47 protein-coding genes and 1 riboswitch (1 of these 48 only partly in view) are annotated in these 47,333 nt (G+C 64.2%); of the genes, 25 read left to right on the forward strand and 22 right to left on the reverse strand.

All coding sequences use genetic code 11. The features are described from left to right. Together BC443_RS18455 and BC443_RS18105 are read right to left on the reverse strand one after the other, a co-directional pair. A protein-coding gene (locus BC443_RS18455; RefSeq protein ID WP_139284239.1) for a hypothetical protein crosses the window boundary here: on the reverse strand, window positions 1-124 show its beginning. 455 nt of this gene lie to the left of the window's left edge; only the first 124 of its 579 coding nucleotides appear in the window; its start codon is at window positions 122-124; the stop codon falls past the left edge of the window. Continuing rightward, window positions 121-1,020: a DUF4747 family protein gene (locus BC443_RS18105; RefSeq protein WP_083387208.1), complete on the reverse strand. Its 900-nt coding sequence runs from the start codon at window positions 1,018-1,020 to the stop codon at window positions 121-123. Before BC443_RS18105 ends, BC443_RS18455 begins: the two co-directional genes overlap by 4 nt. A gap of 200 nt (window positions 1,021-1,220) precedes the next feature. On the opposite strand from BC443_RS18105, the gene BC443_RS04050 reads away from it, so the two are divergent. Together BC443_RS04050 and BC443_RS04055 are read left to right on the forward strand one after the other, a co-directional pair. Beyond that, a complete protein-coding gene (locus BC443_RS04050) occupies window positions 1,221-1,853 on the forward strand; it encodes a LysE family transporter (protein WP_071230565.1) in 633 nt (210 codons plus the stop codon). Between the two features lie 101 nt (window positions 1,854-1,954). Then, window positions 1,955-2,947 (forward strand): adenosine deaminase, encoded by a 993-nt coding sequence (locus tag BC443_RS04055; RefSeq protein ID WP_071230566.1) that lies wholly within the window; start codon window positions 1,955-1,957, stop codon window positions 2,945-2,947. 73 nt (window positions 2,948-3,020) lie between these two features. Here the strand turns inward: BC443_RS04055 and BC443_RS04060 are convergent, their stop codons facing one another. Next, the gene (locus tag BC443_RS04060) at window positions 3,021-4,256 is read right to left on the reverse strand and encodes a pyridoxal phosphate-dependent aminotransferase (protein WP_071230567.1); all 1,236 of its coding nucleotides are present in this window, start codon (window positions 4,254-4,256) and stop codon (window positions 3,021-3,023) included. Window positions 4,257-4,427: 171 nt separating this feature from the next. Between BC443_RS04060 and BC443_RS04065 the strand changes: the two genes are divergently transcribed. The 3 genes from BC443_RS04065 (at window position 4,428) to BC443_RS04075 (ending at window position 5,641) form a co-directional block, all read left to right on the forward strand. Next, window positions 4,428-4,739, forward strand: coding sequence for a glutathione S-transferase N-terminal domain-containing protein (locus tag BC443_RS04065; protein WP_083387209.1), 312 nt, complete (start codon window positions 4,428-4,430; stop codon window positions 4,737-4,739). A gap of 163 nt (window positions 4,740-4,902) precedes the next feature. Then, window positions 4,903-5,181 (forward strand): peptidylprolyl isomerase, encoded by a 279-nt coding sequence (locus BC443_RS04070; RefSeq protein WP_071230569.1) that lies wholly within the window; start codon window positions 4,903-4,905, stop codon window positions 5,179-5,181. 271 nt (window positions 5,182-5,452) lie between these two features. Further along, window positions 5,453-5,641 carry a CsbD family protein gene (locus BC443_RS04075; protein WP_071230570.1) on the forward strand — a complete coding sequence of 63 codons (189 nt, stop codon included), beginning with the start codon at window positions 5,453-5,455 and terminating at the stop codon, window positions 5,639-5,641. Between the two features lie 125 nt (window positions 5,642-5,766). Here BC443_RS04075 and BC443_RS04080 read toward each other — a convergent pair whose 3' ends face one another. Together BC443_RS04080 and BC443_RS04085 are read right to left on the reverse strand one after the other, a co-directional pair. After that, window positions 5,767-7,032 (reverse strand): dicarboxylate/amino acid:cation symporter, encoded by a 1,266-nt coding sequence (locus tag BC443_RS04080; protein WP_071230571.1) that lies wholly within the window; start codon window positions 7,030-7,032, stop codon window positions 5,767-5,769. A 141-nt stretch (window positions 7,033-7,173) separates the two neighbouring features. Continuing rightward, a complete protein-coding gene (locus BC443_RS04085) occupies window positions 7,174-8,025 on the reverse strand; it encodes a MurR/RpiR family transcriptional regulator (protein ID WP_071230572.1) in 852 nt (283 codons plus the stop codon). 142 nt (window positions 8,026-8,167) lie between these two features. On the opposite strand from BC443_RS04085, the gene BC443_RS04090 reads away from it, so the two are divergent. From BC443_RS04090 to BC443_RS04110, 5 genes are all read left to right on the forward strand, one after another. Next, window positions 8,168-8,905: a 5-formyltetrahydrofolate cyclo-ligase gene (locus tag BC443_RS04090; protein WP_071230573.1), complete on the forward strand. Its 738-nt coding sequence runs from the start codon at window positions 8,168-8,170 to the stop codon at window positions 8,903-8,905. A gap of 154 nt (window positions 8,906-9,059) precedes the next feature. Further along, a complete protein-coding gene (locus BC443_RS04095; protein ID WP_210766243.1) occupies window positions 9,060-9,857 on the forward strand; it encodes an ABC transporter substrate-binding protein in 798 nt (265 codons plus the stop codon). A 188-nt stretch (window positions 9,858-10,045) separates the two neighbouring features. Then, window positions 10,046-10,828 carry an ABC transporter ATP-binding protein gene (locus BC443_RS04100; RefSeq protein ID WP_071230574.1) on the forward strand — a complete coding sequence of 261 codons (783 nt, stop codon included), beginning with the start codon at window positions 10,046-10,048 and terminating at the stop codon, window positions 10,826-10,828. Beyond that, the gene (locus BC443_RS04105; RefSeq protein ID WP_071230575.1) at window positions 10,821-12,392 is read left to right on the forward strand and encodes an ABC transporter permease subunit; all 1,572 of its coding nucleotides are present in this window, start codon (window positions 10,821-10,823) and stop codon (window positions 12,390-12,392) included. The genes BC443_RS04100 and BC443_RS04105 overlap by 8 nt, the downstream gene beginning before the upstream one ends. A gap of 32 nt (window positions 12,393-12,424) precedes the next feature. Further along, window positions 12,425-13,168, forward strand: coding sequence for a 5-formyltetrahydrofolate cyclo-ligase (locus BC443_RS04110; protein ID WP_071230576.1), 744 nt, complete (start codon window positions 12,425-12,427; stop codon window positions 13,166-13,168). A 66-nt stretch (window positions 13,169-13,234) separates the two neighbouring features. Here BC443_RS04110 and thiC read toward each other — a convergent pair whose 3' ends face one another. Together thiC and BC443_RS04120 are read right to left on the reverse strand one after the other, a co-directional pair. Next, window positions 13,235-15,130, reverse strand: coding sequence for a phosphomethylpyrimidine synthase ThiC (gene thiC / locus BC443_RS04115; RefSeq protein WP_071230577.1), 1,896 nt, complete (start codon window positions 15,128-15,130; stop codon window positions 13,235-13,237). A 113-nt stretch (window positions 15,131-15,243) separates the two neighbouring features. Beyond that, a riboswitch (TPP riboswitch) is annotated at window positions 15,244-15,374 on the reverse strand. Window positions 15,375-15,477: 103 nt separating this feature from the next. Further along, on the reverse strand, window positions 15,478-16,368 hold the full coding sequence (locus BC443_RS04120) for a LysR substrate-binding domain-containing protein (protein WP_071230578.1): 891 nt from the start codon (window positions 16,366-16,368) through the stop codon (window positions 15,478-15,480). 145 nt (window positions 16,369-16,513) lie between these two features. On the opposite strand from BC443_RS04120, the gene BC443_RS04125 reads away from it, so the two are divergent. Continuing rightward, on the forward strand, window positions 16,514-17,785 hold the full coding sequence (locus tag BC443_RS04125) for an MFS transporter (RefSeq protein ID WP_071230579.1): 1,272 nt from the start codon (window positions 16,514-16,516) through the stop codon (window positions 17,783-17,785). Between the two features lie 136 nt (window positions 17,786-17,921). Here BC443_RS04125 and BC443_RS04130 read toward each other — a convergent pair whose 3' ends face one another. Then, entirely contained in the window at window positions 17,922-18,347 is a 426-nt protein-coding gene (locus BC443_RS04130) for a VOC family protein (protein WP_071230580.1), read from the reverse strand. A gap of 140 nt (window positions 18,348-18,487) precedes the next feature. Between BC443_RS04130 and BC443_RS04135 the strand changes: the two genes are divergently transcribed. Further along, window positions 18,488-19,381, forward strand: coding sequence for a LysR family transcriptional regulator (locus BC443_RS04135; RefSeq protein WP_071230581.1), 894 nt, complete (start codon window positions 18,488-18,490; stop codon window positions 19,379-19,381). A 74-nt stretch (window positions 19,382-19,455) separates the two neighbouring features. Next, window positions 19,456-20,328 (forward strand): pirin family protein, encoded by an 873-nt coding sequence (locus BC443_RS04140; protein WP_071230582.1) that lies wholly within the window; start codon window positions 19,456-19,458, stop codon window positions 20,326-20,328. 53 nt (window positions 20,329-20,381) lie between these two features. Here BC443_RS04140 and BC443_RS04145 read toward each other — a convergent pair whose 3' ends face one another. From BC443_RS04145 to BC443_RS04160, 4 genes are all read right to left on the reverse strand, one after another. Continuing rightward, window positions 20,382-21,305, reverse strand: coding sequence for a lipid A biosynthesis acyltransferase (locus BC443_RS04145; protein ID WP_247643217.1), 924 nt, complete (start codon window positions 21,303-21,305; stop codon window positions 20,382-20,384). Between the two features lie 67 nt (window positions 21,306-21,372). Then, window positions 21,373-21,750 (reverse strand): DUF4870 domain-containing protein, encoded by a 378-nt coding sequence (locus tag BC443_RS04150; RefSeq protein ID WP_071230584.1) that lies wholly within the window; start codon window positions 21,748-21,750, stop codon window positions 21,373-21,375. A 105-nt stretch (window positions 21,751-21,855) separates the two neighbouring features. Then, the gene (locus BC443_RS04155; RefSeq protein ID WP_071230585.1) at window positions 21,856-22,791 is read right to left on the reverse strand and encodes a TatD family hydrolase; all 936 of its coding nucleotides are present in this window, start codon (window positions 22,789-22,791) and stop codon (window positions 21,856-21,858) included. Between the two features lies 1 nt (window position 22,792). After that, window positions 22,793-23,659 carry an EboA domain-containing protein gene (locus BC443_RS04160; RefSeq protein ID WP_071230586.1) on the reverse strand — a complete coding sequence of 289 codons (867 nt, stop codon included), beginning with the start codon at window positions 23,657-23,659 and terminating at the stop codon, window positions 22,793-22,795. Between the two features lie 324 nt (window positions 23,660-23,983). Here BC443_RS04160 and BC443_RS04165 point away from each other — a divergent pair, with 324 nt between their 5' ends. Continuing rightward, window positions 23,984-25,420, forward strand: coding sequence for a nucleotide pyrophosphatase/phosphodiesterase family protein (locus BC443_RS04165; RefSeq protein WP_071230587.1), 1,437 nt, complete (start codon window positions 23,984-23,986; stop codon window positions 25,418-25,420). 125 nt (window positions 25,421-25,545) lie between these two features. On the opposite strand, the gene BC443_RS04170 is transcribed toward BC443_RS04165, so the two are convergent. The 6 genes from BC443_RS04170 to BC443_RS04195 form a co-directional block, all read right to left on the reverse strand. Further along, window positions 25,546-26,550, reverse strand: a complete 1,005-nt coding sequence (locus BC443_RS04170; protein ID WP_210766244.1) for a UbiA family prenyltransferase — start codon at window positions 26,548-26,550, stop codon at window positions 25,546-25,548. Then, window positions 26,460-27,644 (reverse strand): metabolite traffic protein EboE, encoded by a 1,185-nt coding sequence (gene eboE / locus BC443_RS04175; protein ID WP_071230588.1) that lies wholly within the window; start codon window positions 27,642-27,644, stop codon window positions 26,460-26,462. The genes BC443_RS04170 and eboE overlap by 91 nt, the downstream gene beginning before the upstream one ends. Next, on the reverse strand, window positions 27,631-28,923 hold the full coding sequence (locus BC443_RS04180) for a 3-dehydroquinate synthase (protein ID WP_244179802.1): 1,293 nt from the start codon (window positions 28,921-28,923) through the stop codon (window positions 27,631-27,633). Before BC443_RS04180 ends, eboE begins: the two co-directional genes overlap by 14 nt. 325 nt (window positions 28,924-29,248) lie before the next feature. After that, window positions 29,249-30,724: a M20 family metallopeptidase gene (locus BC443_RS04185; protein WP_071230589.1), complete on the reverse strand. Its 1,476-nt coding sequence runs from the start codon at window positions 30,722-30,724 to the stop codon at window positions 29,249-29,251. Window positions 30,725-30,738: 14 nt separating this feature from the next. Continuing rightward, window positions 30,739-32,085, reverse strand: coding sequence for an amidohydrolase (locus BC443_RS04190; RefSeq protein ID WP_071230590.1), 1,347 nt, complete (start codon window positions 32,083-32,085; stop codon window positions 30,739-30,741). Window positions 32,086-32,142: 57 nt separating this feature from the next. Continuing rightward, window positions 32,143-33,678: an AbgT family transporter gene (locus BC443_RS04195; protein WP_071230591.1), complete on the reverse strand. Its 1,536-nt coding sequence runs from the start codon at window positions 33,676-33,678 to the stop codon at window positions 32,143-32,145. A gap of 229 nt (window positions 33,679-33,907) precedes the next feature. Between BC443_RS04195 and BC443_RS04200 the strand changes: the two genes are divergently transcribed. Continuing rightward, the gene (locus BC443_RS04200; RefSeq protein WP_071230592.1) at window positions 33,908-34,810 is read left to right on the forward strand and encodes a LysR family transcriptional regulator; all 903 of its coding nucleotides are present in this window, start codon (window positions 33,908-33,910) and stop codon (window positions 34,808-34,810) included. Window positions 34,811-34,822: 12 nt separating this feature from the next. Here the strand turns inward: BC443_RS04200 and BC443_RS04205 are convergent, their stop codons facing one another. Next, window positions 34,823-36,106 (reverse strand): MFS transporter, encoded by a 1,284-nt coding sequence (locus BC443_RS04205; RefSeq protein ID WP_071230593.1) that lies wholly within the window; start codon window positions 36,104-36,106, stop codon window positions 34,823-34,825. Between the two features lie 487 nt (window positions 36,107-36,593). Here BC443_RS04205 and BC443_RS04210 point away from each other — a divergent pair, with 487 nt between their 5' ends. Further along, window positions 36,594-37,979, forward strand: coding sequence for an MFS transporter (locus BC443_RS04210; RefSeq protein WP_071230594.1), 1,386 nt, complete (start codon window positions 36,594-36,596; stop codon window positions 37,977-37,979). A gap of 15 nt (window positions 37,980-37,994) precedes the next feature. Here BC443_RS04210 and BC443_RS04215 read toward each other — a convergent pair whose 3' ends face one another. Together BC443_RS04215 and BC443_RS04220 are read right to left on the reverse strand one after the other, a co-directional pair. Beyond that, window positions 37,995-38,660, reverse strand: a complete 666-nt coding sequence (locus BC443_RS04215) for a 2OG-Fe(II) oxygenase (protein WP_071230595.1) — start codon at window positions 38,658-38,660, stop codon at window positions 37,995-37,997. Between the two features lie 7 nt (window positions 38,661-38,667). Next, window positions 38,668-39,324 carry a CoA pyrophosphatase gene (locus BC443_RS04220; RefSeq protein ID WP_071230596.1) on the reverse strand — a complete coding sequence of 219 codons (657 nt, stop codon included), beginning with the start codon at window positions 39,322-39,324 and terminating at the stop codon, window positions 38,668-38,670. 114 nt (window positions 39,325-39,438) lie between these two features. Here BC443_RS04220 and BC443_RS04225 point away from each other — a divergent pair, with 114 nt between their 5' ends. Next, the gene (locus tag BC443_RS04225) at window positions 39,439-39,996 is read left to right on the forward strand and encodes an NUDIX hydrolase (protein WP_071230597.1); all 558 of its coding nucleotides are present in this window, start codon (window positions 39,439-39,441) and stop codon (window positions 39,994-39,996) included. A 28-nt stretch (window positions 39,997-40,024) separates the two neighbouring features. Here BC443_RS04225 and BC443_RS04230 read toward each other — a convergent pair whose 3' ends face one another. Then, the gene (locus BC443_RS04230) at window positions 40,025-40,354 is read right to left on the reverse strand and encodes a YqfO family protein (RefSeq protein WP_071230617.1); all 330 of its coding nucleotides are present in this window, start codon (window positions 40,352-40,354) and stop codon (window positions 40,025-40,027) included. A gap of 163 nt (window positions 40,355-40,517) precedes the next feature. On the opposite strand from BC443_RS04230, the gene ftsB reads away from it, so the two are divergent. From ftsB to BC443_RS04270, 8 genes are read left to right on the forward strand one after another with little or no spacing between them, the layout of a single operon-like run. After that, a complete protein-coding gene (ftsB, locus tag BC443_RS04235; protein WP_071230598.1) occupies window positions 40,518-40,841 on the forward strand; it encodes a cell division protein FtsB in 324 nt (107 codons plus the stop codon). Further along, complete coding sequence (gene ispD / locus BC443_RS04240) at window positions 40,838-41,668, forward strand: 2-C-methyl-D-erythritol 4-phosphate cytidylyltransferase (protein WP_071230599.1); 831 nt, start codon at window positions 40,838-40,840, stop codon at window positions 41,666-41,668. The genes ftsB and ispD overlap by 4 nt, the downstream gene beginning before the upstream one ends. After that, window positions 41,665-42,150, forward strand: a complete 486-nt coding sequence (gene ispF / locus BC443_RS04245; RefSeq protein WP_071230600.1) for a 2-C-methyl-D-erythritol 2,4-cyclodiphosphate synthase — start codon at window positions 41,665-41,667, stop codon at window positions 42,148-42,150. Before ispD ends, ispF begins: the two co-directional genes overlap by 4 nt. Continuing rightward, window positions 42,147-43,208 carry a tRNA pseudouridine(13) synthase TruD gene (locus BC443_RS04250; protein WP_247643219.1) on the forward strand — a complete coding sequence of 354 codons (1,062 nt, stop codon included), beginning with the start codon at window positions 42,147-42,149 and terminating at the stop codon, window positions 43,206-43,208. The genes ispF and BC443_RS04250 overlap by 4 nt, the downstream gene beginning before the upstream one ends. A gap of 37 nt (window positions 43,209-43,245) precedes the next feature. Beyond that, window positions 43,246-43,998, forward strand: a complete 753-nt coding sequence (gene surE, locus BC443_RS04255) for a 5'/3'-nucleotidase SurE (RefSeq protein ID WP_071230602.1) — start codon at window positions 43,246-43,248, stop codon at window positions 43,996-43,998. A gap of 19 nt (window positions 43,999-44,017) precedes the next feature. After that, the gene (locus BC443_RS04260) at window positions 44,018-44,653 is read left to right on the forward strand and encodes a protein-L-isoaspartate(D-aspartate) O-methyltransferase (protein WP_247643220.1); all 636 of its coding nucleotides are present in this window, start codon (window positions 44,018-44,020) and stop codon (window positions 44,651-44,653) included. Further along, window positions 44,650-45,570, forward strand: coding sequence for a DUF368 domain-containing protein (locus tag BC443_RS04265; RefSeq protein ID WP_247643221.1), 921 nt, complete (start codon window positions 44,650-44,652; stop codon window positions 45,568-45,570). The genes BC443_RS04260 and BC443_RS04265 overlap by 4 nt, the downstream gene beginning before the upstream one ends. 56 nt (window positions 45,571-45,626) lie before the next feature. Further along, a complete protein-coding gene (locus BC443_RS04270) occupies window positions 45,627-46,787 on the forward strand; it encodes a peptidoglycan DD-metalloendopeptidase family protein (protein WP_071230605.1) in 1,161 nt (386 codons plus the stop codon). Window positions 46,788-47,333: the final 546 nt, after the last annotated feature.

Here is a 47,333-nt window from a genome sequence, read left to right on the forward strand (position 1 = left end):
TTCCCCAGTTTTTTGCGCCTGCAAACTCTTCACCAGATCGTGCGTCACCGCAGAAGGCATATGAGTTTAGGATTATTAGTATGTTCCCTAAAACAGGGATCTTAACGAGTCTAGAGAATGTCATTTTTTCTGTTCTCGTTCTTTTTGTGGCTCTGCTGATGCACGTAGAGCTGCTTTTGCTCTATCCAAGAATGATTTTTCGGATTCTTTTTGACTTTTTCTGAGTTTTAGCTTTACCGGGTTTTCTTCTGATGAATAATTTTGTTGCTTGGTTGAGCCTTTTTTATAATAAGTAAATTTTGATTTTCCATATTCAATAGACGCACGAATCATTTCTAATAAGAAGTCAGGTATTTCAGCCATTAATGCATTTTTTGACGAAGAAGCTTCTGACTTGACAGTGTGTATATTGTTATCACGCATATGTTTTAGTCTTTGGCTCAATTCATGTCCATTCGGGAACGTAATTTTTGCTTCTGCTTTTCGAAATCCTTTTGCCTCCTTTAGTGCTTCTTCAAGAGCTTTGGCTTCTGAAATTACGTTTACTGTCAAGGTGTGTTTAGGAAAGTTATCCTGAGCAATGGGTTCAAGGAAATATTCAACAACATCATTGAATATTTTTGCGGTTGGAAGTTTTCCGCTTTGCTCTTCAATACCTAAGCGATGGGTTTTATAGTCAAAAATGAAGCGGAAAAAGTAGTTGTTGGATACAGGGGTGACGCCCAATGGTGCATTGTACAGCGTTTTTTCAGTATAAAGATCCGAGACTGAATCGGTTTTATGATATTTTACCCAAAGCCCAGTTGCTGAGTCATCCTCTATCTTGATAGAAAGTGGAGATATAAATGTGTCATTTTGAAGTTTATATGCCGAATTTGCTAAAGTCTTTTCATTGTATGCTTTTGTTGTTTTAGCTTGCAGGTGTTCGAACAGTTTAAGATATCCAATTTCGCCAACTTCACTTGTGTTGGATGTGTCAAGAGGGAGTAGTTGAATGTTATAGAGCCTGAAAGATGCCATGTTGCGCCTATGTCATTTAGTGTAACTTTGCGTAACATATTCTATGAGTGTGTCGGTGTCAGTCAAGCTTTGTTCTACGATCCTTGAGCTTAAATTTGGATTGGAAATGGGATATTACTTTGGTCTAATCAGCAAATCAGCAGCTTTCGTCTTCAAATCGTTACATCCCATTTAGCATTTGATTGCATTCAGGAATCGTCATGGAAATGCTACACGGCCTGATCGTCATCACTTTCGTGCATCTGCTGGCGGCCGCCTCGCCGGGGCCGGACTTCGTGCTGGTCACCCAGCAGACGCTGAATCACGGCAAGCGCATCGGCCTCCTGTGCAGCCTGGGTATCGCGCTGGGGCTGTCGATTCACATCGTCTATTCCGCGTTCGGGCTGGCAGCGGTGATCGCCAACTCCGCCGAGGCGCTATGGGCGATCAAGCTGATCGGCGGCGCGTATCTGCTCTATCTGGGGATTTCGGGATTGCGCTCGCGCCCGGCAGCGACCGACACGGCGACGGTGACGCCGAAGGTGGCACCGCCTCGCTCGGCGCTGCGCACCGTCGGCATGGGATTTCTCTGCAACGCGCTCAATCCCAAGGCGCCGATCTACTTCGTCTCGCTGTTCACCATCGTGTTGTCGCCGTCGATGCCGCTCTACCAGATCGCCATCTACGGCGCCTGGATCATGCTGATCCAGCTGGGGTGGTTCTCGGCGGTGGCGCTGCTGCTCTCCACGCCCCCGATCCACCGCGCGTTCAAGCGCTTCAGCCACTGGATCGACCGGGTGCTGGGCCTGGCGATGGTGGCGCTGGGGATCAAGGTGTTGACGACGCGGGTATGAGCCGGGAACGCCGACAGACGACGGCGCTCGCCCGACGCTTTCCACCACGCGTGCTTTTCGGCATCCTGAAACGCATCCACTCAAACTGGCGAGGAGCGCTCGTGAAGACTTGGCTGCGTGAATTACCCAAGGTCGAACTGCATCTACATATCGAGGGTTCGCTGGAGCCGGAGCTGATGTTTGCGCTGGCGGCGCGCAACAACGTGTCGCTGCCCTACGCGACGGTGGACGAGGTGCGTGCCGCCTACGATTTCAGCGATCTGCAGTCGTTTCTGGATCTCTACTACCAGGGAATGCGGGTGCTGCGCACCGAGCAGGATTTCCATGACCTGGCGATGGCGTACTTCGAGCGCGCGCAGGCAGAGGGCGTGGTGCATGTCGAGCTGTCGTTCGATCCGCAAGCGCACCTGAGCCGTGGCGTCGAGCTGGCGACACCGTTCGAGGGGCTGCGCCGCGCCATGCGAGACGCGGAGCGCCGCTGGGGCATGACCACGGCGCTGATCATGAGCTTCCTGCGGGATCGTGACGCGAGCGATGCAATGGACGTGCTGGAGAAGGCGGCACCCTACTACGAGCTGATCGACGCCGTGGGTCTCGACAGCGCGGAGATGGGCAACCCGCCGGCCAAGTTCGCGGCGGTGTTCGAACGCGCCAGGGCGCTGGGCATTCCGCGCGTCGCGCACGCGGGCGAGGAGGGGCCGGCGGCCTACATCAGCGAGGCGCTGGACGTGCTCGATATCTGCCGGGTCGATCATGGCGTCGCCTGCCTGCAGGATGCCGCCCTCGTCGAACGGCTGCGGGCGTCGCAGATTCCGCTGACGGTCTGTCCGCTTTCCAACGTACGGCTGAAAGTGGTGGAGCAGATGACCGACCATCCGTTGCCGCATATCACCGAGCAGGGTCTCAAAGTGACGCTCAACTCCGACGACCCGGCCTACTTCGGCGGCGGCGTGCTGGACAATTACCTCGCCTGTCTCGAGGCGTTCGACTGGGATCAGGCGATGTTCAAGCAACTGGCGGGCAATGCGATCGACGTCGCGTTCATGCCGGAATCTCGCCGCAGCGAGTTGCAAAAGCGCCTGGCGGCCTGTTGATCGGCTGCCAATCCACAGCCCGCCTCATGACTGCCCGGCCGATCAGGCCGGGCAGTGTCGTTCAGCGTACCGACTAGACGGTAGCGCCTTGCGGTGCGTCAGCCAGCGCCGAAAGGAAGGGCACCAGCCGATCGAGCGCTTCCCTGGCGAGCTCCGGGTCGATGGCGAAGCAGATTCGCAGATAATCCTCACCCTCGGGGCCGAAGGCGCTGCCCGGCGCCACGCCGACCTTGGCCTCCCGCAGGATACGTTTGGCCGTGTCCAGGCTCGAGCCGTCCAGACCATGCACCTTGAAGAAGAGGTAGAAGGTGCCTTGCGGCGAGAACACGGTCACGCTGTCCAGCGCGGTCAGCCCCTCGACCAGAATGTCCCGCGAGGCCTGGCAGCGTTTGACCTGATGAGCGATGAAGTCGTCGCCCTGCTCGAGCGCCGCGATGCAGGCCCGCTGAACGAACGGCGCCACGCCGGTGGTGTTGTATTGGCAAAGACGGGCGAACAGCTGATCCATGCCCTGCGGGAACGTGACCCAGCCCGCGCGCCAGCCGGTCATGCACCAGTTCTTGGAGAAGGTGTTGGTCACCAGCAGCCGGTCTTGTGGTTCGCAGATCTGCAGGAAGGAGGCGGCCGGCCCCTTGCTGTCGTCGACCCCTTTATCGTAAACAAAATGGTTGTAGACCTCGTCGGCCACGATCCACAGCCCCTTGTCCCGGCAGAAGTCCCGCAGCCGCGTCATATCCTCGAGCGGCATGCGCCAGCCGGTCGGGTTGGAGGGCGAGTTGATGAAGATGGCGCGGGTGCGATCGGTCACCGCCGCGAACAGCTTTTCCAGGTCGAGCTCGATGCTGCCGTCCGGGTGGAAATCGAAGGCGACCGGTACGTTGACCCCGCCGACGATCTCGATCATCTGCCTGGCGTTGGGCCAGGCCGGCGTCGGCATGATCACCTCGCTGCCTTCGTCGAGGATCGCCTGCATCGCCATGGTGACGGCGTTCATGCCGCCGATGGAGACGCAGAACCGGTCGGCGGCGACGTCGACCTGCCAGTGCCGGCGGTGGTAGTCGGAGAGCGCCTGGCGAAGCTCGGGCAAGCCCTGGGAGTAGCTGTAGCGGGTATCGTCTCCTTCCAGTGCATCCATCGCCGCCTGCTTGATGTAGGCAGGCGTCGGCAGATCGCCTTCGCCAATCCAGAGCCGCACGACCGAGGCGTCGTGACGGGCGAGATCCGCTACCGCGACGATCTGGTTGTCGGGCATTTCCTGAACGCGAGAAGAGCAGTAGCGGCGCAGGCTGGAAGGGATGACGTCGGACATGATGAGCTCGCTGGTTGGGAAAGAAGGTTTCCTGATCATATAACGCTCGCTCGTTGGCGGGCCAATCGTTCCTCTGACACACTGAAGACCATGACCGGCGCTGCGGGAATCGTGGCGCGCTTTCCTCTGTAGCGAGTCCACATGACCCCGATTATCAGGAGACTCAAACGCATGTTTTCAGCGACTCCCATCGTTCGCTCCGCGGAGCATCAGGCCGAAGTCGACCGCGCCTGCCAGCGTCTCGCGCTCTACCACTTCATGAGCTGCCCGTTCTGCCAGCGCGTGCGCAGCCAAATCGAGCGGCTGGCGTTGCCCATCGAGCTGCGAGACATCCAGCGCGATCCCCAGCATCGCCAGGATCTGATGGCGGGCGGTGGCCGCACCATGGTGCCGTGCCTGCGTATCGAGACAGAGGACGGCGCCGTGGAGTGGATGTACGAGTCCGCCGATATCAACCGCTACCTGGAGCGGCGATTCGGCTGATTCTGGCGGATGCCGGCCATGCTCAAGCCATGCCCGCCAGCGCTGCCGTTCGAATCGTCTTGCTGGCTGAAAACGGCTGATGGTGTCGATTGTCGGTGACGGCGAGCGGCGGGGTTTCGTAGAATGCCCGCTTTCCCAACGAGCAAGATTCAGGAGTGATCTCATGGCACAGGCCAGCGCCCGCCACATTCTCGTCGACAGCGAACAGAAGTGTCTCGAACTCAAGCAGCAGATCGAAGCCGGCAGCGACTTCGCCGACGTGGCCCGTCAGCACTCCACCTGCCCCTCCGGGCGTCAGGGCGGCGAGCTGGGCACGTTCGGCCGCGGCCAGATGGTCAAGGAATTCGACGAAGTCGTCTTCAATGGCGCATTGAACGAAGTTCACGGGCCGGTGAAGACCCAGTTCGGCTATCATCTGCTGGAAGTGACCTCGCGCACTTGATCTTCCGCACTTGATCTCCCCTCGGGCCGCCCACCTCCGGGCGGCTCTCGTCGATCCGCCGTTCTCTCTTTTATCCGTTCCCCTCGACTCCCTGACGATCATCCCGGCAGGCAGCTGTCCCTCCGTTTTTCACGAACAATTCGTTACCAATCTTCCGTTTCGGCTTTTCCGCGGCGAACTATTCTGAAGACACGCCCGCCGTTGCCGAAGCGTTCGGTAACCGAATGACGGCGAGCGGATAAGGATATCCACGCAAAGCGAGGTAGCAGCGATGACGACGCATTCAAAGTCGGACAAGACGGAAGGCAAGGTCGACAAGGCAGCCGGCAAGGTCAAGGAGGCCGCCGGCAAGATGACCAAGGATCGCGAACTCGAAGGTAAAGGCAAGACTCAACAGGCCAAGGGGGATGCCAAGTCCGCCAAAGGCAACTTGAAGGACGCCACCAAACCACGCCACTAGTTATCACTGAATCCCGGAAACATCGAGTCTTCGACACCAGCAGCCCACTCGAGACTCTTCACGCAGCGGCCCCGCACTATGCGGGGCCGCTATCGTTTGGGCGAGAGCCGCAAGGATATGATCCGTCAGGCTTTACCGGGCCGGTTGTAGACGTCCAGATCCAGTTCCTTCTCGCTCTTGGCGACCAGTGTCGTCACCATCAGGTCGCCGGCGACGTTGACGCTGGTGCGCGCCATATCAAGGATCCTGTCCACGCCGGCAACGACGCCGATCGCCTCCAGCGGCAGGCCGATCTGCGCCAGCACGATCGACAGCATGATCAGCCCGGCGCCGGGCACGCCCGCCGTGCCGATCGAGGCCAGCGTGCCGGTCAGCACGATCATCCCGTAGTCCATCATCGAAAGGTCGGCGCCGACCAGCTGGGCGACGAACAGCGCCGCCACGCCCTGATAGATGGCGGTACCGTCCATGTTGATGGTGGCGCCCACCGGCAGCACGAAGCTCGACACGCCTTCCGATACGCCCAAGTTCTTCTGCGCGCAGCGAATCGAAACGGGTAGCGTGCCGGAAGAGGAGGCCGACGAGAACGAGACCACCAGCGCGTCGAGGATGCCCTGCAGGTAGCGCATCGGGTTGAGGCGACCGATCAGGCTCAAGAGCCCGGTGTAGACGACCAGCACGTGCACGATACAGGCGAGATAGACCACGCCGATGACCTTGGCCAGCGGCAGCAGCACGTCCAGCCCATACTGCCCGGAGACGTTGGCCATCAGGCCGAACACCCCGAACGGCGCGAACGCCATGACGATAGCGGTCAGCTTGTACATCGCTTCGGCGAAGCTTTCGAACACGCGCACGACGGGTTCGCCCTTTTCGCCGATCAGCATCAGCGAGATGCCCAGGCCGATGGCGAAGACGATGATCTGCAGGATATTGCCTTCGATCATCGCCTGCAGCGGGTTCGAAGGCACCAGGCCGACCACGATATCCACCAGCGACGGCGCCTCGCCCGCCTGCTGCGCCGCGCTCATCGACGCATCCGCACCGACGCCGGGCTGGAAGATCGTCGCCGCGACCAGACCGATGACGATGGCAAAAGCGGTCGTCACCAGATAGAGCCCGATCGTTCGCGCGCCGACCCGCCCCATCTTCTGCGGATCGCGCATGCCGGTAATGCCGACGACCAGGGTCGAGAACACCAGCGGCACGATCAGCATCTTGATGCCGTTGATGAAGATATCGCCGAGCGGCTTGAACATGCTGGCCTGCTCGCCCATTAGTGCGCCTGCCAGGATCCCTAATGCCAAGCCCGCGATGATTTTTTGCCACAGGGGAATGCGTCGCCACAGATTTGGCCGGGCGGAGGATTGCGGTGAAGATCTTTCTGACATGAGACGGCTCCGGCTGCGTTGTTAATGGCCAATAAGTGAAAGACCGCGCATTCTACCGAGTCGGTGGGCAATCTCTAGATGATTCATTCGATGGTCTAAAATCGCCTGACTAAGCCGCTAACCCCGGAGCGGGTAGCCGAATCAGCCTGGATCCAGCGCCTCGGAGATATCGTCGATGAGGTGGGTGCGCTGCAGGGCACGGTCGCCCAGTCTGTCTGCCGTGGTATGGGCGAGCAGGTGCAGCATGCTGATGAGACTCATCGCCGAATAGCCGTATGGCCCGCCGGTGCTGTAGCAGGGCAGCACGTTGTCGGAAAAGCGCCGTGCCCAGGCGGCATTGCGCACGTCGACGACGGCCATCACTGTGACGCGCGACAGCGTGAGCTGCTCCATCGCGCGTTCCAGCATCGCCGGGCGGTGTTGCGAGAGGACCAGCAGCACGACGTCACGCGGCGAGGGCATCGCCAGCTCCTCCGCCCAGGTTCCGCTTTGCGCCCCGAGAGAGAAGACATCCGTGCGGATACGGCTCAGCAGCGGACGCATGTAGTAGACCAGACCCTGATCCACGCCCAGACCCAGAAGCCAGACACGTGGCGCGGTGGCAAGCCCATCTGCTGCCTTGACCAGTTCGTCGTTGCGCGTGACCTCGAAGGTTCGCGCCAGACTGTCCGTTTCCATTTGCAGATGCGTCGCGACCGTCAGGCCACGAGCCGATGTCCTCGTCTCGCCGGACGAAGGAATGTTGCGAAACGGCTGGGTCCGATTGCGCTCTTCCCGTGCCTGCGCCCGGACCTCGCTGAAGTCCCGATAGCCGAGGCTGCGGAACAGGCGGGCGGCGGTGGCCTTGGAAACTCCCGCCATATCGGCCATCTCCTTGGCCGAGTAGGCGAGCATGTCGTCGATCCGATCCAGTATCAGCGTCGCCAGCTTGCGTTCGCTGGGAGAGAGCTGTTCGTAATGTTCCTGGATGGCGAGAACCAATCTCGTAGACATAGGCGCGTCCGTCTTTCTGGCGGGGCTTCATGACGAGGCGGAGCCTGCCGATTTTTCCGCTAGCGATCTTTTAGAAACTACGGTTTCAGTGTAGCATTATTTTGAAACCAAAGGTTCCAAACGCTTCCAAGAGGGCGCTCGAGTGCTGGCCAGGCGTGCGATCCGCGAACGAATCTGGAGTCGGCTGCGAGATGTCGCGATACCCGATTCCCGCTTCCACATGCGTTTCTCCGAATTCATTCCCGACTTCGTCGGCTCCGATGCGGCCCTGCGCCGTATTCTCGACGATGCGCGGTTTGGTGACGTGCGCCATGTCTTCGTCACGCCGGACAACAGCCTGGCCGGCCTGCGTCAGCAGCTGATCGAATCCGGCACGAGCCTGGTGGTATCGACCCACGGCATGGCACGCGGCTTTTTCTGGATCGAGCCCGGCTCGGTGCCCCGGGGCGAAGCCAGGTTTGCCGCCTGGCTCGACGGCCTCGAACACTTCGGCAAGCCGCTCTCGCTGGAATCGCTGGTCGCGCTGGGCGGGTTCGATGCCATCGTCACCGGCGCCTCGGCCGTCGCCACCAGCGGCGTGCGCTTCGGGCGCGGTCACGGCTTTCTCGATCTCGAGTGGCTGCTCTTTCGCGAACTGGGCCTGGTCGACGACACCACGCCGATCTGGACGCTGGTCCACGACGTTCAGGTGGTCGAGGAAGAGCTCTTTCCCGGCGAGCGCGATGTCGTTCTCGACGTGATCGCCACGCCAACGCGCACGCTCGAGATAAACCGCCAGACGCCACGACCTGCGCGTATCGACTGGCAGCGCCTGATGCAGACGGAGATCGACGCCATGCCACCGCTGCGCGAGCTGCAGCGAGCACTGGGGCTGGCGTAGGCAGGCGGGCCGGCATGGAGAGAAACTGGCACTGGGCAGCGTCGTACTGCCGTCACACCCCATCTTTCCTGTTCGACTTTGCGGCGAAGCGACGAACGAGTCGAGACAACGAGCAATCAGTCGAGATAACGAACAACGACACGAGGATACAGCGATGACGCTCAGCAGACGGCGTTTCCTTCAGATGACCGGTTCCGGTGCCCTGGCGGGCGCTCTGGGATGGCCGGCGTTCTCGATGGCTCAGAGCGGCCAGGGTACGTCGATCGGCATGCAGGCTTCCTGGGTCAACGATGCCGAATTTCTCGGCTATATCGTCGCGCGGCACAAGGGCTTCTATGCCGACCAGGGGCTCTCGCTCGACTATCGCTCGGGCGGCCCGGACGTCATTCCCGAAGGGGCGCTGCTTTCCAACCGCGCCGAGATAGCGCTGACGACGGTGGAGAGTACGCTCAAGGCGGTGACGCAGCAGGGCGCGCCGCTGGTCATCATCGGGACGCAGTATCAGAAGAACCCGGCGGGCATCGTCAGCCTGGCCAGCAACCCGGTCGAGAAGCCCGAGGATCTCGTCGGCAAGGTCCTCGCCGTGCCGCCGGTCAACCGTCTGGCGGTCGAAGCGATGCTCGAAGCCAACGGAATTTCGCCGAACGACGTGCGCATCGTGCCCTACGCCTACGACCCGACACCGCTGCTCAAGGGCGAGATTGACGCCTCGCTCGACTTCGTCACCAACGTGCCCTACACGATTGGCCTGCAGGGCGAGAAAGCCGTCAGCTTCCTGCTCTACGATCATGGCTTTCCGGTCTTCAACGACACCGTGGTGGTGACGCGCGATACCCTCGAGACACGCCGCGACGACCTGGTGGCCTGGCTGCGGGCCAGCCGCCAGGGTTGGCAGGAGAACTTCAAGGATCCTGCCTATTACCCGCCGCTTTTCGCGGACAGCTTCTTCTAGGGCAACGGCCGCTCTATCGAGAACGAAATCTTCTTCAATCAGGCGCAGAAATCGCTGATCGAGTCCCCGAACGGCATCTTTTCGATGGCCGAAGCCGATATCGAGCGCTGCCTGACGGCACTCGAACGTATCGGTATCCAGGCCTCGCGGGACAATTTCGATACCTCGTTGCTAGAGGAAATCGCGGCGTGACGGTAGGGGATCTGCGCATCGAGGACGTCAGCCGTCGCTTCGATGTCGATGGCCGAGCGCTGCTGGCGCTGGACAGCGTCTCTCTCGAGGCGCCGGCCGGCAGCTTTATTGCCCTGATCGGCCCGTCGGGCTGTGGGAAGTCGACGCTGCTGCGCATGCTGGCGGGGCTGGATCAGCCCAGCGAGGGCACGATCCGGACCGGCGGCCTGTCGCCGCGGACGCTGCAGCAACGCGGCGCGCTGGGTATCGCTTTTCAGGATGCGTCGCTGCTGCCCTGGCGCAGCGTGGAAGCCAACGTGCGCTTTCCGTTCGACGTGATCGGCCGGATGAGCGAGGCGGACCGAAGCCGCGTGCAGGAGATGATCGAACTCGTCGGCCTGGGAGGCTTCGAGCAGGCGCTGCCCGGCCAGCTTTCCGGCGGGATGCGCCAGCGCGTCGCCATTGCCCGAGCGCTGGTCAGCGAGCCGCAACTGCTGCTGCTCGACGAGCCTTTCGGCGCGCTGGACCAGATCCTGCGCCGCAGCATGAACCGCGAGCTGCAGAAGCTCTGGCTCAAGCGCCCGGTCACCACCGTGATGGTGACCCACAGTGTCGACGAGGCGATCTTCCTCGCCGACAAGGTGGTGGTCATGACCGGAAGACCAGGGCGGATCGGCCGGGTCATCGACGTGCCGTTCGAGCGCGAGCGGCCGTTGTCGCTGCTCAACAGCGCCGAGTGTCGCCAGCTCGAGGCCGAGATCCTGCAGCTGATGTTCGACCACGAGAACGACGATGCGTGATCGACGACAGCGCACGACCATCGCGATCGGCTGGCTGGCGCTGCTGCTGCTGTGGGAAGTGGCGGGGCGGCTGCATTGGGTGGCGGATGGCGCCTTGCCCAGCCTGAGCGGCGTGCTGCGGCAACTGGTCGAGGATTGGGGCGATTACCCGCCGCACATCTGGGCCACCGTGCGCACGTCGCTGATCGGCTTCCTCGTCGGCAACGCCGTCGCCGTGCTCTGCGGCTTTCTGATGGCCAGTTGGCGCCCCGTCGGCCGGCTGCTGAGCGGCATCAACGTTACCCTTTTCGCGATGCCGCCGATCGCGCTGACGCCGATCCTGGTGATCGCGTTCGATGGCGACGCGCCGAGGATCGTGCTGGCCGCGCTCGCGACCTACTACCCGACCATGGTCGCCACCGTGCTCGGCCTGACCCGGATCGATCCGCGCCTGCTCGACGTCGTTCGCCTCTATGGCGGCGGGCGCTGGGCGGCTCTGCGCTGGGTACGGCTGCGCCACGCGCTGCCGACCTTGCTGGCCGGACTGCGGGTCGCGGCACCCAACGCGGTGCTCGGTTCGCTGCTGGCGGAGTTCGGAAGCGGGTCCGGTGCGGGGCTCGGCCACTATCTGATCGGTTCGCTGGGGCGCGGCGATCCGGAGCGGCTGTGGGGCATCGGCCTGGTCGCGACCGCGATCAGCGCGCTGTTCTACGTCGCGATCCTGCTCGTCGCGCGCTGCTGGGTAGGCGCTCAGGCACCGACGCAGGAGAGTCTGGGCAGTCAGGGAGACGCCGCGCGTGGTGCCGGCACGCAGTGGCTGATCACGCTGGTCGCGGTGGTGCTGCCGCTGCTGGCGTGGTGGGCGGCGGTCTGGGGGCTCGAGCAGGCCGGCGTGTCCGGCTTCGTGCTGCGCACGCCGGTCGACCTGGCCGCCGAGCTGTTCTCCTCGACGCGGCCGGAAAGCCTCGCGAGCATCATCGGGGGAGCGCTTCTCGAGACGCTGCCCTGGTGTCTCGCCGGGATGGCGCTGGGGCTCGGTTTTGCGCTGCTGCTGGCCATTCTGGGTACGCTCAGTCCGGTGCTGGAGCGCGTGCTGATGCCGCTGTCGCTGCTCAGCCAGTCGATGCCGCTGGTCGCGCTCACGCCGCTGATCGTGCTGATCTTCGGTCGTGACGGCGCGACGATTCTTGCCATCACGATCTCGGTCACGTTCTTCCCGGCCTACGTCACCCTGGCCCAGGGAATGGCGCTGGTGCCGGAAGCGACGCAGGACTGCGTTCGCGCGCTGGGCGGCTCCCGGCTCAAGCAGATCCGCCTGGTGTCGCTGCCCTGGAGCCTGCCGTATCTGTGCGCCGCCGCACGGCTGGTGGCGCCGCGGGCCTTTCTGGGCGTGATGATCGCCGAGTGGCTCGCCACCGGAACGGGCATCGGCAATCTGCTCAACGTCGCTCGCGGATCGCTGGACTACGGCCTGGTCTGGGCCGTGGTGGTCGCCGCCGTCCTGGTGTCGGTGCTGCTCTATCTGATGGTGACCGTCATCGAGCAGCGCGTGCTGAAGCGCTTTGCGATGACGCCCGTACAGTAACGCCAATATCTCATTCAGAGCCTGAGGTCGATATGAATCATAAATCCGACGTACGTCGGCGGGTGTTCGCCAATCTGCGCAAGGTCGCCTTTCCCGACAGTCGCTTTCACTTCGATTTCGGCGAGTTCATCGCCGACTTCCAGAACCGGGAGGACGCGACCCGTCGCCTGGTCGCCCATCCGTTCTATCAACAGGCATCGACCATTTTCATCACGCCGGACAATTGCCTGGAAGAGCTGCGTCACCGGGCGCTGCTCGACGGCAAGACGGTGCTGATGACGACCTATTCGATCAAGCGCGGTTTCTGGCTGCTCGATCCCGCCGAGATTCCGGAGGAAATGTACCTCTATGCCGCGACGCTGGACGGCATGGAGCGCATGGGACGGCCGATCTCGCTGACGGAGATCCGCGAGCGGCCCAAGACCGATTTCATGGTGACGGGCACCGGCGCGATCAACGAAGCCGGCATTCGTTTCGGCAAGGGCCACGGTTACTTCGATGCCGAGTGGGGCATGCTCTATCGCATCGGCAACATCGACGTGAATACCCCCTCGGCGGCCCTGGTCCATGACTGCCAGGTACTTGAGGAGGAGCTGCATCCGGAGGTCTTCGATACCGTTTCGGACGTGATCTTCACGCCGACCCGCACGATCGAAGTCGATGCGCCCCACAAGCCCACCGTGGGCATCGTGTGGCAACTGCTGGATCAGCAGATGTATGACACGATTCCGCCGCTGCAGGAGCTGTGCCGAATGGAAGCGGAGGGCACGATCTGAGGGCCAAGCCAAGCCAAGCCAAGCCAAGCCGCAGACGTCGGGCACGATGCCCGACGCCGCGAGCGTCTACACCTCCCGGTAGAGTTCGCCGCCTTCGCGCTTGAAGCGTTCTGCCTGTTCCGCCATGCCGGCGTCGCGTTCATGGCGCGCTTCGGCATCGTCGCCGAAGCGTTCGCGCACTTCCTGGGTGATCTTCATCGAGCAGAACTTCGGCCCGCACATCGAGCAGAAGTGTGCCACCTTGGCCGAGTCCTTGGGCAGCGTCTCGTCGTGATAGGCGCGGGCGGTGTCCGGGTCGAGACCGAGATTGAACTGATCCTCCCAGCGAAATTCGAAGCGGGCTTTCGACAGCGCGTTGTCGCGACGTTGCGCGCCGGGATGCCCCTTGGCGAGGTCGGCGGCGTGGGCGGCGATCTTGTAGGTGATGATGCCGGTCTTGACGTCGTCCTTGTTGGGCAGGCCCAGGTGCTCCTTGGGCGTGACGTAGCAGAGCATCGCGCAGCCGTACCAGCCGATCTGCGCCGCGCCGATGCCGGAGGTGATGTGATCGTAGCCCGGGGCGATATCGGTGGTCAGCGGACCGAGCGTGTAGAAGGGCGCTTCGTCGCAGCATTCGAGCTGCTTGTCCATGTTCTCCTTGATCAGTTGCATCGGCACGTGGCCTGGGCCTTCGATCATCACCTGGACATCGTGTTTCCAGGCGATCCGGGTCAGCTCGCCCAGGGTTTCCAGTTCGGCGAACTGGGCCTCGTCGTTGGCGTCCGCAATCGAACCCGGGCGCAGGCCGTCGCCCAGCGAGAACGAGACGTCGTAGGCCTTCATGATCTCGCAGATCTCCTCGAAGTGGGTGTAGAGGAAGTTCTCCCGGTGGTGGTACAGGCACCACTTGGCCATGATCGAGCCGCCGCGCGAGACGATGCCGGTGACGCGCCGGGCCGTCATCGGCACGTGATGCAGGCGCACGCCGGCATGGATGGTGAAGTAGTCCACGCCCTGTTCGGCCTGTTCGATCAGGGTGTCGCGGAAGATCTCCCAGGTCAGGTTCTCGGCCACGCCGTCGACCTTCTCCAGCGCCTGGTAGATCGGCACCGTGCCGATGGGCACCGGCGAGTTGCGAATGATCCACTCCCGCGTCTCGTGGATGTTCTGGCCGGTGGAGAGATCCATGATCGTGTCCGCGCCCCAGCGGATGCCCCAGGTCATCTTGTCGACCTCTTCCTCGATCGAGGAGGTCACCGCCGAGTTGCCCAGGTTGCCGTTGATCTTCACCAGGAAGTTGCGGCCGATGATCATCGGCTCGGACTCCGGATGATTGATATTGGCGGGAATGATCGCCCGGCCGCGGGCGACTTCGTCACGCACGAACTCCGGCGTGATCTCGTCGGGCAGCTCGGCACCGAAGGACTCTCCCCGGTGCTGGTGATCCAGCATGGGATCGGTATCGAGGGCACGGGCCTGCCGCCGGCGCTGGTTCTCGCGGATGGCGATGAATTCCATCTCCGGCGTGATGATGCCCTGGCGGGCGTAATGCAGCTGGGTGACGTTGGCGCCCCGTCCCTCTTTTGTCATGCGGGCACGACGCGGCGTGCGCTGGAGCTGAAATCGCAGCGTCGACAGACGCAGATCCTCGGCACGAATGCGGCCGTAGGTCGAGCTGGGGCCGTCGAGCCATTCGGTGTCGCCGCGCTCGTCGATCCATTGGCGGCGCAGTTCCGGCAGGCCACGGCGGATATCGATGTCGGCAGCCGGGTCGGTGTAGGGGCCGGAGGTGTCGTAGACGGTGAGCGGCGCGTTGGGTTCGAGTCCGCTTCGGGTCTGCGTGGGCGAGAGCGAGATTTCGCGCATCGGCACGCGGATATCCGGACGCGAACCTTCGACATAAATCTTGGTCGAGGCCGGCAACGGCGCGATGGCGGCGCTGTCGACGCGGGCGGTTTCGGAGAGAAACTGTGGGGATTTCATGTTCGGTTGTGCTCCGTGGCATGACTAGCCCGGCGTACTTGCCAAGGCTATCGGGGTCAGGCCGGCGCACAGCGCAGGAGGGGAAAACCGGCACGGGCGGGTCTTCTCCCACACCACGGTCTCCGCTTGATCCCTACGCCGGTACTAGCCGGATCAGGTTCGTCGGGATCCGCCGTGGCGCCGTCGAATGAATTCCGGCGCAGGACGATCTCAGCCGGTTCCACCGGCACCCCGTCAAGCTGGCGATATCGTGCATCGCCACGGGCAGTCTGTGACGAGGGGCGAGCGAGGTCAAGCCGGTTGTATAGGGGCGGCGATCACGGCCGGGCCCGCGAGGAGGGAAGGCGTCATGGGTCGACGGGGCGCTGGACCAGATCGATGAACGATCTGGCCTGGGGCGTCAGGTGGTGGCGGGCGTGAGTCAGCCAGACTTCGGACACGGCGTCGGCATCGCTCAGCGGGCGATAGCGGACATTGTCGATCCGGATGTGCTGGAACGAGGCAGGAAGAACCGACACGCCCATGCCGCCCGCGACGAGGCTGATGATGGTGTTCGGCCCGCCGACCTCCTGTACCAGCCGGGGCGTCAGGCCGCGCTTGGCGAACAGGGCATTGAACTGATCGAGCAGGCCGGTGCCGGCGGCGGGCGAGAAATAGACGAAGGGGTGAGCCGCCAAGGCTTCGAGCGTCAGCGGTAGCGCGCTGCCACCGAGCGGCCCCTGCTCGTTGACCACGGCCATCAGCGGTTCGCGAATCAGGGTGAAGGCGTCGAGGCCATCCGGCAGGGTGGCGGGGCGCATGATGCCGATATCCAGGTCGCCCTCGAGCAGCGGGGCGACCTGGCGCTGGCTGTTGAGCTCGTGCATGCGCAGCTCGACATCGGGATAGCGCTGGCGGTAACGCATCAGCGTACGCGGCAGCGTCGGGCTCAAGGGCACCGAGGTGGTGAAGCCGATGCGCAGCTGGCCGGCCTCGCCACGCCCGAGCCGGGACACCAGCCGGGTGGCGCGCTCGGTTCGTGCCAGGATGTCGCGCGCCTCGTCGAGGAAGACCCGGCCGGCTTCGGTCAGCTCGACGCGACGGTTGGTCCGTGTCAGCAGGCGTGTGCCCAGCTCGCGCTCCAGCGCCTGGATCTGCTGGCTCAGCGGCGGCTGCGAGATTCCCAGTCGCTCGGCCGCGCGGCTGAAATGCAGCTCTTCGGCCACGGCGACGAAGTAGCGCAGATAGCGCAGTTCCATTGAGTCGCGAAACCTCTCAAAAGCGTCGAATAATATATTAGAAAGCTTAATGGCGGCGGCGTAACCTACCAAGGTCTAAATCAACTCGGCGCAACGGGCCGACCATGGCATTCCGGCGCCAGCCATCGTCTTCGGGAGAATCGGGTTGTCCCGCCATACCTCATCCGACATCCACAATGCCACCCAGGCCGCCAATCATCAGCTGGCGCGCGAGGCGGAAGCCGTCGAGAGCGGTTTCATCGAACGTGGTCAGCGCGGCTATCGGCCGACCATGCTGGCACTGTTCCTCGGTGCCTTCTCGACCTTCGTGCTGCTCTACTGCGTCCAACCGCTGCTACCGATCCTGTCGGACGCCTTCGGCATCGACGCCGCCACCAGCAGCCTGTCGTTGTCGGTCGCCACCGGCATGCTGGCGATCGGCCTGCTGATCACCGGGCCGATCTCGGACACGGTGGGGCGCAAGTCGGTGATGTCGGTGGCGCTATTGGCGGCGGCGGTCTGTACCCTGATTGCCGCGGCGATGCCGAGCTGGACGGGAGTATTGGTCATGCGGGGGCTGGCGGGGCTGTCGCTCTCCGGGTTGTGCGCGGTGGCGATGACCTATCTCAACGAGGAGATCCACCCCCGTTATATCGGCTTGTCGATGGGACTCTACATCAGTGGCAGTTCCATCGGCGGCATGAGCGGGCGCCTGATCAGCGGCGTCATGGTGGACTGGATGCCATGGCGCATCGTGATCGCGACGATCGGTGTGGTGGCTTTGGTCGCGGCGCTGCTGTTCATGCGCTGGCTGCCGCCGTCGAGGCATTTCACGCCGCGGGCGCTCAACTGGCGCAACGTGGTTTCCGGCTTCACTGTGCAGTTCAAGGATCGCGGGCTGCCGCTTCTGTTCCTCGAGGCTTTCCTGCTCATGGGCGGCTTCGTCACGCTTTACAACTACATCGCCTTTCGGCTGCTGGCGGAACCCTATCATGTCAGCCAGGCGCTGGTCGGTGTTCTGTCGGTTGCCTATCTTTCCGGCACCTACAGCTCGGCCTGGGCCGGTTCCCTGGCCGACAAGCTCGGGCGTCCGCGGATCTTCTGGCTGTTCATCGCGATGATGCTGGTTGGGCTTGCGATAACGCTGTTCGAGCCCATCAGCCTGATCCTGATCGGCATGCTGGTGTTCACCTTCGGCTTCTTCGCGGCGCACTCGCTGGCCAGCGGCTGGGTCGGTCAACGCGCCAGGCAGGCCAAGGGGCAGGCGTCTTCGCTCTATCTGTTCAGCTACTATCTCGGCTCCAGCGTCGCCGGCACCCTGGGCGGGGCGTTCTGGTACTGGGGCGGCTGGAACGGCGTTGCGCTGTTCATCGCGGTGCTGCTGCTGGCGGCGCTGGCGATCGGTGGGCTCTCTCTGAGACGACTGGAGACGGCCTGACGCCGGCGACGCTCAAAAGGCGACGCTCCGGGAATGAGAGTGACGAGAAAACGACGCGAAAAACGACGAGGCCGCCGATTCCGAAAGTCAGTTCGGAGTCGGCGGCCTCGTCATCGTCGGGGCGTTGCCAGAGGAATTACTTGGCGAACAGCTGGCTCATGTCCTTGAACGCCTTGAACTCCAGCGCGTTGCCGCACGGGTCCAGCAAGAACATGGTTGCCTGCTCGCCCGGCTGGCCCTTGAAGCGAATGTAGGGCTCGATCACGAAGTCGGTGCCGAAGCCTTTCAGGCGCTCTGCCAGCGCTTCCCATTCCGGCCAGCTCAGCACGATGCCGAAGTGCGGTACCGGCACGTCATGACCGTCGACGGGGTTGGTGTGGGCCGACTCCTGCGACGGCGTCATGGGATGCTCGTGGATCACCAGCTGGTGGCCATAGAAGTCGAAATCCACCCACTGCTCGCTGGAGCGGCCTTCGCTGAGGCCGAAGGTCTCGCCGTAGAACTTGCGGGCTGCGGGCAGGTCGTGGACCGGAATGGCGAGGTGGAAAGGGGACAGCGCCATGGAAAAGCTCCTGATTGTCTTGGATGGAATGGATCGGTGATGACAGTGACTGCATTCTGACGGCGAATAAATTTGATGAAAAGCGCATAATATTGCTGTCTGCCATCAAATAATCTGGATTCTTCCCGCCGCGATTCGCCATGCTGAGAGAACTTCGTACTTTTCTCGCCGTCGTCCGTCACGGCACCTTCTCCGCCGCCGGCAGCGCCGTCGGGCTGACCCAGTCCGCAGTGAGTGCCCAGATCCGCAATCTCGAAGCCGATATCGGTGAGCCGCTGTTCGAGCGCACCGGGCGTGCCGTCAGACTCAACGCGGCCGGACGCCGGCTGCTGCCGCAGGCCAACGAGATGCTGGCGCTGGCCGAGCGGATCCGGCACTCCGGGGCGGACGGCCTGACCGGCGAGTGGCATCTCGGCGCGATCGCCAGCCTGCAGAGCGGGGCCTTGCCCGAGGTACTGCAGGCGCTGACCCGCGAGGCGCCGGGCGTGATGACCCGCGTGGTCCCCGGTGTCTCGCTGGCGCTGCTCGATCAGGTCGACAAGGGCGATCTGGACGTGGCGCTGATCGTTCGCCCGCCGTTCGCGCTCCCCGGCGATCTCTATTCTTGCATCATCGCTCGCGAGCCGTTCGTGCTGATCGCACCGCCCGATGTCGAAGGCGGCACGGTGGAATCGCTGCTCGAAAGCCACCCGCTGGTGCTCTACGACCGGGGTTCTTTCGGCGGCCGTCAGGTGGTGCGCTTTCTCGAAAGGCAGCGGTTGCGCCCCGCGATCCGGCTGGAGCTCGACGAGATCGACGCCATCGCCCGCATGGTGGAGTGCGGCCTGGGCGTCGCGCTGATTCCGCTGACCGGGCTGTGGCGGCGCCAGCAGCCGTTGCCGGTACGCGTGATATCGCTGGGCGAGCAGCGCTTTCATCGCGAGCTGATCATGGTGTCCCGGCTTTCGCCGGCCCAGTCGCCGCTGGTGGCGCTGATCGAAGCGGCGTTGAAAACGACGCGGGCGACTTCCTCAAGCGACGAATCGATGCAATGAAGCGGTGAAAATCATTCGCTTTTTTCGTGCGTGGCGTGCTCTAGACTGCGGGTGAATCTATCGAGGAAGCCTTCATGTCCGCGTTCAAGCCACGCCGAGTCATCGCCCAGCATGCTGCGATCCGCGACGATATCGGCGATCTCACCACCCGCCGGCCACTGCCGGGTCCGGGGCTCGATCAGCTCGATCCGTTCCTGTTTCTCAACCATCACGGGCCGCAGGTCTACCCCACCAACAATCGCGGGCTGCCGTTCGGGCCGCATCCGCACCGGGGCTTCGAAACCGTCACCTTCATTCTCGAGGGCTCGCTGGCGCATGCCGACAGCGCCGAGCATCAGAGCGTCATCCATGCCGGTGGCGTACAGTGGATGACGGCTGGCAGCGGCATCGTCCATGCCGAGGTTTCGCCGCCCGAGTTTCTGCGCGACGGCGGGCCGTTGGAGATCCTGCAGCTGTGGATCAATCTGCCGGCCAGCCTCAAGATGAGCGAACCGCGTTATGTCGGGCTGCAGGCCGATTCGATTCCGACAGTGCCGCTACCCGGCGGCGGCGAGCTCAAGTTGATTTCTGGCCAGTTCGAGAGCGGGAAGCCGGTCGGGCCGATCGAGAGCCAGACGGGCGTGTTCATGTCGACCCTGGCGCTCCCGGCCGGCGCGAGCGAGCAGTTGCCGGTCGTGCCCGGGCGGCAGGTGTTCCTTTATGTCGTCGACGGCGAGGTCACCGTGGGCGACGAGCCGGTCGAACCACGGCATCTGGTCGAGCTGGACCGTGAAGGGGATAGCGTCGAGATCGACGCGTCCAGCGATGCCCGGTTGCTGTTCGGTCATGCCGATGTGATCGGCGAGCCAGTGGTCTCCCACGGCCCGTTCGTGATGAATACCCGCGAGGAGATCGTCGAGGCGATCGACGATTACCAGGCCGGGCGCTTCGGCGGATTGGAGCAGTAACGCGGTTTTCGTCGACGAAGGGCTTTCCAGCGACGCCGGTCCTTCGACGACGATCAGCGCTTGCTATACAAGCGCTGCTGGCGATACCCGGGGACTTTCTGCTGCTCCTGCTCGGTCTTCTTCCAGCGTTTGTATTCCCACTGGTACTGGGCCGGATCGAGGGCGATGGCGGATTCGACACAGGCATTGACGCCGGCGGCCGAGGTGGCCTCGTCGGTGTCGTAGACGCGGTCGTCGGCGACCAGGAAGTGAATCGCGAAGCCGCGACCGTCGGGCAGGCGCTTGGCGACGCCGGTGACGACACGAGCCTGGGTACGGGCGACCAGCTTGGGCAGCAGCGTGGCGGTGTAGGCCGGGCGGCCGAAGAAGTCGGCGAAGACCCCGCTGCCCCAGCTGGGCTCCTGATCGGGCAGGATGCCGACGGCTTCGGCCCGCTTGAGCGCCTTGAGCAGGGCGGCGACGCCTCGTGGATTGGTCGGCACCAGCTCCGCCCCCATGCGTTCGCGACCGTGACGGATGACGGGATCGAGATCGGCAATCTTGGGCGGCTCGTACATGGCGGTGAACGGGAAGTGGCTGGATAGCCAGAAGTTGAGCACTTCCCAGTTGCCGAAATGCGGCGCCAGCACGATCACACCGCGATTCTCGGCCCGCGCGTCGTCCAGCAGCTCGCGGCCGTGAACCTCGACAATGGCGGCCTCGACGCGTTCCGGCCTGGCGATCCAGGCAAAGCCGAGCTCCAGCATGGTGGCCGCGGAGTGGCGCAGGCTTTCACGCACCCGTTCACGCCGCTGGGTGCTGCTGTCCTGCGGGTAGGCGACTTCGAGATTGCGCCGGCTGACGTGGCGCTCACGGCGGGAGAAGGCGTAGAGCAGCCGGCTGGCGACCCCTGCCAGTGACCATATCGTCTTCAGCCGCCAGTGGGACAGCAGGCGCCACAGTCCATGAATGGCGCGGGCTTGCAGACCTTCGATCATGCGTTTCTCTTTTTTGGTTGGCGTCTTTGTCATCCGGGCTTCACCACCCAGCCTTCACACCCGGGCTTTACCACAGCCAGCTATCGACCTTGTCCGGCGCGCGACGTTCCTGCAATGCCTTGAATCCGATGACGCAGCGCACGATCAGCCACACGGCCTGCAGCGCCATCAGCACGAAACCGACCAGCACGAAGGCCAGTACCCAACTGATGCAGGCGTAGAGGAGCCCGATCCAGAAAGTGCGGATATGGTAGCGATAGTGCTCGTCCAGCCAGCGTGGGCCGTTGCCGCGATAGACGTAGGCGATGATCACGCCGATCACCGGCGTAATGCCGGTCACGAAGACGCCGAGAAGCAGGGCGTAGACGATCATGGCCAGCGTGGTGTCCGGTCGCCTCGCTTCGGGGTTCGACTCGGCGACGACGTTATCGGTCGGCGAAGACATGAGATTCCTCTCGACGGCATGCGGTAGTTGCCCGCATTTTGCCGTCGAGAGGCGTCGGGTGCCAGTCCGGTTGGAACTGGCGGAGGTGGCTCGAGGTCGCGGGCGCTACTCGATCAGCAGATCGTCGCCGTGCAGGCTGTCGCATCGATGCCGGGCCGGCGTTTCGACCAGGGGATCGCGGCCGCCACGCAGGATCGAATTGCCCTCGAACAGGGTGCGCTGGTCGATGGGCGGTGGATTCAGCCAGTCGGAGGCCTGCATCTGGCCGCTCTTGCCGTAGACGGTGAGCGCGTTTTCGTAGGTGACCTGGCGCACCACGGATTCGGCGATGCCGGATTCGAGCGCCAGCCGTGCGGTCTTGGGCACGCCCAGGCAGTCGGAAATCCCCCAGTCGCAGGCGCTGTCGACGATGATGCGGTCGCCGCCGTACTGCCTGAGCAGTTCGACCATGCGCGCGTTGCCCATCTTGGTCGACGGGTAGATCGAAAAGCCGGCCCAGTAGCCCCGGTCCAGCGTTTCGCGAACCGTCTCCTCGTTGTTGTGGTCGATCACCACCCAGGAAGGATCCAGCCCCATCTCTTCGCACACGTCCATCGAGCGTGAGGTGCCGCGCTTCTTGTCGCGATGCGGCGTGTGCACCATTACCGGCAGCCCGAGCTCTCTGGCCAGCGTCAACTGGGCACGGAAATACTTGTCTTCCAGCGGTGTCTGCTCGTCGTAGCCGATCTCGCCGATGGCGACGACGCCTTCCTTCATGGCAAAGCGCGGCAGCCACTCCATGACGCCTTCCGCCAGCGCTTCGTTATTGGCCTCCTTGGAGTTGAGGCCGATGGTGCAGTAGTGGCGAATGCCGAACTGCCCGGCGCGGAAGCGCTCCCAGCCGACCAGCGACGAGAGATAGTCCACATACGTGCCGACGAAGGTGCGCGGCTGGCCGACCCAGAAGGCCGGTTCGACCAGCGCCACGATGCCGGCCGCGGCCATGGCCTCGTAATCGTCGGTGGTACGGGACACCATGTGGGCGTGGGGATCGATGAACATCTCAGGCGGCCTCTTGGAGGGTAAGGTGGTTCCAGTCGAGGCGGCCGTCTGCCGCCAGCGCGGCGGTGTCCGGTGCCGTCGACAGCAGATCTCGGGCGGCGGGGGTATCGGCGGCGATCAGCGCCAGGGTGGCGGCGCCACGTTCCGCCGGGGTGCCCGCCAGCGCGCGCTGCAGGGCCGCGTAGGCCGAAACTCGCTCCGCGAACGGGCCGACGCAGCGCCACAGCTCCGGGCTGACCGGACGCCCGGCCGCCCAGCGCTCCTGGGCGTAGTCGAGCAGGATTCTCGCCAGTTCGGCATTGGAGCGTTCGTCGAGGCCGACGATGGCGCCCAGCCCGCTGCCGATGAACAGCGCCTTGAGCACCATGTGGTTCCAGCGATGTTCGTCGAAGTGATCGCGCGGATAGGGGTTGTGATGAACGATGGACTCGAACACCGCCCGCATGTTGGAGCGCAGCCCTTCGCCCACTTCGAATTCGAGTGATTCCGGCTGGGGATAGAGCGCCAGACCCCGATACAGCGTGACCAGTTCGCGGGCATCGGCGGTTCTGACCAGATCCTGGAACATGGCGGCGAACGGGCGCGGACCCTCGAACGCGAGCAGGGCGGCGACGCGGGCCGCGCCGTCGAGGCTCCAGCCCGCAGGGTTCCAGCCGGGATAGGCCTGGTTCGCCAGCGCCAGATCCGCTGGCGACAGCATCAGGTCCTGTCTGCCCAGTCGTCGCGGCGCCAGGCCGAGGAAGAGATGGAGATCCTGCTCGTTGGCGCCCTGGCTGAACGCGGCATAGCGGTCATCCAGCCAATCGGCCTGATCGGGCGCCTGGCGGCAGATCCAGTCGCGGAGAAGTTCGAAGCATGTAACGGTCATGTAAGCGTCCCGATACGATTGTCATTGGCGTTACTCTATCGGCTGGATAAAACAATCCCCAAGCTCAATTATCTGGCCAATTGAAGGCCCGTCATTCGAAGATGAATTCCTTTTTTGATGTGGGTTTTCTGGTCCTTGGAAATATGGGTTTCTGATCCTTAGAGTCGGCAATACCACCGCTTTTTTCCTGATAACGCCTCAAAATGGCGTGCCGGAACTCGTGCCGATTGTCTGGCGCCTTCCCAACTGATATGCAGCCTTTACATATCGTTTCGATCGTCTCGTGACGGTGGGTATCCATGGCTGAATCGGCAGGCAGGAATCATGAATAAGACTCTCGTCATTCTGGTGGTGGGGCTGACCCCCCAACTGGTCGGCAAGCATACGCCGGCCCTTAAACGTCTCGCCGAGCGTGGCGGATCGAGGCCGCTCAATACCGTGACACCTGCGGTGACCTGCAGCGTTCAGGCAACGCTGATGACCGGCCTGCCGCCAAGCGGGCATGGCGCCGTGGCCAACGGCTGGTATTTTCGCGATCTGTCCGAAGTGTGGTTCTGGCGCCAGTCCAATCGGCTGGTGGCGGGGGAGAAGATCTGGGAAGCCGGCAAGCGGAAGAATCCCGACTTTACCTGCGCCAAGATGTTCTGGTGGTACAACATGTATTCGACGGCAGACTGGAGCGCGACACCCCGGCCGATGTATCCCGCCGACGGTCGCAAGTTGCCCGACCATTACACCTATCCGCCGGCGCTGCACGACGAACTCGACGAGCGCTTGGGCACGTTTCCGCTGTTCACCTTCTGGGGGCCGATGGCGGACATCTCCTCGAGTCGCTGGATCAGCGATGCCACGCGGCATGTCATGGAAACCCGCGATCCGACGCTGACGCTGACCTACCTGCCGCATCTGGACTACAACCTCCAGCGGCTGGGGCCGGATCTGTCACACCCCGAACTGCAGCGCGATCTCCGCGACGTCGATGCCCTGTGCGGCGAGCTGATCGATGCGGCCGAGCGTGAAGGGCGGCGGGTCATCGTCGTGTCCGAGTACGGGATCACGCCGGTACGCGACGCCATCCATATCAATCGCGCCCTGCGCAGGGCGGGTCTGGTCGCGGTGCGCCGGGAGAAGGAGCGCGAACAGCTCGATGCCGGCGCGTCGCGGGCCTTCGCGGTGGCCGATCATCAGGTGGCGCACGTCTACGTCCGCGATCCGGAAGAGATTCCGAAGGTCCGGGCAGTGCTCGAAGGGCTGAAGGGGGTGGAAGCGGTCTGGGGCGATCGCGAGAAGCGCGAGCACGGCCTCGATCACCCCAACTCGGGAGAACTGGTGGCGATTGCCGAGCCGGATCGCTGGTTCAGCTACTACTACTGGCTGGACGATGCCCGCGCGCCGGATTATGCGCGCACCGTCGACATTCATCGCAAGCCGGGATATGACCCGGTGGAGCTGTTCTTCGACCCGGCGCTGAAATCGCCCAAGCTGTCGGCCGGGTGGCGCCTGGTCAAGCGCAAGCTGGGCATGCGCCAGTTGCTGGATGTCATCTCGCTCAAGGACACGGCGCTGGTCAAGGGCGCCCACGGCCGGTTGACCGACGATCCCGCCATGGGGCCGCTGGTGATCTCGTCGGAAGCGGGCCTACTGCCCGACGGCGCGGTCGACGCGACGGACTTCAAGGCGCTGGTACTGGCGCATGTGTTCGAGGGCGACGAGATCGACATGGCGTCACGCCAGACCGCTACCGATGTCACCAGCGCCTGAGACGAGTGTACGCCACGCCGAATCCTGACGTGGAATGACGCATGACAGAAAGGCCGGGCAGACATCGCGGAGATGTCTGCCCGGCCTTGTTCACTTCGGAATAGTGACGCCGACCGCGCCCGACCTCAGGTCCCGGAAGTCACCCGTTGCAGCGCCAGCGTCGCAGCGAAGGCCAGCACTCCCAGCCATGCCATGGCGGTCGAGCCCATGGCCGCCATCAGCGTGGCGTCATAGAGCGAAATGGCGGCGATCAGACCCACGACGGCGCGAGGCACGTCTCCCGGCGCCCGGCGGAACAGCCACATCAGGCAGCGCGCTCCCCAGGCCAGATAGCCCAGCCACAGCGCCAGGGCAAGCAGCGAGGGTTCGGGTCCGGTCAGCATGGTGGCCAGCATGAACACGACCGGCACGGCCAGCACACCGAGCGGCCAGGCCGCGCCCAGCCGGTCGTAGGCCTCCTGGCGAGCGGCGTAGGTCAGGCCGATGACATGGCAGGCAAGGCCGATCGCCCCCCAGACCACCATGTCGTTGAGCGTATTGGTGACGACCAGCGCCGCGGTCAGGTAGGTCAGCAGACGGCACGCCCCCATCAGCAGCGGGCTCCAGCCGATGCGCTTGTGCCACCAGTCATAGCTCAGGATCGCGGCGATCAGTGCCAGCCCTGTCAGCCCGGCGGAGAGATGGCTCATGAACAGCAGCAGGCTCCCCAGCGCGAGCATCCCGGCTCCCAGCAGTGCGACGGTCAGGCGGTCGACGTCCCCTCGCGGGATTGGGCGATCGGCGCGCTCGCGGGCATCGATCTCGGCATCGCAGGCGTCATTGAGATACATGCCGCCGAGATAGAACAGCGTCAGAGCCAGCAACAACGGCAGGGCGGTGGTGGACTGCCAGAGCGCGCCGGCGCTTGCGCCGGCCAGCACGGCGCCGGCCAGCACGTTGCTCCAGACCGTGGGGAGATTGGAAACCCGCCCTAGCTCCAGCCAGACGCTGGTTTTCGAACGCAGTGTCGTCGAGTCCGCTGTTATCGCACCGGCCGGTCTCAGATCAGCTGCTGCTTGACCCAGGTCAGCTCCCGCGCCACCGCCTTCTCCACGCTCTCGGTGCGTAGAGTCTCCGGTAATACCTGCCATGTGTAGGTCTCCACTTCCAGATGCTGCGAAATCGGTTGCTGACGATGAAGGGCGAGAATGTCGGCGAGAAACGACTGCGTGGTCTCGAACGGCGGGATCGCCTCCACGAAGATCGGCACGTGGTAATGAATCCGCCACTCCTCGCCGTCGATGCGGGCCTCGTCAGCCAGCGCCTCGGGCAGGTCCGCGTATCGCACCAGTCCGCTTTCGCTGGCGACCACGACCTGATGCAGATAGGTCCGTTCGCAGAACGGCGCCAGCGCCTCTCGCTTCGCGGCGTCGAATTTCGGGATCCGCAGCGCCGCGCTCAGCTGCAGCTTGTGGATGGGAATGCCGGCCGTGCGCAGGGCTTCGATGCTGGCGGCCGGGTCCTCGAATTCCACCGCCGCGTGGCACACGTCGTAGCAGACGCCCAGATGCCGCGGCAGCGCCTGTTTCGCCTCGTCGATCGACAGCCCGCTGAGCTCGCTCAAGCGGCCGGCGGCAGCATCGGAATAGAGCCAGTCGTGGAAGAACGCCAAGGTTTCCTCGATGGTCTCCAGGAAGCAGTGGGGCTCGGGTTCCAGGGCGATGGTGATGGTCACCCGGGTCCGGCGCGCGAGCTCGACGCAGTGGGAGACGGCCTTGAGCAGATTGTCGGCCATCTGGGCCTCGGCTCCCTCGGCCAGCGGCTTGTAGGTGCCGGGGACGGTGCTCAGGCTCACGGTATCGCCGGCGACGCCGAGTTCCGCCAGCAGGTCGGCCAGCCAGCAGGTGTAGTCCAGCCGGGCCCGCTGTTTCCAGTCGGGCTGGTAGACGTTCTGCTTGACCGGAATGCCGTGGAAGGGGCCGAACGGGAAGCCGTTCATGGTCACCACGCGATAGTTCTCCCGCGCCAGGATCTCCTTGAGTTCGGCGCGGGCATCGGGGGCGCGAAGCTCCTCCAGCGCCTGGGCGGAAAGGCGCAGCCCCACGCCGAAGGTCGCGTCGGGAGAGAGGGCATCCCGCACGCGCTTGACCGGCCCGAGCAGGGCGCCGCGCACCGCTTCCCAGGTCTGGGTCGGGTGGATGTTGAGACAGTAGGTCAGTTGACCCAGATCGTCAGGCAGCTGCATGGCGGTTCGCCTCTTCGCGCAGCCAGTCGATCGCGGCTGTCATCATGGTGTCATCGATCCTGTGAACATCGTGTCCACGGCCCAGGCCGGCCAGCAGCGTGATCGTCAGTTCGCCGCCGAGATGTTCCTGGAACTCCCTGAGGCCCGCCAGGATGGCAGGCTGGCCATCGTCACCGATCTCCAGCAACTGGGCATGGAAGACCGGCAGGCCCAGGCGCTTCAACAGCCACACCACGCGCCATTCGGCGCCGGCGGGCAGCAGCCCCTTGAGCACGGAATAGCGGGCATCGAGCGCGATACCGATGGCGACGGCTTCACCGTGGCTGATGCCGTGGTGAGTCAGCGCCTCGAGCTTGTGTGCCGACCAGTGGCCGTAGTCCAGCGGGCGCGACGAACCCTGTTCGAACGGATCGCCACCGCGAGCGATTTGCTGCATGTGCAGCTCGGCGCTGCGGCGGATCATGATCTCCTCGGTGCGTGGATCGAACTCGGCCAGCGAATCGGCGTTGGCCTCGAGCCAGTCGAAGAAGGCGCCATCGCGGATCAGCGCCACCTTGATCGCCTCGGCAATGCCGGCGAGCCGGTCGCGGCGCGAAAGCGTGCACAGGAAGTCGAAGTCGTTGAGCACGGCCCACGGCGGGGCGAAGGTGCCGATGAAGTTCTTGCAACCCCGGAAATTGACGGCGTTCTTGACCCCGACGCCGCTGTCGTTCTGGGACAGCACGGTGGTCGGTAGCCGGATCAGGCGCACGCCGCGATGCCCCATGGCGGCCGCGAGACCGAGCGCATCCAGCACCGCACCGCCGCCGATGACGATGACATAGGCGTGGCGATCGACGCCGTAGTGCCGGATGTCTTCCAGCACGCCGTTGACCGTCTCGAGGTCGGCCTTGATCGCTTCCCCGCCGGGTACGGTGATCGGCGCTGCGAGCAGGGTCATGCGGCTGGCATGGGCGGCGAAGTAGGCGTTGATCCGCGTTGTCAGATCCGGCCAGGTAGCGGCGATGCCGGCGTCGACGTAGATCAGGCAACGATGAGTCTTGCGCGGTTCCTTGCGCGAGATGGCGTCGGCCAGCAGAGGGTTGTCGGGAGAAAAGATCTCTCGGGTAAACGCGATGGGATAATCGTAAGCGACGGAAAATCGCTGCCAATGGACTTCTGACGATGACGAGATTTGCGAGGTGTCGAGTTGCCGTACTGGCTTCGGTTGCATCGCGAAAGGCGGAGGGTCGATAGCGACATTGCCATCGATCGAAAACGATAAAGCGGGCCGGTTCATGAAGTTATCGCCTGCGTAAGGGGTCCGAAAACAAAAAGGCGGACCGCTTCATTAGGGGGCGGTCGCGCTTGGCCTTGGCCTGGGTTTTACGGGGTTAGCTTCGGGGTTTCGTGGGGCAGGCGACAAGAATGGTTCTTCTGCTACGAAGTATTAGCAGCGTATGGGGTTTTTGGACGTGTCGGTACTCATCAAAACGTCCGCCGTGATAGATCACAGCGTCTGCGATGGTAGATCGCAACGTCGGCGATGGTGAAAAAAAGGCGGCGCTAACTCCTTGCGCCGCCTGGGGTTTAACGGCGATCTCGCGCGTCGGTTTTTCTCGCGATCACCCTTTCAGCGGCGACGGAGTGACATCGGCGGGAATCGGGCAGCGATAGGGTTCCCGGCGTGTGGCGGCGTTCAATTCCTCGCGCGCCCGGGCCAGGATGGCGGGATTTTCCAGTAGCGCGACGGCGGTGCCGGCCATCACCTTGGCCGCCTGCAGCATGCCCTTGTGGCCCAGCGAACTGCGTCCCTGCGCGACTACCTGCCAGGTGTGCAGTGGCGTGCCCAGCGCGAAGCAGTTGACGTAGCACTGGGCCGTCGGCACCACCCAGCTCACGTCACCGACATCGGTGGAGCCGTACATCAGTGCTTCGCTGGCGCTGTACGGCGCGAGATCCTCGACCAGCGCCTTGTCGGCGAGCCCGTCGACGTACGCTTCGGCGGCCTCTCCGCCGGCGCTGACGATATTGGCGTAGGTCGTGCGCAGGTCGTCCTCGCTGACGGTCGCCTTGATTCGTTCGGCGTAGGCCTTTTCTTCCGCATCGTGACATGGCGGGCCGAACGCCTCGAACCGGGCCTGCATCACGCTTTCCAGCGTGCGGTTCGGACGATATCCGGAGCATGCCTTGTCGAACACCATCTCGACCTCGGTGCCGGTCATCAGCGCCGCGCCCTCGGCGATCTTCTGAATACGCTCGAAGATCGACTGGACATCCGCCATGCGTCGCGCGCGCATCAGGTAAAGCACCTCCGCCTCGGCCTGAACCACGTTCGGCGAAGCGCCGCCGGTGCGGGTGATCGAGTAGTGGAAGCGGGCGTCCGGCACCACATGCTCGCGCAGATAGTTGGCGCCGACGTTCATCAGTTCCACCGCATCCAGCGCGCTGCGGCCGAGGTGCGGCGAGTTGGCGGCGTGGGCGGAGGTGCCCTTGAAGCGGAAGTAGGCCTGGATATTGGCCAGGGTCGGGGTCGAGAAGATGGCGTTGAAGGCCTGCGGGTGCCAGGTGAGGGCGGCATCGACATCGTCGAAAACGCCTTCGCGCACCATGAAGGTCTTGCCGGAGCCCCCCTCCTCGCCGGGGCAGCCGTAGAAGCGGATCGTGCCGGACAGACCCTGCTGCGCTCGCCATTCTTCCAGATAGTCGCGCACGCCGACGGCGGCAGCGAGCGCGGCGACGCCGAGCAGGTTATGCCCGCAGCCATGACCGTTGCCGCCGGGGATCAGCGGTTCCGCGTCGCTCGCTTCACCGCGCTGGCTGAGTCCGGCCAAGGCGTCGTACTCGCCGAGCAGCGCGATGACCGGCTTGCCGCTGCCGTAGCTGGCGACAAAGGCCGTATCGATGCCAGCGATGCCACGTTCGACCTGAAACCCTTCGGCTTCCAGCGCTTCGCTCAGTGTCGACGCCGAGCGACCCTCCTCGAAACGCGTTTCGGCGTATTCCCATACCTGGTTGGCGTAGTCGATGAAGCGATCGCGCTTGCCTTCGATCAAGGCGTCGAGTCGCTGGGTCGTGGTGTCGGTAGCAGTTGCGTCCATGGGTTTCTCTCTCCTCAAAGCGTCTCGGTACGTCGGCGGCGTAGTGCAGCGTCGTCTGCCTGCAGTGCCAGATGCGCCAGGGTGCGAATGGCCAGCGGAAGCACGTCCTCGTCGAAATCGAAGCGCTGATGATGATGGCCAGCGGCGAGGTCGGTGCCGAACACCATGTAGGTGGCCAGGCCGCCACGCTCGCGCACGCGCTGCATCATGGTGGTGGCATCCTCGGAGCCGGAAGGGCGATTCTCGACGGGAATCACGCTGTCGATGCCGGGAAGGTCGGCAATCCGCTCCTGTATGAAATCGACCAGTTCGGGGCTCGGCTCGCAGTTGCGCGCCTCGCCCGCGAGGGAGTAGGTCATCTTCACTCCCTGCATCGCTGCCGCGCCGCGCAGCATGTCCAGCGCCCGACGCTGCATCTCGTCGTTGATCTCGCTGGTCTCGCCACGGGTCTCGAGCTTGAGCGTCGCGGTAGCCGGCACCACGTTGCGGCCGCTGCCGGCGTTGAGCACGCCGACATTGATGCGCGAGGCGCCGGCACTGTGACGCGGAATCGCATGCAGGCCGAGTGCCGCCTGGGCGGCGGCCAGCAGCGCATTGTTGCCGGCCTCCGGGTTGGCGCCGGCATGGGCGGGCACGCCGGTAAAGGTGGCGTCGAGCTTAGTGGTGGCGAGATAGCCGTTGTGACCGCAGACGACGGTCCCCTTGGCCACGCCGGTGCCGATATGGGTGGCGATGAAGATATCGGCGTCGTCGAGGACGCCGGCTTCGACCATCGACCTGGCGCCGCGCACGCCCTCTTCGGCGGGCTGGAAGATCAGCTTGATACGGCCGCTCAACTGCGATTTCAGCTCGACGAACAGACGTGCCAGGCCGAGACCGATGGTGGTGTGACCGTCGTGGCCGCAGGCGTGCATCATGCCGTCGTTGCAGGAGGCGAATCCCTCGCGGACGGGGCGGTGGTCGTCGTCGCGGGACTCGTCGAGATCGAGCGCGTCCAGGTCGACGCGGTAGGCGAATGTCGGCCCCGGGCGACCGGTATCCAGCTCGGCCACGACGCCCGTGTAACCGCCGGCGAGTGCCGGCAGCCAGCGTTCGATGGCGCCCTGGTCGCGGGCGCGGTCGAGCGCCCGGGCCAGCACTTCGGGCTCGGGAACGCCCATGCGGCTGTCGGCGTCGATCACGTCACGACCGACGCTGACCCGATAGCCGAGCCGCTCCAACTCTTCGGCGACGATCGAGGCGGTGCGGAATTCGATCCAGCCCGATTCGGCGTGGCGGTGGAAATCGCGTCGCCAGGTCTTCAACTGCGGCAACAGGGCTGCGACCGCGGTTTCCAGATCGGGCGTGGTAACGGTGCTCATGGTGAAGTTCTCCGTCTGTTCGTTGTCGTCTTGCGTCTTTTCACGTTCGGGCCTTCGTCAGGACGGCAGATAGGTCGTGATGCCCGGGCCGTAAGGCAGTCCCAGCAGATAGAACGCGGTCAGCAGCAGGATCCAGATACTCAGGAACGCCAGGGTGTAGGGCAGCATCAGTGACATCAGCGTGCCGAGGCCGGCGTCCTTGTCGTATTTCCGGATGAAGGTGAGCACCACGATCATGTACGGGTTGAGCGGCGAAATGATATTGGTCGACGAATCGGCGATGCGGTAGGCGACCTGCACGAACGCGGGGTGATAGCCGAGCTGCATGAACATCGGCACGAACACCGGTGCTTCCAGTGCCCATTTGGCAGAGCCGCTGAAGATCAGCAGGTTCATGCAGGCGGTGAAGACGATATAGCAGAGAATGACCGGGAATCCGGTGAAGTCCATGGCCGTCAGCAGGTCGGCGCCGTTGACCGCGATCCAGGTGCCGATGTGCGACCAGTTGAACCAGGCGATGAACTGCGAGGCGGCGAAGATCAGCACGATATAGCTGCCCAGGTCGCGCATCGCCTCGGCCATGTTCTCGGAGATGTCGCGGGAGCGCTTGATGCGGCCCACGGTGATCCCCCAGGTCACGCTGACGGTGATGAAGAAGAACAGGATGATGGGGATGATGCCGCTGAGGAACGGTGATGGAATCAGGCTGCCATCCGCACCGCGCAGCGGCGAGTTCGGCCAGAACAGCAGCGTGGCGATGGCGGCGACGTAGACCAGTGCGGCGATGCCGGCATTGCGCAGACCGCGACCGGCGTTTTCCGGCTCGTTGTTTTCGACCTTGTCGACATCGCCCTGATAGGTGCCGAGGCGCGGTTCGATGACGCGTTCGGTGACGACGGCGGCCACGATGGTGAGCACGAACACGGAGACGCAGTTGAAGTACCAGTTGTCCACCGGGGTCACGGTGATGTCGCCGCTGACGATGCGTGCCGCTTCGGTCGAGATCCCGGAAAGCAGGGCATCGGTGCCAACGATCAGCAGGTTGGCGGTGAAACCCGCCCCGGCGCTGGCAAAACCGAGCGCCAGACCCGCGATCGGATGGCGTCCCAGCGAGTGATAGACCATGGCGGCCAGCGGTGGCAGCAGGATCAGCGAGGCGTCGGAGGCGACGTTCATCATGATGCCGGTGAACGCGACGGTATAGGTCACCAGGCGCTTCGGCGCCGACAGGATCGTATGACGGATCAGGGTTTCCAGCAGGCCCAGTTTCTCGGCCAGGCCAATGCCGAGCATCATCGACAGCACCAGTCCGAGCGGGGCGAAGCCGGTGAAGTTGTCGAGCATCGAGTCGAGAATGAACCGGATACCCTCGCCGGAGACCAGGCTGCGGATCGCTTCCACTTCCCCGCTGCCGGGGTGTTCGACGGTGGCACCCGCAGCGGCGAACAGTGCCGAGGCGATCAGCACGACCAGGGCGAGAATCACGAAGATCATGAACGGGTCGGGGAGGCGATTGCCGAAACGCTCGATAGCGTTCAGCAACCGGATCGACAGCCGCGGGCGCGCGGCGTCGCGGGAGGCGGTCGCTTCCATAGGACACTCCTGAATCGATTGTTGTTGGATCGGTTGGGCCGATCGGATGTCATGTCGCGCTATGGCGTTGCTCGGAGCCGGCGGTCGGTTGTGTTATGGCACCTGGGCATCGAGCGGGGTCGCTGTCTGCGACCCGAAAACACAGTAGAACCGGCTCGAGATCTGCAAAAGATGTCGATTACTTTTTGGTGATAACCTGCGGTGATCGTGAACATCGGGGTCCGTTGTCATGCAGTATCCGATCAAGCTCCATCAGATTCGCGCTTTCGTCGAGGTGTCGCGTCGCGGCAGCATTCGTGCGGCGGCGCGTGAACTGGGGCTTTCCCAGCCAGGGTTGACCAAGGCGATTCGGGAACTGGAAGAGGGTCTGGGGGCCGCACTGCTGCTGCGGACCTCCCACGGGGTGACGCTGACCGAGTCCGGGCGCGCCTTCGAACAGCACGCCCATCTGATCCTCGAAGAACTGCGCCGGGCGCGCGAGAACGTCGAACAGCTGAACGGCGTGCTGCGCGGCCAGATCGTGATGGGAGCCTCGGCGACGGTAGCACGCACGCTGCTGCCTCAGGTGGTCGGCCGCTTCCGGCGGGAACTGCCCAACGTGAAGTTGCGCGTGATCGAGGGCCAGTTGTCGTCGATGGTGGCGGGGCTGCGCGACGGTGAGCTGGATTTTTCGATCAACACCGTTTCCAGCGGCGTGCTCGACAACGACCTGGAGGCGTTGCCACTGTTCTCGAAACCGTTCGTGGTGGTCATGCGCCGCGATCATCCAAAGAGCGGGGCGCGGCGACTCAGCGAACTGATCGACTGCGACTGGGTATTGCCCACCGCGCGCAGCGGCTACTACGCCGATCTGGCCGACACGCTGGAACGCCACGGATTTTCGCGTGATCAGGTCAGCGTGGTGTGCGACTCCTTTACCACTTCGCTCAATCTGATCCAGCACAGTGACATGGTCGGCGCCTTTGCCAGCGAAATGACTGCCCAGCACGGCATGGGTGAACTGGTGGAGCTGACGCTGGACGATTCGCTACCGATGGCGACCTTCCACATGATCAAACGCCGTGGCGTGCCGCTGACGCCGGTGGCCTCGCAGCTGGCGCGGCTGTTCGAGTTCGAGAGCCGGGGCGCTTGAGCCGTTCGCGAATCAGCTCGCCTTGCGGGCCGCCGTGGGGCTCTCCACCGGTTCCTCTTCGACGCCATCGAGGCGGTCGGCGCGCCGCAGGACAGGGAAGCTCCACATCCACAGACCGACGATCGCCAGCGTGCCGACGGAGCCGATGACCGCGGCCGGCACGGTGCCGAACCACGACGCGGTGACGCCGGATTCGAACTCCCCGAGCTCGTTGGAGGCGCCGATGAACAGCATGTTGACGGCGTTGACCCGGCCGCGCATCTCGTCCGGTGTGGCCAGCTGCAAGAGCGTCAGGCGGACGTAGACGCTGATCATGTCGGCGGCGCCCGCGATCAGCAGGGCGCCGAACGAGAGCCAGAACCAGTGGGAGAGCGCGAAGACCAGGTTGGCGAGGCCGAACACGGCGACGGCGGCAAACATGATCATCCCGGCATGGCGCTTGATGGCGCGCACGCCGAGATAGAGCCCCATCAGAAAGGCGCCGATGGCGATGGCGCTGCGCAGGGCGCCGAGCCCCTCCGGACCGACGTGAAGAATTTCATGGGCGTAGACCGGCAGCAGCGCAACGATGCCGCCGAACAGTACGGCGAACAGGTCCAGCGAGATGACGCCGAGAATCACCGGCTTGTTGCGGATGTAATGGATGCCGGCGGTAAAGCGCTGCCAGGCGGTATCGTCGTTCTGGATGCGCTCGAAGGCATAGCGCACCGGCACGCCGGCCAGCGCCAGCTGGGCGACGAGGAAGCAGCCCAGGTTGACGCTGTAGGTCAACGTCGGGCCGAAGGCGTACAGCAGGCCGCCGAGCATGGGGCCGCCGATCACGCCGATCTTCATGATCGAGGAGTTGAGGGCGATCGCCTTGCCCAGTTGATCGCGGGGAACGATCTGCGGCAGCAGGCTCTGCAGCGTCGGCCCGGTGAAGGCCCGGGCCGCTCCGAACAGCACCAGCACCGCGTAGAACGGCACCGCGGAGTCGGGCTGTTTCAGCGACAGCAGAATCAGCAATCCACTGCAGAGTGCCTGGGCGGCCCAGCTGAGTTGCAGGATTCGCTTGCGGTCGAAACGGTCGACGACATCGCCGGCCGGCAGCAACAGCACCACCATGGGCAGGAACTGGGCCAGGCCGACATAGCCCAGCGTCAGCGGGTCGTGGGTAATGTCGTAGACCTGCCATGCCACCACGATCGCCTGGATCTGCATGGCGAAGACCGCACAGAGGCGCGAGGCGAGAAAGGGGGCGAAACCGGGCTGGCGATAAACGGGGCTGTCGGGACTGTCGGTGGTGTCTGCGGGCATGGTGACCTGGTCGTGAGGCAGGGGAGCGGGGCGCGAATTAGCACGCTAATGGCTAGAATAGCCCAAGCATACGCCGTCCTGTGGCAAAAAGCCGCTGGTGGATGGCATGGCCCCCTTGTTTCGCGACAGTCATCTTCTCGCGACAGGCGCTCTTCAGGACAGACACGCCTTGATAGCGGTTCCGGTTTGTCAAACGAGGGCTTTGGATAACGCCGGATAATGGCCGAGCGGGCGGTTGCCCCAAAGTGGCGCAATAGAGGTATTCATCGACGTTTTTTCGACTTCTTTTGGAGCGAGGGCGAGCGTATAGTTCGCTCGCTCTCGACCTCGTGTCTGGCGCGCCTTCGAGGGATCGAACCGTCATCCGGAGAGAGGCGCCACAACGCGAGCGTCTTATCCTGTTCTAGTCTATCCATTGGGAATCGCCGGCTCCGCGCCTGCTGCGCACCGGCCTTGTTCGAAGTGCATTTTCGAGGTTCGTGGCCTTATGTCTCGGCAGTTGCTTTCCATGGCGCTGGCACCGCTACTCGGTCTTTTCATCCTGGGTATCGGCAATGGCTTCCTGGCATCGTTGATTACCCTGCGTCTGGACGCCGCCGGTGAATCCGTCACCACCATCGGCTGGGTGTCCGCCGCGTACTACATCGGTCTGGCGATCGGTGCGCTGTTGAACGATCGGCTGTTGCTGAGAATCGGCCACATTCGCGCCTACGCCTGCTTCGCATCGCTGGTCGCAGTAACCGTGCTGCTGCAGGGGCTATGGCTCAACGCCGAGCTGTGGTTCACGCTGCGCCTGATCGGCGGGTGGGCGACGCTGGGTGTCTATCTGGTCATCGAAAGCTGGTTGCTGACCGCGGCCGACACGCGGGTTCGTGGCCGGCTGCTGGCGCTCTACATGATCGCGCTTTACGGCGCCGGGGTGATCGGGCAACTGCTGCTGGGCGTGGCGGACCATGCCGGCGCCAGCCAGCCATTCATGATCATCGCCATGCTGGCGTCGCTGTCGGTGCTGCCGCTGGGCATGATCCCGCGGGTGTCGCCGCTGATCGAGCATGCCGAACCGCTGTCGCCCTGGCGGCTGATCACCGTCACGCCAACCGGCGTGATGGGCTGTTTCGGCTCGGGGCTGGCGGTCTCGGCCATCTACAGCCTGCTGCCGCTCTATCTGCAGCGCAATGGCTTCGAAGTGCAGCAGATCGGCGAGATGATGGCGATCGTGATTCTTGGCGGCATGTTGCTGCAGTATCCCATCGGGCGCTGGTCCGATCGGCACGACCGCCAGATCGTGCTGATTCTGATCGGTGTCGTGCTGGCGGTGCTGTGTGGCGGGGTGATGCTGCTGCCGGATCTGCCCGGCCTGCTGGCGGCGGTGCTGTTTCTGGTGGGCGGCGGTGTGTTCGCGCTCTATCCGGTGGCGGTGAGCCATGCCGCCGACCGCGCACCGGCCGGCGCGCTGGTCCGCATGAGCCAGGGGTTGCTGCTGATCAATGCGTTGGGAGCGACCCTAAGCCCGCCGCTGATCACCCCGCTGATGACGCATACCGGCAACGCGGGATTGTTCATGGCACTGGCCGGGCTTGGCGTGGTGCTGGTGGCATTCTTCGTCTGGCGTCGGAGCCGGCGCCCGGCGCCGATCCCGGTGGCGCCGTTCACCTCCAACCCGCAGCAGTCGGTGGTGGGCGCCGAACTCAGCGTGACCGACGAATTGGTGCAGGGCGCGATCGAGCACGAACACCAGGAAGACCTGTCGCAGCTGGTGCCGGACGTGGAAACGGCGCTTCCCGATGACATGGGTGGCGATAGAGACGACGACGTGGAAGACGACCCGGCGACTGCCACGGCGAAAAGCCGAGAAAGTGTCATCAGCCGATAGACGTCGGCGACCCGACTAGCGGGCCGGATCGATCACGCCGCCCAGCGAGGCATTGCGGCGGAACCAGCCGGCGATGCTGACGCGTGGCTGTCGAGTCGGCAGCACCTCATGAGGGATGCGGTCGGAGAGAAAGCAGGCGAAGGTGCCGGCCTCCGGGTGTACGCGGGCGACCTCGCGCTCGGGCTCGTGTTCGTCGTAGAGCGCCATTTCGCCACCGCCGTCGGCCGGCCAGTCCGGATTGAGATAGAGCACGGTCGAAATGACGCGGTTGGCCCGGCCGCGAAAGCTGTCGTAGTGCTTGCGGTAGAAGGCGCCCGGCGGATAGTGGGCAAAGTGGGCCTCGAACTCGAACAATCCGGCGTAGAGCGCGAGGTTGATCTGCTGCTGGAGTTCGCTCATCAGCGCCAGGTAGCGTCGCTGCGCCAGGCTTTCCCGATCCAGCCAGTGAATGGCGTCGCCGCGAATGTCGCGCCGCAGCATGCGCTCGTCCCCACGGCCGATGGCCGCTTCCTGAAGCGCCGCCTGCCGATGCAACAGCTGCAGTTCCTCCAGCAGTTCCCGGCATAGCTCCGCGGCCAGAAACCGCTCGCCGACGTACCAGCCGCGTTCCACCAGTCCGTCGATCAAGGCGGGGAGCTGGGCGCTGTCCCAGAAGGCGTGATGGGCGTCGTTGGGTGTCATGAAGCTCTCACTCGAGAATCTTGCCAGGCTGGCCGGACCGTGATGCGGTCTGGCGTCGGCGCTGTGGATGGTAGCGCAACTCCCCTTGCGTGGGTTTGCGGTCCAGCGCGATATCGCTTTCGAAACCCACGGCCAGCAACTCCACCAGCATCATGGCCGACAACCCCCAGATCATGCGGTCCTCGAAAAGATAGCTGGGTACGTACCAGGGCTGGTCGTCGACCGGAATGACATCGGTATGGCTACGATGGTCATCGATGAAGTGGCGCAAGGGAACCTCGAAGATCGAAGCGATTTCACCCGGCTCCGCCTTCAGCGGCAGGTCCGGCTCGACCAGGCCGACGAACGGCGTCACGCGCAGGCCGTGGAGCGAGATGACGTCGCTGAGACGCCCGATGATCTCGACCAGGCCCGGTTCGAGGGCGATCTCCTCGTGGGTTTCCCGCAGCGCCGTGGCGAGCAGATCCCGGTCTTCCGGCTCCCGCTTGCCGCCCGGAAAGGCGACCTGGCCGGCATGCTGGGTCAGATGCGCCGTGCGCTGGGTGAACAGAAGCGTTGGCTCGGGGCGGGTGACGATGGGCAGAAGCACTGCCGCCTGAGGGTGGGCATTATCCAGTCGACGCGGGCGATGTGCTTGCAGGCGTTCACGGACTTTCTCTAACATGAGGTTTCGACTCTAGCTTTTCGATTCTGAAAGGGCCGGCGTGCAGACGATGCCCGACGGCTCCTGCGAACTCGAGACCCTCCGACACGCGAGGCGTTCTACATCCGAGACCCTATGAACTACTGTAGCCACTGCGGCCATACCGTGCGTTTCGCGATTCCCGACGGCGACGACCGCCCTCGGTTCCTGTGCGATGCCTGCCACACCATCCATTACCAGAATCCGCGCATCGTGGCCGGCACGCTGCCGGTAGCGGGGGAGCGAATCCTGCTGTGCCGTCGTGCCATCGCGCCGCGCAAAGGGTTCTGGACGCTGCCGGCGGGGTTCATGGAAAACGCGGAAACCGTGGAGCAGGCGGCGCTGCGGGAAACGCGAGAAGAGGCCCGCGCCGTCGTCGACGATCCGACACTTTATACCCTGATCAGCCTGCCGCACATCAATCAGGTGTACATGATCTTCCGCGGCGATCTCAACGGCGATTTCGCCGCCGGGCCGGAGAGTCTCGAGGTCGAGCTGTTCGAGGAAACGCAGATTCCCTGGGACGAGCTGGCTTTCCCCACTATCGAGCGCACGCTGCGCCACTTCTTCGATGATCGGCGTCGGGGCACCTTCGAGCTGCACCTCAGCCAGATCGGCAAGGAGGAGAGGGAGCGTTACCTCGGCTCTGCCTGAGCATACCCTCGGGCCGCGGGGTTCCGTCTCAAGCGTGGGGCAGGGAATTCGGATCGCTCAATGGCCACACATCGTAAGCCGGTTCTTCATAGGGATGCGCGTCGATCAGCGCCTTGATCGCGGCGCGTATCCGCTGATCCTCGCAGACCAGTTCGACCCGATACTCCTCGACGCTTTCCAGCGCACCGACGTCACCGATATGAGGCTGGGCGCCCGGGAGCGGCCGGAACTGGCCCACGCCACGGATCTGGAAACAGCACGCCTCGTAATCGCCGATGCGCCCGGCGCCGCTGGCGAACACCGCGTCCTTGACGCTCTCCAGGTGGGATTCGGGAACGAAGAAGGCCAGTTTGTACATGAGGTCGTCGGCTCCGGATTCGGTCGTGGCGGTGGGCCGCATGCAGCGATGATGGCATAATGAGCCGCGCTCCGACAGCGGCCTGCTGCGCCCTTTGCCGAGGGCCGGGCCCTGCCGGGAATGAACTGTCCGAAATGAATCGAGCCGACCGGAAGCCTTGGCGATGTGGAAATGGGTCATTGTGGTATTGGTTGTCATGCTGGGGCTGATGCAGTACCGGCTGTGGTTCGGCGAGGGCGGCATCCGGGAATTCAACGATATCCAGGCGCGCGCCGATGCCCTGGAAGGCACCACCGACAGGCTCGAGGCGCGCAACGACCGTCTCGCCGCCGAAGTCGTCGACCTCAAGAACGGGCTCGATGCCATCGAGGAGCGGGCGCGTAGCGATATCGGCATGGTCCGCCAGGACGAACAGTTCTTCTGGGTGACCGGTGTTGACGATCCCGGCAACGGCCCCGCCGCCAGCACGGGGGGCGCACAGCCATGACCTTGTGGTTGATCGTGCCCGCCGCCGGTCGCGGCCAGCGCATGCAGGCCGACCGTCCCAAGCAGTATCTGACGCTGCAGGGCAAGAGCGTGCTGGCGCGCACGCTCGAACGCCTGCATCAGGCCTTCCCCGAAGCCGCGCTGCGGCTGTGTCTCGATCCCGACGACGAATACTTCGACCCCCGCGACGTTCCCTTCGAAGACTGGCAGCGTGTCGGCGGCGGTGACCAGCGCGCCGATACGGTGGGTCGCGCCCTCGCGACGCTGGTGGAACAGGCGGCGGACGACGACTGGGTACTGGTGCATGACGCCGCCCGGCCCTGCGTGCGGCTCGAGGATCTGCAGGCACTGCGGGAAGCGCTCGAGGACGAGGCGATCGGCGCGCTGCTGGCGACCCCGGCGGCCGACACCATGAAGCGCGCCGATGAGCGCGGACGAATCAGCCACACCGAACCGCGGGACGGCCTCTGGCACGCGCTGACACCGCAGGTGTTCCGCTTCGATCTGCTGCGCCAGGCGCTCGATGCGGCTCTGGCCACCGGCATGACGGTGACCGACGAAGCCTCGGCGATCGAAGCCATGGGGCTGGCGCCGCGACTGGTCGCCGGCAGCCGCGACAATCTCAAGATCACGCATCCCGAGGATCTGGCCATGGCGGCGCGCATACTCGCCGTGCAGTCGGAAACCGCGTCGGGATCGGCGCCGACCGTCAGCGGGCAAGGAGCCGTCAGCGGACAAGGAGCCGTCAGCGGGCAAGGAGCCGTCAGCGGACAAGGAGCCGTCAGCGGGCAAGGAGCCGTCAGCGGACAAAAAGGAGTGGAAGCATGAGTTTCAGGATTGGTCACGGGTTCGACGTGCATCGCTTTGGCGAGGGCGATCATCTGATGATCGGCGGGGTTCGCCTGCCGTTCGATCGCGGCTTCGTCGCCCACTCCGATGGCGACGTGCTGCTGCACGCGATCAGCGATGCGCTGCTGGGCGCCTGTGCGCTGGGCGACATCGGTCGGCACTTTCCGGATACCGATCCGGCCTGGAAGGGCGCCGACAGCCGAGCGCTGCTGCGCCACGTCGTCGCGCTGGTGCGCGAGGCCGGCTATCGGATCGGCAATCTCGATGCCACGCTGATGGCCCAGGCGCCGCGCATGGCCGAGTCGATCCCGCTCATGCGCGAGACGATCGCCGCCGACGTGGACGTCGAGCTGGGCGCGGTCAACGTCAAGGCGACGACCACCGAGCGGCTCGGATTTACCGGGCGCGGTGAAGGCATCGCCGCGGAAGCGGTGGTACTGCTGGTCGCGGACGCTCGATGAGCGAACCCTCGATGTCTTCGGCCGACGCCTGGCCGCCGAACTGGAGCTATGTCGCGGGCGTGCCGGCTGCCACCGGCGAGTATCGCCAGCGCCCTGAAGACTTCCAGGTCGAGGAGCAGTTCGATTTCGCCCCGGAGGGCCACGGCGAGCACTGGTGGCTGTGGCTGGAGAAGCGCGGGATGATCACGCCGGATCTGGCTCGCCTGCTTGCCCGCGCGGTCGATATCCCGGTACGGGATGTGGGCTTCAGCGGGCTCAAGGATCGCGACGCGGTGACGCGGCAGTGGTTCTCGCTGGCGCTGCCCGGTCGCGAGCCGCCGGCGGAGTGGGACGCAGGTTTGGCCGAACGCGGCGTCCGCTGTCTCGAGGCGGTGCGGCATCCGCGCAAGCTGAAACGGGGCGTACACCGCGCCAACCGCTTCCATCTGAGAATCCGGGGCGAGGCCATCGACGCGGCGGAGACCCGCGCGCGCTGGGACCGCCTGGTGGCCGAGGGCGTGCCCAACTATTTCGGCCCGCAGCGCTTCGGCCCGGCGGGGCGCAACCTGCAGCGCGCTCGGCAACTGCTGGCTCGCGGCTGGCGCAAGCGCCAGGATCCCCAGGGGTTACTGCTCTCCACCGCTCGCAGCTATCTTTTCAACCAGGTGCTGTCGGCGCGTGTTGCCGACGGCACCTGGTGTGTCCCGCAGCCCGGCGACGTGCTGAATCTGAACGGCACCGCGAGCCGCTTCGCCAGCGCGCAGGTCGACGACGATCTGCTGGCCCGCGCCGAGGCCGGCGACCTGCACCCCACCGGACCGCTGTGGGGCGTCGGCCGGCTGGAAAGCGAAGGCGAGGTGGCCGAGCGGGAAACGGCCATCGCCACCGGCCATGCCGAGCTGAGCGACGGTCTGGTCCAGGCCGGGGCGCGGCACGACCGGCGGCCACTGCGGCTGCGGCTCGGGGAGGCCGAGTGGGAAAGGGAAGAAGAGGCGGTTCGGCTCTCCTTCACCTTGCCGCGAGGCGCCTTCGCCACTTCGGTGCTTCGTGAACTGTTTCGACACCCCACGCTGATCTGACGCCGCCGGTATCGATCATCATCCAGGAGGAAAGAAGATGCGCAGACTGTTGTTGTCCAATGACGACGGTGTTCATGCTCCGGGATTGAGAGCCCTGGCCGGCGCGCTGGAAAACCATGCCCGGCTGAGAGTCGTGGCGCCGGATCGGGACATGAGCGGCGCCAGCAACTCGCTGACACTGACGCGGCCACTGGCGTTGACCGCGCTGGACAACGGGTTCTACAGCGTCGACGGCACGCCGGCGGACTGCGTCTATCTCGGCGTCAACGGGGTCTGGGAGGAAAGGCCCGATCTGGTGATCTCCGGGATCAACCATGGCGCCAATCTGGGGGACGACGTGCTGTACTCGGGCACCGTCGCCGCGGCCATGGAAGGGCGCAACCTGGGCATGGCGGCGCTGGCCATTTCGCTCTGCGGGCAGCGCCATTTCGAGACCGCCGGGCGGGTGGCCGCCAGTCTGGTCGGGGCCGCGGAAAACCTGTCGCTGCCGCCGCGCAGCCTGCTCAACGTCAACGTGCCGGATCTGCCGTGGAGCGAGATTCGCGGATTCCGGGTGACCCGGCTGGGATATCGCGGCCCGGCCTCGCGGCCGATCCACATGAAGGATCCGCGCGGGCGCGACCGCTACTGGATCGCGGCGGTCTCGGAAAATGCCGACGATGCGCCCGACACCGATTTTGCGGCGATCGAAGCGGGCTTCGTCTCGATCACGCCGCTGCAAACCGATCTGACCCGTCATGAAACGCTGAACGACGTACAGGGCTGGCTGGATGGACTGTCACACGCCTGAAGAATTGAGCGGTGTCGGCATGACGTCGCAACGAACCCGCAATCGCATGGTCGAACGCCTGTCGGCCGGTGGGATTCGTCATGCGCAGGTGCTGGAGGTGATGGCGACAGAGCCGCGTCACCTGTTCCTCGATGAAGCCCTGGCGCATCGCGCCTACGAGGATACCTCGCTGCCTCTGGGCTTGGGGCAGACACTGTCCCAGCCCTGGATCGTGGCCCGGATGAGCGAGCTGGTCGCGCTGGCCGAACCGCAGCGGGTGCTGGAGATCGGCACCGGCTCCGGCTACCAGACGCTGATCCTGTCGCGCCTGGTCAAGAGCGTCTGGAGCGTGGAGCGTATCGCGGCGCTGCAGTCCCGCGCCCAGCAGCGCCTGGCGCGGCTGGGCGCGCATAACGTTCACCTGCGCCACGCCGATGGCGCCATGGGCTGGCCGCAGGCGGCGCCGTTCGATGTCGTGCTGCTGACGGCGTGCGCCAGCGAGCTTCCCCAGCCGCTGCTGTCCCAGTTGCGGAATGGCGGTGTACTGATCGCGCCGCTGGAAGACCGCGAAGGGCGCCAGTGGCTGACCCGGGTGCGTCGGCGTGGACAGGCGTTCGATCACCAGCGTCTCGAAGAGGTGCGTTTCGTACCGTTGCTTGAGGGAGTCATTCGTTGAAGCGCATTGCAAAAACCGTATTGAAAGGCATGGGCATGGGGGCGGCGGATGCCGTGCCGGGCGTCTCGGGCGGCACCATCGCCCTGGTCGTGGGGATCTACGAGGAACTGATCGAGACCATCAAGCGCTTCGGCCCCGGTGCGCTCGGCGTCTGGCGCCGACAGGGGCTCGCCGGGCTGGCCGTCTATCTCAATCTGCGCTTTCTGGTGCCGCTGGTACTGGGCATCGGCATCAGCCTGGTGACGATCGCGCATCTGGTGACCTGGTTGATGACGCATCACGAGCTGCTGCTCAATGCGTTCTTCTTCGGCCTGGTGCTGGCATCGGCTTGGGCAGTCATGCGACAGGTCGGTCATTGGCGCTGGCGCTACCTGCTTCCGGTATTGGCTGGGCTCTCGATCGCGGCGCTCTTGCCGAGCCTGCTGCCGGACATGAGCCGGGCGGGCGATGGCACCCTGTTCGTGGCCGGCGCGATCGCCATCAGCGCGATGCTGTTGCCGGGCGTCTCGGGCAGCTTTCTGCTGCTGGTGATGGGGCTTTATGGCACCGTGATGAGCGGCATCAAGAATTTCGATGTCGGGCTGATCGCCATCTTCGGCGCCGGCTGTCTGCTGGGGCTGTTCACCTTTTCCCGCCTGCTGTCCTGGCTGCTGCGTCACTATCATGCGATCACGCTGATGGCGATCGTCGGTTTCATCCTGGGTTCGCTGCCGCAACTCTGGCCCTGGAGGCAGATTGCAAGCTACCGCCTGGGCGCCGATGACCAGCAGGTGGCGCTGGCTTATCACTACTTGATGCCTGCGGATTACGCTGCGGTAACCGGGCAACCGTCCCAGTGGCTGCTGGCGGCCGTGTTGATCATCATCGGCATCGTGGTGGTAATGTGCCTGGGAGAGCGCAGGAAGACATCGTCATGACATGACGCCTCGATTTCCTTCTGCCCGCTTTCCGTCACGAAAAAAGGAATTTTTCTATGAGCAAGCGTCGAACTGCACTGTTACTGGGGCTTCTCCCTGTTGTCGCCGTCGGGCTGAGCGCCTGCACGTCTTCGAGCGGCCGGCCGCAGGTGCAGGACCTCTCCATCAGCCGCAATAGCGAGCCGAGTTCGACCTACACGGTCAAGAACGGTGACACGATCTACGGCATCGCCTGGCAGAATCGGGTCGATTTTCGCGATCTGGCCCAGCTCAATGGCATTTCGCCGCCCTACCGCCTGGAGCCGGGACAGCAGCTGCGGCTGAAGCCGGGTGCCAGTGTCAGCGGCGGCCAGGCTGTGGCCAGCCGCGGTGTGGTCGCAACGGGGCTCGGTTCAGGTAGCGGCGCTGGCTCGTCTCAATCCGCGACGGGACAGGTCGACAACCCATCCTGGCTGCTGCCCGCGGAAGGAAGTGGCGCCACGACCGACGCCGGCAATGCCGGTTCGGGCAATGCGCAAAGTGCTTCGCCGCAGGGCGGGCAAGCCGCCGGCAGCAATGCCTCGTCTTCTGCGCCGGGCCCCGTCACGGCGCAGAACGGCACACGGGACGTCGCTGGCAAGGGATCGTCGCAGGGCGCCTCGGTGGCCAGTACCGATACGCGCTCCGGGCAGACCGGCAACGCCGGTTCCGCTGCGAAACCCGCTGACACGGGATCGTCATCCTCTTCTGCTTCCATGAGTTCAGGCGGCACGCAGGCAGCATCCGGCAACGATGCGGGCACGGAAGTGGCCGGCGAGCCCAGCGGGGCGCCGGACCGTTCGGACCGGACCTACAAACCGGTCGAGAACGTGCCGTGGCAGTGGCCGGCCAGCGGCCAGGTGGTTGGCAGGTTCGACGATGATTCGAACATCACTCCCGGCATTGATATTGCCGGTCAAAAGGGGCAACCTGTCAAAGCAGCCGGACCAGGGATTGTGGTGTATGCCGGCGATGGCGTGCGGGGATATGGCAACCTCATCATCCTCAAGCACAACGATCGCTTCTTGAGCGCTTACGCACACAACGACTCGTTGAAGGTGAAGGAAAACGACGTCGTTGAGGCCGGAGAGACGATAGCTACCATGGGGCAGACGGATGCTGACCAGGTCGAGCTACATTTCGAAGTTCGCGTGAACGGACAACCTCAAGACCCACTGCAATACCTGCCTGCGCGCTGATCTTCGGATCGGCGCCCAAGACCGCTGTGACAGGGCTTTCTGGATCCAGCGTCAGTGACCGCATTCGTACATCCGCATTCAACGTAGCCCTCCCGGGAGGCGGCGTCGAGGACGGTGTTCGACAAGGTGACTGGCGAGGCGTGGATCCAGCGGCCCCTAGGGAAGTTCGAAACGGCAAGGAACATGCGATCGCCATGGAGCGGGATTGCCATGGCGAGGTACTCAGGTAGCCAAGATTGGGGGTAGTGGACATGAGCATGCTTGAACGGGAAATTCAGGATGTCGAGCTCGACGGTGTCGATACCGCAGAAGTCGATAGCGACGACACGGGTCGCAAGGATGATGAAAGCGCTTTCGAGAAAGCGTTGAGCCGTGAAGAAAACTCCTACCACCACAGTCTCGATGCGACACAGATGGCGGTCTCAAGTTCCAAGCGCAACGCTATTGAAGGGTGCTCGGTCCAGCGACCGATTTCTTGAGCACCTCGGCGTAGACTTCCAGCGGCGTGCGCCAGTCGAGCGTCTTGCGCGGCCGCGTGTTCAGTGA

The sequence above is a fragment of the Salinicola sp. MIT1003 genome (assembly GCF_001858555.1).
Lineage (GTDB): Bacteria > Pseudomonadota > Gammaproteobacteria > Pseudomonadales > Halomonadaceae > Salinicola > Salinicola salarius.

Excerpts from the sequence above, each read along its gene's own strand:
- BC443_RS18105 (WP_083387208.1), bottom strand. The coding sequence starts at position 1,020 with ATGGCATCTTTCAGGCTCTATAACATTCAACTACTCCCTCTTGACACA.
- BC443_RS04050 (WP_071230565.1), top strand. The coding sequence starts at position 1,221 with ATGGAAATGCTACACGGCCTGATCGTCATCACTTTCGTGCATCTGCTG.
- BC443_RS04060 (WP_071230567.1), bottom strand. The coding sequence starts at position 4,256 with ATGTCCGACGTCATCCCTTCCAGCCTGCGCCGCTACTGCTCTTCTCGC.
- BC443_RS04065 (WP_083387209.1), top strand. The coding sequence starts at position 4,428 with ATGTTTTCAGCGACTCCCATCGTTCGCTCCGCGGAGCATCAGGCCGAA.
- BC443_RS04070 (WP_071230569.1), top strand. The coding sequence starts at position 4,903 with ATGGCACAGGCCAGCGCCCGCCACATTCTCGTCGACAGCGAACAGAAG.
- BC443_RS04075 (WP_071230570.1), top strand. The coding sequence starts at position 5,453 with ATGACGACGCATTCAAAGTCGGACAAGACGGAAGGCAAGGTCGACAAG.
- BC443_RS04080 (WP_071230571.1), bottom strand. The coding sequence starts at position 7,032 with ATGTCAGAAAGATCTTCACCGCAATCCTCCGCCCGGCCAAATCTGTGG.
- BC443_RS04085 (WP_071230572.1), bottom strand. The coding sequence starts at position 8,025 with ATGTCTACGAGATTGGTTCTCGCCATCCAGGAACATTACGAACAGCTC.
- BC443_RS04095 (WP_210766243.1), top strand. The coding sequence starts at position 9,060 with ATGACGCTCAGCAGACGGCGTTTCCTTCAGATGACCGGTTCCGGTGCC.
- BC443_RS04105 (WP_071230575.1), top strand. The coding sequence starts at position 10,821 with ATGCGTGATCGACGACAGCGCACGACCATCGCGATCGGCTGGCTGGCG.
- BC443_RS04110 (WP_071230576.1), top strand. The coding sequence starts at position 12,425 with ATGAATCATAAATCCGACGTACGTCGGCGGGTGTTCGCCAATCTGCGC.
- thiC (WP_071230577.1), bottom strand. The coding sequence starts at position 15,130 with ATGAAATCCCCACAGTTTCTCTCCGAAACCGCCCGCGTCGACAGCGCC.
- BC443_RS04120 (WP_071230578.1), bottom strand. The coding sequence starts at position 16,368 with ATGGAACTGCGCTATCTGCGCTACTTCGTCGCCGTGGCCGAAGAGCTG.
- BC443_RS04130 (WP_071230580.1), bottom strand. The coding sequence starts at position 18,347 with ATGGCGCTGTCCCCTTTCCACCTCGCCATTCCGGTCCACGACCTGCCC.
- BC443_RS04135 (WP_071230581.1), top strand. The coding sequence starts at position 18,488 with ATGCTGAGAGAACTTCGTACTTTTCTCGCCGTCGTCCGTCACGGCACC.
- BC443_RS04140 (WP_071230582.1), top strand. The coding sequence starts at position 19,456 with ATGTCCGCGTTCAAGCCACGCCGAGTCATCGCCCAGCATGCTGCGATC.
- BC443_RS04145 (WP_247643217.1), bottom strand. The coding sequence starts at position 21,305 with ATGATCGAAGGTCTGCAAGCCCGCGCCATTCATGGACTGTGGCGCCTG.
- BC443_RS04150 (WP_071230584.1), bottom strand. The coding sequence starts at position 21,750 with ATGTCTTCGCCGACCGATAACGTCGTCGCCGAGTCGAACCCCGAAGCG.
- BC443_RS04155 (WP_071230585.1), bottom strand. The coding sequence starts at position 22,791 with ATGTTCATCGATCCCCACGCCCACATGGTGTCCCGTACCACCGACGAT.
- BC443_RS04160 (WP_071230586.1), bottom strand. The coding sequence starts at position 23,659 with ATGACCGTTACATGCTTCGAACTTCTCCGCGACTGGATCTGCCGCCAG.
- BC443_RS04165 (WP_071230587.1), top strand. The coding sequence starts at position 23,984 with ATGAATAAGACTCTCGTCATTCTGGTGGTGGGGCTGACCCCCCAACTG.
- BC443_RS04170 (WP_210766244.1), bottom strand. The coding sequence starts at position 26,550 with ATGGCAGGTATTACCGGAGACTCTACGCACCGAGAGCGTGGAGAAGGC.
- eboE (WP_071230588.1), bottom strand. The coding sequence starts at position 27,644 with ATGCAGCTGCCTGACGATCTGGGTCAACTGACCTACTGTCTCAACATC.
- BC443_RS04180 (WP_244179802.1), bottom strand. The coding sequence starts at position 28,923 with ATGAACCGGCCCGCTTTATCGTTTTCGATCGATGGCAATGTCGCTATC.
- BC443_RS04185 (WP_071230589.1), bottom strand. The coding sequence starts at position 30,724 with ATGGACGCAACTGCTACCGACACCACGACCCAGCGACTCGACGCCTTG.
- BC443_RS04190 (WP_071230590.1), bottom strand. The coding sequence starts at position 32,085 with ATGAGCACCGTTACCACGCCCGATCTGGAAACCGCGGTCGCAGCCCTG.
- BC443_RS04195 (WP_071230591.1), bottom strand. The coding sequence starts at position 33,678 with ATGGAAGCGACCGCCTCCCGCGACGCCGCGCGCCCGCGGCTGTCGATC.
- BC443_RS04200 (WP_071230592.1), top strand. The coding sequence starts at position 33,908 with ATGCAGTATCCGATCAAGCTCCATCAGATTCGCGCTTTCGTCGAGGTG.
- BC443_RS04205 (WP_071230593.1), bottom strand. The coding sequence starts at position 36,106 with ATGCCCGCAGACACCACCGACAGTCCCGACAGCCCCGTTTATCGCCAG.
- BC443_RS04210 (WP_071230594.1), top strand. The coding sequence starts at position 36,594 with ATGTCTCGGCAGTTGCTTTCCATGGCGCTGGCACCGCTACTCGGTCTT.
- BC443_RS04215 (WP_071230595.1), bottom strand. The coding sequence starts at position 38,660 with ATGACACCCAACGACGCCCATCACGCCTTCTGGGACAGCGCCCAGCTC.
- BC443_RS04220 (WP_071230596.1), bottom strand. The coding sequence starts at position 39,324 with ATGTTAGAGAAAGTCCGTGAACGCCTGCAAGCACATCGCCCGCGTCGA.
- BC443_RS04225 (WP_071230597.1), top strand. The coding sequence starts at position 39,439 with ATGAACTACTGTAGCCACTGCGGCCATACCGTGCGTTTCGCGATTCCC.
- BC443_RS04230 (WP_071230617.1), bottom strand. The coding sequence starts at position 40,354 with ATGTACAAACTGGCCTTCTTCGTTCCCGAATCCCACCTGGAGAGCGTC.
- ftsB (WP_071230598.1), top strand. The coding sequence starts at position 40,518 with ATGTGGAAATGGGTCATTGTGGTATTGGTTGTCATGCTGGGGCTGATG.
- ispD (WP_071230599.1), top strand. The coding sequence starts at position 40,838 with ATGACCTTGTGGTTGATCGTGCCCGCCGCCGGTCGCGGCCAGCGCATG.
- ispF (WP_071230600.1), top strand. The coding sequence starts at position 41,665 with ATGAGTTTCAGGATTGGTCACGGGTTCGACGTGCATCGCTTTGGCGAG.
- BC443_RS04250 (WP_247643219.1), top strand. The coding sequence starts at position 42,147 with ATGAGCGAACCCTCGATGTCTTCGGCCGACGCCTGGCCGCCGAACTGG.
- surE (WP_071230602.1), top strand. The coding sequence starts at position 43,246 with ATGCGCAGACTGTTGTTGTCCAATGACGACGGTGTTCATGCTCCGGGA.
- BC443_RS04260 (WP_247643220.1), top strand. The coding sequence starts at position 44,018 with ATGACGTCGCAACGAACCCGCAATCGCATGGTCGAACGCCTGTCGGCC.
- BC443_RS04270 (WP_071230605.1), top strand. The coding sequence starts at position 45,627 with ATGAGCAAGCGTCGAACTGCACTGTTACTGGGGCTTCTCCCTGTTGTC.